Raw genomic sequence first — 56,705 nt, 5'->3', positions numbered from 1 at the left:
GATCGCCGAGGTAAGCCAGGTCAACCTGACCGTTGGCGAACGCCTCGTTGATCACCGGGCCTGCGCCCTTGAAAAAGCTCCATTGAATCTTGATGCCCTGATCGGCAAAGGCCTTTTCGAAGATCTGTTGATCGCGCAACACATCCACTACACCGCCACCGCTGTGCTGGGTACCGGCACTCAGGTCCGGCACGGCGATGCGGATTTCCTTGAGCTCACCAGCGTTGGCCGTGAAGGCCAGTAGACCCGCGAGGGCCGGTGCGGCGAACAGGCTGATGACACGTTTGAAGGGAAGGTTCATGGGTGCGGCTCCTTGGGCAACGGGCGTTGAGGAGGCGAAAGTAGGCCGAAGTGGAACCAACACTTAAATACTATAAATTCACATTTTTAGAGCATTTAGATCTATACCAACACTTCCGGGCCTTTTGGCCAGGTATGCAGGAACGGCATCGAAAATATTCTTCGAATGCATTGGATGCGGAGGCTTAGGGAGGCCATAAATGGCCTCTCTTATCTCTCAATAGAATTGATTTTGAATTTTATAGATCATTTTTGTATACACCCTGAACCCTTGTGGGAGCGAGCTTGCTCCCACAAAAAGGCAGCCTGTATTGCAACCCGACAACGGAGGTCATCCATGGCCCGTGTTTCTCTTCTCAGCCTGCCACTGGCCGCGCCGCCACTTAAAAACAGGCAACGCTGGCCAAGCCTGGGCCAACGTTTGTTGCCGTGGTTGTTGCCCATTGCCCTGTTCGCCCTCTGGTGGCTCGCCAGCCGCCATCACTGGATGAGCGAGCAGATCCTGCCGACACCGACTCTGGTGTGGAGCAGCGCGGTGGAACTGTCCCAAGGCGAGTTGTGGAGCCATTTGTGGATCAGCCTGCAACGCTTGTTCTGGGGGCTGCTGGCCGGGATCAGCGCTGGTGCTGTTTTGGGTGCGGCACTGGGTTTCAGTCGTCGACTGGAGCGCCTGGTATTTCCGACCTTCGCCGGGTTGGCGCAAGTCCCGACCCTGGCCTGGATTCCATTGTTCATGGTGTTTTTCGGCATCGGTGAAGTGCTCAAACTGGTTGTGCTGATCAAGGCCATCGTGGTGCCGGTAACCTTGCATACACTGGTCGGTGTGCGCGATGCACAACCCAGGCTGCACGAGGCCGCCGCCGTGTTGCGCCTGCCCAGGCACCTGTTGATCCGACGCCTGGTGCTGCCTGCCGCACTGCCGGCATTCATGGCCGGTGTGCGCCTCGCGCTGGCCGCCGGCTGGACTTCGCTGCTGGCTGTCGAACTGCTCGCGTCCAGCGAAGGCATCGGTTACCTGATGGTCTGGGCGCGGCAGCTGTTCATGCTCGACATCGTCTTCGTGTGCATCGTGGTGATCGGCCTGATCGGCGTGGCGATGGATCGCGGCATCGGTCTGCTGGACAGGAAACTGGTGCACTGGCCGCACCCGGCCACCGCCGAAATCCGTCGCGGGCCGCGTTATCAAGGTTGGCAACGCCTGCAACCGTGGCTGCTGCCATTGGCGCTTCTGGCGTTGTGGCAACTGACTTCGGATCAACAGTGGATTGACCCGAACATTCTGGTCAGTCCTCTGGCCGTCCTGCAGACCACTCGGGATGGCCTGCTCGACGGCACACTGCTTGGCGGCATGGCCCTGAGCCTGGGCCGGACCCTTGGCGGATTGCTGCTCGGCGGTGGGCTCGGGTTTGCCTTGGGGTTGCTGCTGGGATTGTCGCGGACCAGTGAACGCGTGCTCGGCCCAACCCTTGCGGCCATCCGCCAGATCGCCATTTTCGCCTGGGTGCCGCTGCTCACCGCGTGGTTCGGTCTGGGGGAATTGGCCAAGTGGGTGTTCGTTGCCCTCGCCGCTTTTTTCCCGCTGTTCATCGCCACCCAACGCAGCGTCGCCCACCTGTCGCCGCAACTGAACGAGGCCGCGCAGGTGTTGCGCCTGAATCTGCGCCAGCGCCTCCGTCGACTGGTGCTACCGGGTGCGGCACCGGGGATTTTTGCAGGACTTCGGCTGAGCCTGATCTACGCCTGGCTCGGCACCATCGGCGCCGAATATTTCATGCCGTCCAACGGCGGCATTGGCAGCCAGATGATCGGCGCCCAGCAACTGCTGCGCATGGACCTGATCATGGCCGGCATGCTGCTGGTGGGCCTGACCGGTGCCCTGCTCAACCTCATTGGCCAACGCCTGGAAATCCGCGCCACTCGCTGGAGGCATGCATGAACGCACCGATTGTCAGCTTCAATCACGTGGGCAAAACCTTCGAGGCCGACGGTTTCACACTTGAGGCTATTCGAGAATTCAACCTGGACATCGCCGAGGGTGAGTTCGTCGCCATCGTCGGCTCCAGCGGTTGCGGTAAATCCACTTTGCTGCGGCTGCTGGTGGGCCTCGATACGCAGTTTCGCGGGCAGATCAGCGTCGACGGAAAAGCCGTCACCGGCATCGGCGGTGAGCGTGGCATCGTCTTTCAGGAGCACCGCTTGTTCCCGTGGCTGAGCGTGGCCGACAACATCGGTCTGGGCCTGGTCAATGAGCCACTGAGCGCTGCACAAAAGCACAGGCGCATCGCTGATTTCATCGAACTGGTGGGCCTCGGCGACTTCGCCCGCGCCTATCCGCACCAGCTCTCCGGCGGCATGGCGCAGCGCGTGGCCATCGCTCGCGGCCTGGTGGCCAGCCCACGGATTCTGCTGCTGGACGAGCCCTTCGGCGCCCTTGATGCGCTGACCCGCCAACAGATGCAGGACGAACTGCTGGCGATCCGCGCCCGGGCAAAAATCACCACGGTGCTGGTCACCCACGACGTCGAGGAAGCGATCTTCCTCGCCGACCGCGTGGTTGTGATGGAGCCGCGTCCGGGGCGGATCAAGCAAGTGGTCGACATTACCCTGCCCCATCCGCGCCAGCGCAGCAGTTTCGACTTCCACCAGTTACGCGAAGAACTGCTTCACGAACTCACCAGCGACGATCACTACCAGCCCCCCGTGCCGGTGCAGGTCCGCGATCTGCCGCTGTCCTTCATTGCCTACTGAAAAAGGAAATGCTTGATGCCGCAACGTCCCAACTTTCTAGTGATCCTGGCCGATGACCTGGGCTTTTCCGACCTCGGCGCCTTCGGTGGCGAAATCAATACACCAAACCTCGATGCATTGGCCAACAATGGCCTGCGCCTGACCGATTTTCACACCGCACCGACCTGCTCGCCGACCCGTTCGATGCTGCTCACCGGCACCGATCACCACATCGCCGGCATCGGCACCATGGCTGAAGCATTGACCCCGGACCTGATCGGTAAACCGGGTTACGAAGGACATTTGAACGATCGCGTGGTCGCCCTGCCCGAGTTGCTGCGCGAGGCGGGTTACCAGACCTTGATGAGCGGCAAATGGCACCTGGGCCTGACCGCAGAACTGGCGCCTCACGCCCGGGGTTTCGAGCGTTCGTTTTCTCTGTTGCCCGGCGCCGCCAACCATTACGGCTTCGAGCCGACCTACGATGAAACGACGCCACGGTTGCTGAAATCCACCCCGGCGCTGTACATCGAAGACGACCAATTCATCAATGAACTGCCCAAGGATTTCTATTCCTCCGATGCCTTTGGCGACAAGCTGCTGCAATACCTCAAGGAGCGCGACCAGACCCGGCCGTTCTTCGCTTACCTGCCGTTTTCCGCACCGCACTGGCCGTTGCAGGCGCCGGCCGAGGTGGTGGAAAAATACCGCGGGCGCTATGACGCCGGCCCTGAAGCACTGCGAATCGAGCGCCTGGAAAAACTCAAAAAGCTGGGGCTGATCGAGGCCGATGTCGAGCCGCATCCGTTGATCCAGTTGACCGCACAATGGGATGCCTTGAGCGACGAACAACGGCAGATCTCCGCGCGGGCCATGGAGGTGTATGCAGCGATGGTCGAGCGCATGGACTGGAACATCGGCCGCGTCGTCGACTACCTGCGCCAACAAGGGCAACTGGACAACACCTTCATCCTGTTCATGTCCGATAACGGCGCCGAAGGGGCATTGCTGGAGGCTTTCCCGAAATTCGGCCCGCAGTTGCTGACCTATCTCAACCAGCATTACGACAACAGCCTGGACAACATCGGCCGCGCCAACTCCTACGTCTGGTACGGGCCGAACTGGGCGCAAGTGGCGACCGCGCCATCGCGGCTGTTCAAGGCCTTCACCACCGAAGGCGGGATTCGCGTGCCGGCGCTGGTGCATTACCCGCAACTGCCGCTCAAGGGGCAGATCAGCCACGGTTTCGGCACCGTGATGGACATCACGCCGACCATTCTCGACCTCGCCGGTGTGCGCCATCCGGGCAAGCAGTGGCATGGCAAACCCGTGGCGCAAATCCGCGGTAAATCGTGGCTGGGGTTTCTGTCGGGCGAAACGGCGCAAGTGCATGACGAGCACACCGTGACCGGGTGGGAATTGTTCGGTCGGCGGGCGATTCGACAGGGGCAATGGAAGGCGGTGTACATCCCGGGACCGGTCGGGCCGGCAACCTGGCAACTGTATGACCTGGGCAATGATCCGGGGGAGATTCATGACCTGGCGTCGAGCCAACCGCAGAAGCTTGGTGCCTTGATCGAGCACTGGCAGCGGTATGTGGATGAGACTGGGGTGATCCTGAGTGAGTCGCCATTCCAGCCAGACTAAACATTACCCCCTGTGGCGAGGGAGCTTGCTCCCATTGGGCTGCGCAGCAGTCCCCTTCGTTTTCGGGATAAGGGGGCCGCTTCGCGACCCAGCGGGAGCAAGCTCCCTCGCCACAAATACGAGTCAGACTTGAGCGGTTTGTGTCCTCACACCTACCGCCTCTTCCTTGCCCTCAAACCGGTTGGCCCGCGCAAACGTGCCGAAATCATTGAACCGCACGCCCATCTCGCGCATCACCTTGTGCCCCACCGGTACGGTCAACTGGCGGATGTAGAACGGCTCCTTCACCACAAAGTGATGGATACCGTGGCTGCTGCCGAAGTTGAAGCAGAACGCCTGCAACGGCCACAGCCACGGGGCATTCAGGACCTGGGTTTGCTGCATCACGTTGCCCGGTTCCACGTCACCGTAGTAGTGCATGTTCGAGCTGATGAAGTGCAGGCAGAACGTGCGCAACACATTCGGACCGATGATCACCACAGCCACAATGTCGACCACCTGCATCACCGACAACGTGGTCGCCGACCATTCGATCGGTGCGTCCATCAGATGCGCAAAGCCATTCGCCGCATGGAACCCGAGAAACACGTACCACGCGCCCCAATGCATCAGCGCCAGTGGGGCGTAGACCTTCAGCGTGCGGTAAATGATGCTGAACTTCATGGACAAGGTCTTGGCTCGCAGCATGCGGATGAACGACGACATCATGTTGTCGCCAATCATCAAAAACCGTGCGAAACCCCAAGGCTCGCCGTTGGTGATGGCGCGTTCTTCCAGGTCGGCTTCGGAGCCGGAGACTTTGTGGTGATTGAGGTGCAGGTGGCGGCGAATCCATGGGTTGATCGTGCTCGGCCGCGCCAGCCACACCAGCCCCATCATCAGGTTGTGCGGCACCTTCTGCTTGCGAAAGTACATGCTGTGGATCAGGTCGTGTTCCAGTTCATGGGTCAGCGAGGCGAAAAATGCGTTGAGCAACAGGCACGCCCACCAGGCCATGTGCCCGGTCATATAGAGCGCCGCCGAACCGATCATACCGGCGATGGCGAAGGTCAGAATGCCTGCGCCGAGGGCGTCCTGATGCTTGAGAATCGGGTATTGCTCGCGCAGCTCGACGCCTCTGGCCAGCACCACTTCACGGATATGGGCTGATCGTTGGGCTGCATTCAGTCGTTGGGGGCTTGCAGAAATACCGCTCATGCTTCCATCCTCTGGTTATTGATGGTTGCATCCTGCCTTGGGAACCCCTGCAAGGCGGTAGCCGAGAACGCCAACCTGTTGACCGGAAGCGCCAATCAGCATGACTGAACCGACCTCCCTCGCCAGCTGGACTCGCGCCCTGCGCAAGCAACTCGATGCCCTGGGCATCGATAGCACCGCCCTGTGCCAGCAAGCGGGACTCGACCCAAATTTGATGGACGATCCGAACGCGCGCTACCCACTGTCGGGCACCACGCACCTGTGGAATCTGGCGGTGCAGGCCAGCGGCGACCCGGCGATCGGTTTGCGGGTTTCGCGTTTCGTCAGCCCGACCACCTTCCATGCACTGGGTTATGCGCTGGTGGCCAGCGGCAGCCTGCGGGAAGTGTTCGAGCGCATCGTGCGCTATCACCAGGTGGTCAGCGATGCCCTGGAACTGGAACTGACCCGCACCGAAGATCGCTACTGTTTCCGCCTGAAAATCCCTGCCGGCAACCCGGCCCCTGCCTTCGAAGCCATCGATGCGTTCATGGCGATTTACGTGCGCACCTGCCGCAATCGCCTGGGTCGCGACTACGCGCCGCTGGCGACCTACCTGCGCCGTCCGGAACCGGCAGACGCGCACCAATGGCATAAAGTCTTTCGCTCGCCCGTGCACTTCGGCGCCGACGAGGATCGACTGGAATTCGCCCTCGTCGACTTCGACAGCCATCTGGACGACGCCAACCCGGAGCTGGCCGAACACAACGAAACCGTGCTCAAGCGCACCCTGGCGCAACTCAAGCCGCTGACCTGGGAGCGCAAGGTCCGCGACGCCATTGAAGAACAACTGCCCGAAGGCGAACCCAGCGCCGAACACATCGCCAAGGCCCTGCACCTGAGCCTGCGCAGCCTGCAACGGCACCTGGCGGATGAAGGCTACCGGTTCGATACGCTGCTCAACGAAAGCCGTGAGAACCTGGCGTTGCTGCACCTGCGCGATCCGCAATGCTCGTTGAGCGAAATCAGTTATCTGCTCGGGTTTGCCGACACCAGCAGCTTCAGTCGTGCGTTCAAGCGCTGGACCGGGATGACGCCGGGGCAGTTTCGGGATGGGTTGCGCTGATCAATTTTTCACGAGACTGCGCGCGACGCCTGATGCCCACTGCTCCATCATCGCTTCGCCAACGCTCGCAAAGACGCTGTTGTCTTTGATGTAAACAGCCATCTCGGTCATTGCCGCCTCCACCCCGTGGGCAACCTGCTGCAACAGCTCATTACAACGGCCCTCGGTCAGGTTGCAGGCCGAACGGCCAAATCGCATCAGCATCTTGTACTTTGGCCATGCTTTTGATCCGCCTAAAAGCAACGCCATGCTGTCAGACCTTATGTAAACCGACGTGGTGACGATGTCATAGGCCGGAGCGAGGCTGATTTGCGCATCCATGCCGCAGTTTTCATACAGAACGCCGAAGTTTTTAAGGTGAGCATCGCCATTCTTCAAGGCTGACGAGAGCGCAACGATCTTGAAAAAAGACTCAAGCGCCTGATTGAGCAATGGCGGAGAGACGAACTCTTTGATTTGCCGCGCGGCACCTTCGTACGAGCCATCGTATTTGGCCTTCGACGGCCAGGCATTCAGTACGCAGAAATCCTCGAACCCCAAATGACCTTGCTCATTCAGATCGAAGCGTTCGACAACCAGAAATTTGCCATGCTCGCTGAGCTCGAACTTCGGCACCTCAAGCCCCGAATGTAGCGCTGCCCGCATGCAGAAGTATTCGTTGGCTGCGAGTTCAGGGTATTCGTCTGGACGAAAGGATTTAACCAGATGCGTCGCGCCTCGATGAGTCAGGTGGTCGACGGTTGTCGCACTGTCACGAACCAACACCTTGGGCTGCACACCGGAAACGCCTGAATATTTGCCATACGTATGCAATAGATCATCGAACAAGCCTTGAGCACCGTCATGAACCAGAAGGTCCGCGAGGCTGGTTTCAGGTGGACGGTCGTTCGCATCTTGCGCGTTTGCAATTCCCACTCGCCCAAGCTGGTGCGGGCCGACGATCGACAACATCGCGAAATCATCAAAGCCTCTGACTGCTTTGCTGAAACGACGAACCAACTCATCTCGCAGAGCCCCTTCAGGCAGGTTCATTTCGAAAACCGGCGGTACACCTTGCTCCCATGTGTAACTTTCGAGGCGAGCCGGCATGGTCAACGAAACCGAGTTTTTTTCCTGTGCGTTTTCGGCGTATGTAAACACTGAATCGCTGCGAGACTGACCACGACCCAAGGTGCCGACTGCGTTTGCGGAGACACTGATGTGAAGCCGGTCCCTTTCCTGCGACTCACCCATGGAAGTTGACCTTTTTCAGTGAGTCCAGCGTTGGGCGCTTCAACTGACGGGGCACGGCGGTGAGCTCATACCCGAAACCGTTGAGGATTGCCTCAACCTTACGCAGGCCGATTTCAGAGAGGGTGTTGTTTTCGATACCCGAAATCGTGGAGCGGCTCATGCCGTACTGTTTTGCCAGCGCCTGCTGGGATAGCTTTTGCGCCTTGCGGAGCGAGCGAATCAGTTCACCAAGGTTTTCCATTTGCCAACCTGCATCGTATACCGTGCAAAATCACATTTTATATGGATATGCATTGTATTTAGTGCAGTTTAAAGCGGAAGTCCAGCTCATTTTTTAACTAGCCGTTCGGGAGATCACCGTCCGCGATCCCGTCGCAACAACTTGCGTACCCGCGCCACCAATTCGCTTACTGCAAACGGCTTGAGCAAATAATCGTCCTCATGCAACTCCAACCCGCGCAGTCGATCCTCGATGCCATCCTTGGTGGTAAGGAACAGCACCGGCGTCTCGCCGAGTTTGCGAATCTGCTGCTGCAATTGCCAGCCGTTTAGCCCGGGCAGCATCACGTCGAGGATGATCAGTTCGTATTCGCCGGACTCGATGAAGCGCCGGCCGTCCATGCCGTTGAGCGCGACATCGACCGAATAGCTCGCCTCATTCAGGCCGTTGGCCAAGAGTTTGGCGGTCTCCGGTTCGTCTTCTACTAGAAGTACACGCATGGCACACCTCGATTGTCGTCGTCACAGGCTAGGCGCCTTCGCTGGCAAAGCCCATCAATAACGTTGCGTTTCAAAAAATCGCCAGTGCCCGCAACCGCTCGGCATCGACAATTTCGATCTCGCCGTACTTGAGGTTCAGAATCCCCTGCCCCTGCAGTTCCTTGAGGAGCTGGTTAGTGGTCTGGCGCGACAGCGACAACAACGACGCCAATTGCTCCTGCGGCAGTTGCAACACCCGGCGCGGCGGATCGATTTCGCCGTAACCTGCGGCGATCATCAGCAAGCGATGGGCGAGACGTGCCGGGGCGGGCATCAGGCTCAGCTGTTCGAGGTTGATGAAGGTCAGGCGCAGTTTGTGGCTCATCAACAACGCCAGTTGCCGCCAGTATACCGGTTGTTCGTCGAGCAACTTCAGCAGCGCCGCCTGCGGGATGTGCAACAAGACACACTGGCCCACGCTGTAGGCATCGTGGGTGCGTGGCTGGCCATCGAACAGGCAGATTTCGCCGAACCAGTGCGGCGGCTCCATCAGGCTCAGCAACGCTTCCTTGCCCTGCTCGCTCACGGCACCGACGCGCACCGCGCCTTCAAGCACCGCGTACAGGCCGCAAGGTGGATCGCCACGTTTGAACAGCCGCTGGCCCGGTGACAAGCGCCGTACCCTGGCCACCGACAGCAAACTATCCTGTAGGGAAACAGGCAAATGGCTGAACCACTGACCGCTCATCAGGCGTGGACGCCAGACCTGCATATCCATGAAAACTCCTAGAGATTGTCGCCTGGCTGACAGAGCGGGAAGCGGCCTCGGGGCATGATCAATCACCCCACAGGAGAACAACAATGAAAAGCCTCGTCGACCACCTCAGTCAATACGCCGCCTACCACCGTGACCCACGCAACATCGCATCGCACTTTATCGGCATTCCACTGATCGTGGTCGCCGTCGCGGTGTTGCTGTCGCGGCCGGAGTGGTCGCTGGGTGGCGTGTGGCTGTCACCGGCGGTGCTCGTCTCGCTGGCATCGGCGTGGTTTTACCTGCGCCTGGAATGGCGCCTGGGCGTGTTGATGACGGTGTTGCTCGGGTTGTCCGTGTGGGCAGGACATGCGCTGGCACAGCAAAGCACGCTGGTCTGGCTGGGCAGCGGCGTGGCGATGTTCGTGATCGGTTGGGCGATCCAGTTTGTCGGGCATCACTACGAAGGACGCAAGCCGGCCTTTGTCGATGACGTGACCGGGTTGATTGTCGGGCCGTTGTTTGTGGTGGCCGAGCTGGTGTTCATGCTGGGGATGCGGCATGAGCTCAAAGAGCAGATCGAGGCGCGAGCGGGCGGGGTTCGGGTCAATCGCAAAAATGCAGCGGCTTAAACCTCTTTAAAAGATCGCAGCCTGCGGCAGCTCCTACAAAGGCTTGATGTCGGTCACAACATTGTAGCCAACCGAAATCTCTGTAGGAGCTGCCGCAGGCTGCGATCTTTTGACCTTAGATGTTGGCAACCTTCTGCCAGACCTTCGGCTTGAAGAACAGCGTCTCTCCCTTCGCCAACCCGATCAGGCTGTCGTGATCCTTGACCACTTCGGCTTCGATCAGATCGCTCTGCCCTTCGACCTTCAACGTCACCCGTGTTGTCGCGCCCAGCGGACGAATATCGCGCACTTCAGCCGCGTGGTGGTCTTCCAGTTCATGGCGCGACAGCGACACTTCGTGCGGGCGGAACAGCACGTGTTTGTCTTCGCCCAGATGCAGACGGTTCGAATCACCAAGGAAGTGATAGACGAAATCGCTGGCCGGGTTTTCGTAGACGTCGCCCGGTGAGCCGATCTGCTCGATCACACCTTTGTTCATCACCACGATACGGTCGGCGACTTCCATCGCTTCTTCCTGGTCGTGGGTCACGAACACCGAGGTCAGGTTGATGTCTTCGTGCAGACGCGCCAACCAGCGGCGCAGTTCCTTGCGAACCTTGGCGTCAAGGGCGCCGAAGGGTTCGTCGAGCAGCAGCACTTTCGGCTCCACAGCCAGCGCTCGCGCCAACGCAATGCGCTGACGCTGACCGCCGGAGAGTTGTTCCGGGTAGCGATCCGACAACCAGTCCAGCTGCACCATATTCAGCAGTTCGTGGACTTTGGTGGCGATCTGGCTTTCGCTCGGGCGCTGGTTTTTCGGCTTCATGCGCAGGCCGAACGCGACGTTGTCGAACACCGTCATGTGGCGGAACAAGGCGTAGTGCTGGAACACGAAACCGACGTTGCGATCACGCACGTCGTGACCGGAGACGTCTTCACCGTGGAACACGATGTTGCCCTGGTCCGGGGTTTCCAGGCCGGCGATGATCCGCAGCAACGTGGTCTTGCCGCAGCCCGACGGCCCGAGCAACGCGACGAGCTCGCCGCTCTGGATGTCCAGGCTGATGTTGTCCAGCGCCTTGAAGGCATGGAAGTTCTTGCTGACGTTTCGCACTTCGATCGACATGAATTATTCCTCCGCGGCGCTGGCGCGCAGGCGGTTGATACGGTTTTCGCTCCACTGCTTGAGCAGCAGGATGAAGAGCGCCAGGATCAGCAACAGGCTCGCCACGGCGAACGCGGCCACGTGGTTGTATTCGTTGTAGAGGATCTCGACGTGCAGCGGCAGGGTGTTGGTCACCCCGCGAATGTGCCCGGAAACCACCGACACCGCACCGAACTCCCCCATGGCCCGCGCGGTGCACAACACCACGCCGTAAATCAGGCCCCATTTGATGTTGGGCACGGTGACGTGCCAGAACATCTGCCAGCCATTGGCCCCGAGCAGACGCGCCGCCTCCTCTTCCTGAGTGCCTTGTTCCTGCATCAGCGGGATCAGTTCACGGGCCACGAACGGCACGGTGACGAAAATCGTCGCCAGCACGATGCCCGGCAGGGCGAAAACGATCTGGATGTCGTGATCCGAAAGCCATGGCCCGAACAAGCCTTGGGCTCCGAACATCAGCACATAGACCAGACCGGCGATCACCGGCGACACCGAGAACGGCAGGTCGATCAGCGTCACCAGCATGCTCTTGCCGCGGAACGAGTACTTGCTCACGCACCAGGCGGCGCTGACGCCGAACACCAGGTTCAGCGGCACCGAAATCAGCACGGCGATGACCGTGAGTTTCAGTGCCGACAGCGCGTCCGCCTCAAAGATCGCCGTGAAGAACGCACCGAGGCCGAGTTTCAGACCCTGGGACACCACGATGAACAGCGGCAGCAACAGGAACAGGGCAAAAATCAGCCAGCCAAGGCCGATCAGGATTCGCCGCGAAGTCGCGCTGCCACGACGGGCAGCGTTCGAGGAAGCGGCAGCAATAGACGATTGGGACATGGGTGCCGCCTCCTTATGGGGTTTCGATGCGCCGCTGCAACAAGTTGATCAGCAGCAACAGGACGAAGGAAACCACCAGCATCAGTACACCAATGGAGGTAGCGCCGGTGTAATCGTATTGGTCGAGCTTGACCATGATCAGCAGCGGCAAAATCTCGGTTTTCATCGGCATGTTGCCGGCGATGAAAATCACCGAACCGTACTCGCCGACCCCACGGGCAAAGGCCAAAGCGAAACCGGTAAGCCATGCCGGAAGCAGTGCCGGCAGCAGGATATGACGGAAAACCTGCAACGGTTTTGCACCCAGACACGCCGCCGCTTCTTCAACTTCACGAGGAATATCCGCCAATACTGGCTGTACCGTACGTACTACGAATGGAAGTGTCACGAAAGTGAGGGCAAGGGTGATGCCCAGAGGGGTGTAGGCGATCTTGAAACCCAGATCCGCTGCAAATTGACCAACCAGACCGGTAGGGGTGTACAACGCCGTCAGTGCAATACCGGCCACTGCAGTGGGCAATGCGAACGGCAGGTCGATCATTGCATCGATCACTTTTCGTCCAGGGAAGGTATAGCGCACTAATACCCAGGCCAGCAGCGTGCCGATGATGCCGTTGATGATCGCGGCACACAGGGCGGTGCCGAAGCTGAGCTTCAACGCCGCCAACACCCGTGGCGCCGAGATGATTGCCCAGAACTGATCCCAGGTGAGTTGAGCGGCATGTACGAACATCGCCGCCAGTGGTATGAGCACAATCAGGCTGAGGTACACCAAGGTGTAGCCCAGCGTCAGCCCGAAGCCGGGTATGACGGGGGAGATACGACGCGACATAAAAGTCCTTGGTTAAAAAGCGTTCCGCTAAAACCATCCCTGTGGGAGCGAACCTGCTCGCGAAGGGGGAGTACCCGTCAACATCCCTGTCGACTGAAACACCGCCTTCGCGAGCAGGCTCGCTCCCACAGGTTAAGCACCCAGGCTGGCTGCATGAGTGCTCATTGATGGCTATTTAAGATTACTGCGCCTGGTAGATCTGGTCGAACACGCCCCCGTCATTGAAGAATTTCGGCTGCGCGGCTTTCCAGCCGCCGAAGTCCTTGTCGATGCTCACCAGCTCCAGTTTCGGAAACTGCTGGGCGTACTTGGCGGCCACATCCTTGTCACGTGGACGATAGAAGTTCTTCGCCGCGATTTCCTGGCCGGTCGGGCTGTACAGGTACTTGAGGTAGGCTTCGGCGATCTGCTCGTTGCCCTTTTTCTCGGCATTTTTGTCGACTACCGCCACCGGTGGCTCGGCGAGAATCGACAGCGACGGCACGACGATGTCGAACTTGTCGGCGCCGCCCTCTTCTTTCAGGGCCAGGAAGGCTTCGTTTTCCCAGGCCAGCAACACGTCGCCCTGACCATTATTGACGAAGGTAATGGTCGAACCGCGAGCGCCGGTATCCAGCACTGGCACGTGTTTGAACAGGGTTTGCACGTATTCCTTGGCCTTGGCTTCATCACCGCCGTTGGCTTTTAGACCATAGGCCCAGGCCGCTAGAAAGTTCCAGCGCGCACCGCCGGAGGTTTTCGGGTTCGGCGTGATCACCGAGACGTCATTCTTGACCAGGTCGCCCCAGTCCTTGATGCCTTTGGGGTTGCCCTTGCGCACCAGGAACACGATGGTCGAGGTGTATGGCGTGCTGGCGTCCGGCAGGCGTTTTTGCCAGTCCGCCGGCAGGGTCTTGCCGAGCTTGGCGATTTCGTCGATGTCACCGGCCAGGGCCAGGGTCACGACGTCGGCACGCAGGCCATCGATCACCGCACGCCCCTGCTTGCCCGAGCCGCCGTGGGATTGCTGGACCTTCACGGTGTCGCCTGCGTGGTCCTTCTGCCAGAACTTGATGAATTCGGCGTTGTAGTCCTGGTACAGCTCTCGGGTCGGGTCGTACGACACGTTGAGCAACTCGTAATCCTTGGCTACCGCGGAACCGGCAAAAAGGGCGCTGGCCAAGGCGGCCAAAGCGAAGTGGCGAATCGACGACATGGTGAAAGCTCCTGGAATTCTTGGTTTGTTGGCTTTTTTATGGATTTCTGGAATCGCGTTGCCGGTTCAAAGATCGCAGCCTTCGGCAGCTCCTACAGGTGATTGCGTGCTTCTGCAGGAGCTGCCGCAGGCTGCGATCTTCTTCAGCCCGGTTTGTTGCCCGGCTGCTGCAAACGGAATTTCTCTTTGCGTTCGATCTGCACCACCTGGGCGTTGTGCACAGTGATTTCCACGGCGCCAAAGCGCAGGTCGCGCAGGGCACTCTGGATTTCACGCAGGATGGTGGCTTCGTCTTGACCGTCGACGCTACGCAGGGATGCGCTCATATTGCTGCTCCTTCAACTGAGAGGTTGCCTCGCAGTGTCGGCACTGCTTGCGGCGTGAGAGCAATACTAGAGAGGAGTAGATATTCTTAAAAAGACTATTTGAGAATGTTTATATAACCAAAAGAAATTATTTGACGGGACAAGGGCTTGAGGTCAATCGCCTCTTTCAAGTACGACAAAAACCCTGTGGGAGCGAGCTTGCTCGCGATGAGGGTGTGTCAGTCTCCAGAAGTCTCGACTGTTACTCCGCTATCGTCGGAACGCCGCCCGGAGCCAGCTCGCTCCCACAGGGATTGCACCTACCCAATCACCGGCGCATGCATCCAATCCAGCTGCGCCGCCGGCACCGGTCGCCCGAACCAGTAGCCCTGCCCCAGATCACATCCCTGCTCGAGGAGGAAAGCAGCCTGTTCGACCTGCTCGATCCCCTCGGCATGCACCTGCATGCCCATGCTTTGAGCCAGGGCAATGATCACCCGTGAAATCGCCGCATCATCCTCATCCCACGGTAATCCGGCGACGAAGCCCTGGTCCATTTTCAGCTTCTGCACCGGCAGACGCTTGAGTCGCAGCAACGATGAATAACCCGTGCCGAAGTCGTCGATGGCCAGGCGCACACCGAGCTCGCGCAGTCGATGCATCTGTTCCAGCGCGACTTCCGGGTCTTCCATCACCGCGCTTTCGGTGACTTCCAGCTCGAGAAACGACGGTTCCAGCCCGGTTTCCCGCAGGACTTGCGCTACTTGCTGATACAGCTCACGACGGGCGAACAGACGCGAAGAAACGTTGACCGCAACGAACGACAGCATCACCCCGCCTTGCTGCCACTGGCACATCTGCCGGCACGCCTGCGCCATGACCCAGGCATCGATTTCAGCAATCAGGCCGGTTCGTTCGGCGACCGGAATGAATTCCGCCGGCGATACCAACCCCCGCTGCGGGTGCTGCCAACGCACCAGTGCCTCGACGCCAATCAGGCGACTGGTCTTGAGGTCGTGAACCGGCTGGTAATGAACCCGCAGCTCTTGCCGGTCCAGGGCGCGACGCAATTCAAAGGCGATCTCGACCCGTTGCTGGGCGTGGGCCGTCAGCTCTTCGGTGTACAGGGCATAATCATTGCGCCCCGTGCTTTTGGCCTTGAACAGTGCAGAGTCGGCATTACGCAGCAGTTGCTCGACGCTCAAGGCATCGCTGGGGAACAGGCTGATGCCGATGCTGGTGTTGATGGACAGCTGGTGCCCATCAATAAGGAACGGCTCTTTAAGGCCATCGATGATCCGCTGGGCCAACGCAGCGGCCTGAACCAGTTGCGGACAGCTTTCAGCGAGTACGGCGAACTCATCCCCGCCCAGCCGCGCCAGGGTGATGCCCGGGCCGAACATGGCACCCAGGCGCCCGGCCACCGCCTTGAGCAACTGATCGCCGATGGTGTGCCCGAGGCTGTCGTTGATCATCTTGAAGTGATCGAGATCGATCATCAGCAGCGCGCAGCCACGCTTGTGGACCTGTGCCGAGGCCAGGGCCTGTTCGGCGCGGTCGGTGAACAGCAGGCGGTTCGGCAGGTCGGTCAGCGGATCGTGGTGCGCCAGGTGCATCAACTCGTGTTCGGAGTTCTTGATTGCACTGATATCGGAAAACACCGCCACGAACTGGCTCGGCTGGCCATTGTCATCGTGGATCAGGCGGATCGTCTGCCATTGTGGGTAAATTTCGCCGCTTTTGCGCCGGTTCCAGATTTCCCCGCTCCACTCCCCTGTGCGTTCAAGCGCGGCGAACATCGTCTGATAGAAGTCAGATGGATGACGTCCGGACTTGAACATAGTGGGGCGCTGCCCGAGCACGTCCTCACAACCGTAACCGGTGATTTCCATGAACGCCCGGTTCACATGGACGATCACACCTTCCCGATCGGTGACCAGCACGCCTTCGCGGGTGCAGTCGAAAACTGCAGCCGCCTGGCGCAGGCGCTCGCGATTGGTATTGCGTTCGTGCAATGTGGCGCCGATTCCCAGACACCGCAGCAGCCGCGCCCGGGCAACGAAGATCAACCCGGCGCTGAACAGCACCCAAACATAACCGTTGATCAGTTGCCATCGCAGTCGCTCGGCAGAGCTATCGAAGAAACTGTTCAATAAATAGCCACTGATCTGTAGCCAAATCACAGAAAGCAACAGATAGAGCAGCGCTGCACGCAAGGCATCGCGATAGGTGGCAGACATCCGACGATCCATGTCCCTACAATAAGGTGGGGATTATAGTTTAAAGACACATCCAGCCACTCTTATCTGAAAGGGCGACTGGTTTTCTGTGTGGGCTTAGTGATAATGCAACGGCTGTTTTTTCTTTATCGAGGGCCCTATAGCCTATGTGGTACGAAGGTTTTCTTGGCTTGTCGCCCTGGTCTCTGGTAGCAGTCACCCTGCTGATGACCCACATCACGATCATTGCCGTCACGGTCTATCTGCATCGTTACTCGGCCCATCGCTCCCTGGAGCTGAATGGGGGCCTTAAGCATTTCTTCCGTTTCTGGCTGTGGCTGACCACGGCGCAGAACACCCGCGAGTGGACCGCCATCCACCGCAAGCATCACGCCAAATGCGAAACCGTCGATGACCCGCACAGCCCGGTCATCAAGGGTTTGTCCACGGTGCTGCGCAAAGGCGCCGAGCTGTACCGCGCCGAAGCGGAAAACCCGGAGACCCTGCGCATCTACGGCAAGAACTGCCCCGAAGACTGGATCGAGCGCAACCTCTACAGCCGCTATCCGCTGCTGGGCATCGCGATCATGGGCGTCATCGACCTGCTGCTGTTCGGCACCATCGGCATCACCATCTGGGCCATCCAGATGATGTGGATCCCGGTGTGGGCCGCCGGCGTGGTCAATGGCCTGGGCCATGCCATCGGCTACCGCAACTTCGAATGCCGCGATGCGGCGACCAACCTGGTGCCGTGGGGCATCCTGATTGGCGGCGAAGAACTGCATAACAACCATCACACCTACCCCAATTCGGCAAAACTGTCGGTGAAGAAGTGGGAATTCGACCTGGGCTGGGCGTGGATCAAAGTCTTCAGCTTCCTGCGCCTGGCCAAGGTTCAACGGGTTGCGCCGATCGCCCATCGCGTCGAAGGCAAGGGCAACCTGGACATGGACACCGCCATGGCGATCCTCAACAACCGCTTCCAGATCATGGCCCAGTACCGCAAATTGGTGATCGGCCCGCTGGTCAAGCAAGAGCTGGAAAAGGTCGATCACTCGGTACGTCACCAGTTCCACCGGGCCAAACGCCTGCTTTCGCGGGAGACCAGCCTGCTGGATGACAAACACCATGTACGCATCCAGAACATGCTCGAGCACAGTCAGGCACTGAAGGTAATTTACGAGAAACGCCTGGCCCTGCAGCAGATCTGGGTCAAGACCAGCTCAAATGGTCACGACATGCTGGCGGCCATCAAGGATTGGGTACACGAAGCCGAAGCCAGCGGGATTCAATCGCTGCGCGACTTCGCCGATCAATTGAAGACTTACTCCCTGCGCCCTGCCGCCGTCTGAGCCACAAAACCTATGGGAGCGAGCAGGTTCGCTCCCATATGGGTTTGTGGTCTGACCGCAAAATCGCGTCATCAGTACCGCCCGGCGGGAGCCAGCTCCCTCGCCAAAAAAGGTGGGAACTTCATCTAAAAAGCCCTATCTCAAAGACACTCCGCTATCCCCCGGCGGGCTTGGTGTTGGCCGCCATTGAACACGCGGCATGCCCTTTGAGATTTGTGTCGATGGCCCCAAAAAACCTGCAAGACTCATCTCCGTCACATTGGCCCGAGGCCGCGCAGACCTTGCTGGCGCTGATGCACGCCCAAAGCGAAGTCGCACGCCTGAGCGAACGCGAACAGTTGTTCAACACCTTACTGATGAGCGTCAACGCGGTGCTGTGGGCATTCGATTGGGAAACCCGCCGGGTGCTTTACGTCAGCCCGGCTTATGAGCGAATCTTCGGTCGCTCGGCCGATTTGCTGCTGGCCGACTGCAATCAATGGCGCGACAGCATCTATCCCGACGACCTGGACTATGCCGAACGCAGCCTGGCCGAAGTGCTGGACAAAGGCGCCGTGGAAGACCGCGAGTATCGAATCATTGACGCCGACGGGCAGGTGCGCTGGCTCAGCGACAAATGCTACACCAACCGCCAGGCCGAGCCGGGGCAACCGGTGATCATCGTCGGCATTGCCGAAGACATCACCGACAAAAAGCGGATGGAAACCGAACTGCACCGCCTGGCCACCACCGACGCGCTGACCCAGAGCAGCAATCGTCGGCATTTCTTCGAATGCGCCCACCGCGCGTTCGCACATGCCCGGCAAAAGGGCGAACCGCTGTCGTTCCTGATGCTGGACATTGATAACTTCAAAATAATCAACGACACCTACGGCCATCAGGAAGGCGACAACGTGTTGCAACGCATCGCCGATAGCGGCCGCGCAGCGTTGCGCCGTGGCGACCTTTTCGGGCGCATTGGCGGTGAGGAGTTTGCTGCGGTGTTTCCCGGCTGCACGCCACAGATGGCCCTGCAAGTGGCGGAACGCTTGCAACAGCAGATTCAGCGATTGCGTTTCACCCATGAAGACCAGACGTTCGGCATCACCGTCAGCCAGGGCCTGACCAGCCTGACCGCCGCGGACGAAAACGTGGAAAGCCTGTTTTCCCGGGCGGATGCCGCGATGTACCAGGCCAAGCGCGACGGCAAGAACCGGATTGTCACCGCCTGACAGGCCCTGCAACCTCCTGTAGGAGCAGCCGGTCGACGCTCGATTGCTCGCGAAAAACCTGAGGCACGAGAGTGATTCAGATTTTACGCGTCATCGTTTACCTCCATCGCGAGCAAGCTCGCTCCTACTTGCGCAAACGCATCAACTCCGGCAAGCCGATCTTGAGCAACCGCGCCGTCCGGCTCTTCGCGAGCGCCTCGATCCCCTCATGCTCGGTCAGGCGCGCCAGTTGCGCCGCCATGTTCATCACCAGCGCTTCGCGCGAGTAAACCCCGCCACCGAGCTGATAGGCCGCCGCAATCAGCTCCCGCAACTCCAGCGGTAGGCGCCAGCGCGTGCGCAGAGCCGAACCATAGGCCGCGCCATATTCAGCCAGCGCTTCGCCCACCTCCTCCAACTCGTCCAGTTCGCCGCCGGCCTGTTTCCATTCCTGCAAACAGCGCAGCAACGCCAGATCGCCGAGACGATGCAACATGCCGGCGCAATAGCAGCGCTCCTGATCCAGATCGAGCAAGCGCGCCAGGGTTCGCGCGTATTCGGCGGTGTGCAGGGACAGTTCCCAGTAACGCTCGGCATAGTCGGCCAATTGCGGATCGCTGAGCCGTGCGCTGCGCTTGAGCGCCAGCCCGAGAATCAGGTTCATGCTCTGCCCGGTGCCAAGGCGATGCAGCGCCTGGGACAGGGTTTGCACAGTGGCGCCATGGTGCTGGGCCGCGCTGTTGGCAGCGGCGATCAGCACGGCCGTGACCTGCGGATCGGTGCGGATTTCGTCTTCCAGCACCGTCAGGTCGAGGCCATTGGGATTGAGGCTGCGTTTGACCGCCACTTGCACGTCGGTCATCAGCGGCGCGCCGTCGGCCAATTCCCGTCGACGCCCCAGATACACCGACAACGTCATCCCCGGCGCCAGCGACGGCACTTCGCACGAGACCTCTTCGCCAGTGTTCAGCAGCAACCCGTGCAAGCGATGGGTCAGGCTTTCCATGTTCAGGGGTTTGGTCAGGTACGCGGCCGGTGCCAGCGGCAAGGCCTCGCGCACGCTGGCACTGTCGTTGCGACTGCTCATCAGAATGAACGGCATGGGTGGATTGCGTTTGCGCTGGCGGATGCTGCGCAGGACATTCAGGCCATCGACGCCCGGCAACTCCCAGTCGGCGATCACCAGGTCATAGGGGTTGTCCGCCAGCAACTCCAAGGCCTGCTGACCATCGGCGCACAGATCCAGCCGCGCATCGCAGCGTACGTTCAACAACACTTCCTTGAGCAGATCCCGGGACCAGGGGTCGGCCTCGGCAATCAGGACTCTTGGAACGGCGGGTAAAATGACAGTTGTCATACAGCTCTCCCTGGCGATGCAGGAACCTTAGCCAATGCTGCCCTTCCGATACAGCGCTAATGTGCGGGATGCGTTTCAAGGGGCGTAAAAAAACCCGCCGAAGCGGGTTTTTTGTGGATCAGGTCACACCGGTGATCAGAGCTCGGAGAAGCACTCTTCGATGATCGCCAGACCTTTGTCCAGTTGCTCGTCCGGCGAGGTCAGCGGTACCAGGACACGCAGAACGTTGCCGTAGGTGCCGCAGGACAGCAGGATCAGACCCTTGTCCCGAGCCTTGGCCACAACGGACGCCACGGCTGCAGCGTTCGGCTTGTGGCTGTCGCCGTTTTCGAACAGCTCGACAGCGATCATCGCGCCCAGGGCACGGACTTCACCAATCACCGGGTACTTGGCCTGGATGGCCTTCAGGCCGGTTACCAGACGCTCGCCAACAGCCTTGCAGCGGTCCAGCAGGTGCTCTTCCTCGAACACTTCCATCACGGCCAGGGCCGCGGCGCAAGCGATCGGGCTACCGGCGTAGGTGCCGCCCAGGCCGCCAGGAGCGATGGCGTCCATGTATTCGGCCTTGCCGCACACACCGGCCAGCGGGAAGCCGCCAGCGATGGATTTGGCGAAGGTGGTCAGGTCGGCAGCAACGCCCATCTGCTCCATGGCGAAGAAGGTGCCGGTACGACCAGCACCAGTCTGTACTTCGTCAGCGATCAGCAGGATGCCGTGCTGGTCGCACAGGGCACGCAGACGCTTCATGAACTCTTTAGGCGCGACGTAGAAACCGCCTTCGCCCTGAACCGGCTCGATGATGATTGCAGCGATGTCTTTCGGCTCGGCGTCATTCTTGAAGATGCGTTCGATGGAAGCGATCGAATCGTCGATGCTCACACCGTGCAGTTCATTCGGGTACAGCGCGCGGAAGATGCCGCCTGGCATCAGGCCCATGCCGGCCGAGTAAGGCACGACTTTACCGGTCAGGCCCAGGGTCATCATGGTGCGACCGTGGTAAGCGCCGGTGAACGCGATCACGCCGGCACGGCCAGTGGCGGCACGGGCGATCTTGATGGAGTTTTCCACGGCTTCGGAGCCGGTGGTCACCAGCAGGGTTTTCTTGTCGAAATCACCCGGCACCTTGGCGTTGATTTTTTCGCACACTTCCACGTACGGCTCGTAGGCCAGTACCTGGAAGCAGGTGTGGGTCAGCTTGTTCAGCTGCTCGGTCACGGCGGCGATGACTTTCGGGTGCAGGTGGCCGGTGTTCAGTACGGCGATGCCGCCGGCGAAGTCGATGAATTCACGACCTTCAACGTCGGTTACGGTCGCGTTCTTCGCGGAATCGGCGAAAATCGGGTGAATCTGGCCAACACCACGTGGAACAGCAGCGGTACGGCGGGCCATCAAAGAAGCGTTAGTCTTGCTCATACATTCCTCATTCACCGCTCATCGGGCGGCGTGGTTCAAGGATAAAGCGACGGGGAGCAACGGCGGCAGCATGCGATGATCGACTGCCACAGCGTTCCCGGCCACCGAGAAAATTCCGGTTTGAAGCGGCGCAAAGGGACAGCGCTCTCGTGCCCTTTGCGCTTGAAGCAATGCTCTTGCTGGCTTAGATGCCCAGGCAGAGGTATTTGATTTCCAGGTAATCTTCGATGCCGTACTTGGAGCCTTCACGGCCCAGGCCCGAGGCCTTGATGCCGCCGAACGGCGCGACTTCGTTGGAGATCAACCCGGTGTTGACGCCGACCATGCCGTATTCCAGGGCTTCAGCCACACGGAACACGCGACCCAGGTCGCGAGCATAGAAGTACGAGGCCAGACCGAACTCGGTGTCGTTGGACATCGCGATCACATCGGCTTCGTCTTTGAAGCGGAACAGCGGAGCCAGTGGGCCGAAGGTTTCTTCCTTGGCCACGGCAGCGTTATTCGGCACGTTGGTCAGGATGGTCGGCTCGAAGAAGTTACCTTCCATCGACTTGCCGCCGGACAGCACGGTGGCGCCTTTGGAAACGGCGTCGGCAATGTGCTCTTGCACCTTGGCCACGGCTTTTTCGTCGATCAGCGGGCCCGTAGTGGTGCCTGCTTCCAGACCGTTACCGATCTTGAGCTTGGCCACGGCAACCTTGAGCTTCTCGGCGAACGCGTCGTAGACCGAATCCTGAATGTACAGGCGGTTGGCGCAGACGCAGGTCTGACCGTTGTTGCGGTATTTGGAAATGATCGCGCCTTCGACGGCCTTATCCAGGTCTGCGTCGTCGAACACGATGAACGGAGCGTTACCGCCCAGTTCCAGGGAGACTTTCTTGATGTCCTTGGCGCATTCCGACATCAGTTGACGACCGATTTCGGTCGAACCGGTGAAGGACAGCTTGCGCACGATCGGGTTGCTGGTCAGCTCGCTGCCGATGTCGCCGGCGCTGCCGGAAACCACGCTGAACACGCCAGCCGGGATGCCGGCACGCTGGGCCAGTTCGGCCAGGGCGAAGGCGGAGAACGGAGTCTGCGAAGCAGGCTTGAGCACCATGGTGCAACCGGCGGCCAGGGCCGGGCCGGCTTTACGGGTGATCATTGCAGCCGGGAAGTTCCACGGGGTGATGGCAGCGGTCACGCCGATTGGCTGCTTGATCACGATCAGGCGCTTGTCTGGCTGGTGGCCCGGAATCACGTCACCGTAGATACGCTTGGCTTCTTCGGCGAACCACTCGATGAAGGAAGCGGCATAAACGATTTCGCCCTTGGCTTCGGCCAATGGCTTGCCTTGCTCCAGGGTCATCAGGCGAGCCAGGTCGTCCTGGTTCTCGATGATCAGCTCGAACCAGCGACGCAGCTTGGTCGCACGCTCTTTGGCGGTCAGTGCACGCCAGGCCGGCAGCGCCTTGTCGGCAGCTTCGATCGCACGGCGGGTTTCGGCAGCGCCCATTTTCGGCACGGTACCCAGAATTTCGCCCGTTGCCGGGTTGTTGACCTTGATCGTCTGACCATTGTCCGCATCAACCCACGCGCCATCGATGAAGGCTTGCTGGCGGAACAACTGGGTGTCTTTAAGCTGCATGTCGGCTTTCCTTAACAGCACCGCAACGAATGCGGAGCAAATTATGATTATTGAAAGGCGCCTCGATAGGCTGCCGTCAGGGAAATCATTCACCGGGCTGAAGCACATAAATAGCGCAGTGATTCAAATCGCGCGGTTCAGCACCCAGAGATGAGCGTTTGAAATCTCAAACGAATCCTAGGATCAAAGGGGGTAAAGGACAATAGCCTGTTCGAAAAAAAGAACGAAAACGACGCTTTTGCCTATTTTTTCTGATCAACGTAGCAAGCGCGCGTTACAGCTTTAAAAAAACGCAGGCGATTCAGCAGCATGGACGCCCGCAGCGCATATGAGTATCATGGCGCCCGCTGCACCAGTAGCTCAGCTGGATAGAGTACTGCCCTCCGAAGGCAGGGGTCGTGGGTTCGAATCCCGCCTGGTGCACCATACGTTGTAACGAGAAAGCCTCAGGTCTTATGGGTCTGGGGCTTTTTTGTGGGTGTTTGAAGGCTTGGCGCCTAAGGATCCATGCTGTTTTTTTCAAACAGCCGGCCAATGTCTCTCGCGCTATGCAGCACGCGTTCGACCTTGATCCCGTCATCCACCCAACAGTAGAAAACCAGATATCGGCCATGGGGGAGCATTCGCAATCCCTTCACGCAATCGTCTCTTGAAACACCCAGATTCGGTTGTTCGATCAACCGTGTGCACTGCCTGCGTAGCTCACCCACAAACGTCCGGGCTCGTTCCGGGTTGTCTCGGGCGATAAAACGAGCAACTTGCAGCAGATCGTCCCGTGCCAATGCAGAGAAAAGCAATTGCCTCATGGACGCTTTTGCTCGGTGGCTACCTCATCAATCAGCGCATCAAGCTCGGCAAACACGGCATCGGCAGCAATGGCCGGACGCGGATCGTTGCGGCTGGCTGCAATGGCTTCACGAAGTTCGGCAGCGTGTAGCCGATCCAGCAGCTGTTGATAGGCCGCGTGCGGTAAAAGATAGGCGGCTGGGCGATTGTGGTTGAGCACGGCAACAGGCTCGGAACCCGCTTGCTCGATGACAGTGCTCGGGCTGCGCTTGAGCTCGGTTATGCTGACTGAACGGCTTGCAAGTAGCTGTTCCATGACGGCCCCAAAGGTACGAAAAAAAGTACCTTATAGTGTTCCATTCCTTGCATGAGGGTCAACGAATCTCCGACCGGTGCTGTCCTGGCCCACAAAAAAACCGCCGAAGCGGTTTTTTTCATTCTGTCGTCCAGTCGAACTCGTCGTACTCATCATCATTCTCGTCGTCCTCGAAAAACTCCTCTTCAAGCTCGTCGTCTTCAACAATGTCTTCTTCCGGCTGGTTCAGCAGAAAATCCTTGCGACTCTCGGTAATCGCTCGCCGCAGTTCCTCACCCTTTTGCGGGCAGTTGAGCATTTGGGCGATGCGGTCGATTTTTTTTGCCACGGCATCCTCCAACGCATCGGCTATAGCCTGATAGTGCGCGCTTTCGGGGGTGGATGCCAAATCCCCGGAATGCTGCGCACTTCAGTGTTCTGCAAATCCGCTGAGCGATCAGCCTTTAGCGGTGATAGCGCCGCACCACGCTGCTGTTTTTCAGGACGTGGCCTTTGATTTTTTCCAGCAGCTGCGCACGGGTCAGGCCGGCGGGCAAGGCGTCCGGGGCCAGGTCCAGGGCGTAGATCTGGATGATGTAGTGGTGTGCGCTGTCGCCAACGGGTGGGCAGGGGCCGATGTAGCCAGTGGTGTTTTTGCTGTTGGTACCGCCGACGCCCTCGAGGCCGGGTTTGGTTCCGGCACCGGCCGGGATCTGATGGGTAGCGGCCTTGATGCCGTAATGCACCCAATGATCGACGCCCTGGCCTTTCTGGCCGTCCGGGTCGTGCATGACGATGGCGTAGCTTTGGGTGGCGGCCGGGCCGGAGTTCCAGTTCAACGCCGGGGAAATGTTGTGTCCACCGCAGCCGGCGGCATCACTGGCGGCGACCGAGGTGAACAGACGGTCATCGGAGACACCGGGAATGTTCAGGGTGAAACGTTCCTGGGCCTGCGCCGGGAACTGCACGCAAAGGGCGACTGCCAAGGCCGCGAGCCAAGTGTTGATTGAGGTCAATCGGGTCATACCGGAGCACCTTGTGCGTGTTGGGCCGTCGTCGGCGTGCAAACTATAGCCGGACCGTTCACGCCGTGGCAGGGGCAATTGGCTGAACCTCGCGATAAGTACCAGACTCATAAGTGAAACGTCTGTCTGGAGAGTAATCATGACTCTGCATCGCGTTGCGCGTGTGGCCAATGTGCCCGAAGACCGGGGTCTGGAAGTGCAGGTCCAGGACAGCAAGATCCTGCTGTTGCGGGCCGGTGAGCAACTGCGCGCTTATCAGGCCGAATGCCCGCATGCCGGAGCCCCGCTGGCTGACGGTGCGGTATGCAACGGGCGCCTGACTTGTCCGTGGCACAAGGCGCAGTTTCGGATCGATGATGGCGGGCTGTGTGAACCGCCAGCCCTGGACAGCCTCAAGCGCTATCCCCTTGAAGTCCGTGACGGCGACATCTGGGTCGGCGACCAGCCGTTGTCGGACGCCCATACGCCACCGGCTGACGATCCACGGACCTTCATTATTATCGGCGCTGGCGCGGCAGGTACGGCGGCGGCAGCGGCGTTGCGCGAGAAAGGTTTCGGCGGCCGGTTGCTGTTGATCGACCGCGAAGCCGACGCCGGATACGACCGCACCGCGCTGAGCAAATACGTGATCGCCGGGGAGATGCCGCTGCACGAAGTCCCACCGCTGCGCGACGAGGATTTTTACCGCGAGCAGCGGATCGAGCGTCTGCGAGGCGAAGTGGCAAGCCTGGATGCGCCAAACAGGACGTTGCGGCTGACTGACGGCCAATCACTGACATACGACGCCGCGCTGCTGGCCACCGGCGGTGTACCCAATCCGCTGCCGCTACCCGGCGCCGACCTGCCGCAAGTGTTCGTCTTACGCTCCAAAGCCCATGCGCAGCAGATTCTGGACAGCGCCAGCGCCGGCCAGCGGGTCGTGATCATCGGCAACAGTTTCATTGCCATGGAGTCCGCCTCGTCCCTGCGCCAGCTTGGCCTGCACGTGACCGTACTGGCCCGCCACGAAGTGCCGTTTGCCAAACAGTTCGGAGACACGGTCGGCAAGGCCATTCGCGCGCGGCATGAAGCCAATGGCGTCGTATTTCATACCCGGGGCAATGCGGCACAGATCGAAGGGACGGACAAGGTCGAAGCCGTGCGCCTGGACAACGGCCAACGTTTGCCGGCCGATCTGGTGCTGGTCGGCATTGGCGTCACGCCAGCCACTGCGGCCTTCACCGGGCTGCCGAAAGAGCAGGATCACTCGCTGCGTGTCGACGGCACAATGCGCGTGGCCGACGGCCTCTGGGCGGCTGGCGATATCGCCACGTTCCCGCTGAACAACCAATACCTGCGCATCGAGCACTGGCGACTGGCCCAGCAGCAAGCACGGATCGCCGCGGCGAATATGCTGGGGGGTGACGAGCATTATCTCGACGTGCCGTTTTTCTGGACCTGGCATTTCGGCAAAACCTACGACTACCTCGGGCACGCCGAGGCCTGGGACGAGGTCGAGTTCAAGGGCGATCCTTACGATCCACCCTTCATTGGCCTGTTCGGAAATAACGGCGTGGTGTCGGCGGCGGTGGCCTGCGAGATGGACCGGGCCATGGCGACGCTCGCCGAGCGGATGAAACAAACGTTGCCATGGGAAGAGGCATGGCGACTGATCCGTGACGTTCCGTAGCGGACAGCAAAACGCCCGGCGCCTGCGCGAAGCAGAGGCCGGGCGTTGCCGGGTTACACGGTCGCCGTTATTCGGTGGTACCAGCACCCTCGAACTTGCTCATGACAAAACCGGCAAACTCTTCGACGGTCATTTTCTGGCCGTTGAAGTCCACCTGATTGTTGGCGTAATGCAAGTTGGTGACGATGTTGTTGCCGTCCAGTTTTGCCAGTTGGCTGCCGACCGCCATGCTGCTAAACATGTCTGCGGTGGCGGTGGCCTGATCGGCAATCAGCTTGGCGTCGGTCTGGCCGTCGATTTGCGATTGCACGGTAAGCACATCGACCAGCATGGGCTTGGACACCTGCAGTTTGAAGTCCAGCAGCGCGATCAGCTGCCTGACCAACTGATCGGTCGGCAGATCGATGGCTTGCGGCTTGGTCAGGTCGAGCACCATATTGGCGCGGCTCTCACCGTTGACGGTGTTGAACGACAGGTTTTCCAGGGCTACCTGCGGACCGGCCGCCAACAGTTTTTCCAGGCTGGACTTGAGCAGTGCTTCTTCGGCTTCGGTCAGTTTCAGCTCCGGTGCCGGCAGACCGGCCGCCGTCGCTTCGGCTGCCGCCCGCTCATACGGCTGCAGTTTGCTCTGGTAAACCTGCATCAACGACAGGCTCGCCGGAATGTCGAGGTTCTTCAGGCTCATGGTCAGCGCACCGGAACCGATGGTCTTGCCATTCAGGGACACTTCGCTGACCTTGTAATCGGCACGCCCGGAGGCACTGCTGCCCTTTTCTTCGGTCAGGTTCTTCATCTCGAATTTCTTGAAGTCCAGCACCGACTGCTTGACGCCAAAAGTCGATTTGGCGCTGGCCAGTTCAAGAACGTTTTCGCCGGTGTAGAAACCGTAGGTACTTTTTGTCAGGTTGCTGGCCAGGGTCAGGCCGTTCAATTCAACCTGCACCGGTGCCTGGTCTTCGGACACGGTGGTCAATTTCAGGCTGTCCATGTAGCCGTTGGCCTTGACCTTCTGCGCCTGAGCGCTGGCATCGACGTCCATGCTCAAGCCGGAGAACTTCATGCTCGACTTGTCATCCAGTGCCATTTCCAGCGGCTGCAACTCGAAGGTGCCATTGGTCGCGTTGTCATAGCCGATGTTGACCACGCCGGTCAGCGGGGATTTGTCCTTGGCGGCGGCAAACCACTTCTCGGTGGACGGGGTCTTTTCCAGTTCGTAGTGATTGGTCGCCAGGACTGGCAACCACTTCAGCGACATCAGCCGCGAGAACGGCAACGGGCCGTGTTCGATGTGATCGACAAACAGCAACTCGACCGGCGCTTCGCCGAACATTTCGCCTTCGCCCTTGAGACGGTAGTGCGCGGTGCTGCTGAATACATGACGCTCCAGCGACACCAGTTCCAGAGACGCTGTGCCGTTGGAACCGACCATGGCTGCCTGCAATTCCTTGTTGGCATTGGCAATCGAGGTGTTCAACACACCTTCGATTTTGGTGCCGGTGAACCAGGCTCCGCCTGCGCTGACGGCACCGATTGCGACAACGATTCCCAGTAGCACGCCTGCTGATTTATTCATGTATGACCCGTTCAATGTCCGTTGTTGAAAGCGAGGTCGTCTTCCCTGAACCCATGACAGGTTGCGGCTCGACTGCGCTGAAAGTGGAAAGCAGATTAGCACCGGGCGCGACGAACGGCCCAATGATTAAAGGTGAAAGAGTGTCTTGGGGGTGTTCGCACGGTTCAAGATTTTCGGCGGCCATACGATTGCGTTCGCTGGCAAGCCAGCTCCTACAGGGATCACCTCGTACCGTAGGAGCTGGCTTGCCAGCGAAGGCGTCAGCCTTGCCACCACAAAATCAGGAATACTGGACCTCGATCTCATCCAGCTGATGGTCAAAGCTTTTGAGCCGTGCAGTCCAGGTGTACACCAGCACTTCGAAGTCGCGGTTGATCACCGCCCCGCCCGTCACTTCCGCACGCGGGTCGCAGACGTCCAGTTGATAACGTTCGCGGGCCATGGCCGTGGCGACATCGGCCAGTTCCCGGGCATTGCTGAGCCAGTGCCGACCGTCGTCAGCCACCTGCCGGTCCAGCGCCAGGCATTGTTTTTTCAGGCTCTCGAGGCTTTTTTCCAGCGGCGTGCCGGTCAATTCGCCCATGACTTCCTGAAACGTGCGCCCCGGCTGCCAGTAACTGCCCCAGAAATAACGGTCGAACACCGTTTCGACACGACGCAACGCCACCTTGGTGTCCCAGATCAGGACCAGGGTCTTGCCTTGTTCGAGTTGTCTTTTCTTGATGCGTTGATTCTGGACCGAGGCCCAGGCCACCACCGCAATGGACATCACCGCAATCAGCGCGACGGCACTGTCGAGGAACGCCAGGGCCTTGTCGATCTGGTGGGCCAGCATGATGCCGTAGAAATAAGTGGCCGACAGCAGCACTAATGCCACGATGGCGCACCAGAAGCCGAGAGCATAAGGGTTTTTCATTCTTGGTTTCCCCCTGACCTGCGCGTGCCTTGTGCGAAGAAAGGGCGCTTTGCACGGACGCCCATCCAACACTTCAAAGCATAGCAACGGCCTCAGGGTTTGCCGGAGTTCGACGCTTGCGTTCGTCCGCTTTCCCAACCGCCGCCCAGCGCGAGGAACAAATCGATCTGGCTCGCGGCAACCTGGGTATTCGCGGCCGCCAGTTGCGCCGTGACGTCGATGTAGGTGCGGGTGGCTTGCAGGTCGGCCAGGAAAGACTCTCGGCCAGCCTGGAAAAAGCGATGGGTCTGGTCGGCCGCCAGTTTTGCCGATTGCTCGGCATCGGCCAGAGCGTCGCGGCGTTGCAGCAATGCGGTGTACTGGGCGAGGCCGGTCTGGGTTTCACGAATGGCGTTGAGTACCACCCCATCGAAATGCGCCAGCGTCGCCTGGGTCACTGCTTCGGCTTCGCGAATGCGCGCCCGGGCGCCGTTGGTCGGCACCTTCCAGCTCAGCGACGGACCGAAGCCCCAGCGGTTGGTGGACGGGTCGCCGAGATCGTCCAGGATACCGACGGTACCGATGGTCGCGCCGATGCTGATGTTCGGGTACAGCTCGCCCGTGGCGACACCGATACCGGCAGTGGCGGCCGCCAGTCGACGTTCGGCCTGCCGCACATCGGGACGACGCTTGAGCAATGCGGCGCCATCGCCCACCGGAATCAATTGCGCGATTTTTGGCAGTTCGTCGCAGGTGGCGGTGCCGGCCGGCAGTTGGTCCACCGGCTTGGCCAGCAACATCGACAAGCGGTACAACCCGGCCTGACGTGCGGCTTCATAGCGCGGCATGTCGGCGCGCAGGGATTTGAATTGGGTTTGCGAACGGGTGACCTGGGTTTCGTCGCCACGTCCGGCATCGCGCAGGCGCTGGATCAACGTCGTGCTCTGGGCTTGCAGGTCGAGGGAATGCTGGGCAATTTCCCGCTCTTCATTGGCCGCGCACACTTGGGTGTAAGCCCGAACCACGTCGGCCACCACGGTGATGCGTGCCGTATCGGCGGCGGCCTGCGTCGCATCAGCATTGGCCTTGGCCGCTTCGATGCCGCGTTGCAAGGTGCCGAACAGGTCGAACTGGTACGACGCGCTGATGCCGATATCGCCAATGTTGGCCACCGGCACTTTTTCCGGGATCAGGAACGCCTGGCCGGACTCCTGCAAGCGCTGGGCGCCCATCTGCACGCCGCCGCTCCAGCCGCCCGCCGCTTGCGCCTCATCGACCTGAGCGCGAGAGCGGGACAGACTGGCCGCCGCCACGCGCAAATCGGTGTTGGAGGCCATGGCCTGCTGCACCAACTGATCGAGTCGCGGGTCCTTGTACAGGCGCCACCAATCGGCCGGCACCGGCGCGGACATCACCGTTTCGCCGTCGACCGCCAGATCGCCCTGGAAGTCTGGACGATGGACAGCCGCCTCCTCGGGCAAATGATAATCCGGCCCGACCATCTGACACGCCGACAGCAGCAAGCCTAATCCGGCGACGGCCAAACCCGAGGCCCTGCTCATTGCGCCGGCTCCCGTTTCTGATCGTCGATGATCGATACCGTGGCGGTACGCCCGGCAATCATGCGGAAATCACCCGGCACGTCATCGAAGGCGATGCGCACTGGAATCCGCTGGGCCAGCCGCACCCAGCTGAAGGCCGGGTTGACGTTGGGCAGCAGGTTGTTGCCACTGGTGCGGTCGCGGTCTTCGATACCGGCGACGATGCTCTCCACATGCCCGCGCAGGCGCGCATTGTCGCCGATCACCCGGATGTCGACGCTCTGGCCGATGTGGATGCCATTCAGTTTGGTTTCTTCGAAGTAGCCATCGATATGGAACGAGTTGCTGTCGACCACCGACAACACCGGATGCCCGGCGCTGACGAACTCCTGCGCCCGTGGCGCGCGATCGTTGACGTAGCCGTCCACGGGGCTGCGGATCACCGAGCGGTCGAGATTGAGCTGCGCGCTGTCCACCGCCACCTGGGCTTCCATCAAGGCCACTTGGGCGCGGGCCACTTTTGACTGGCTTTCTTCCAGTTGCTCACCCGGCACCAGATTGCCGAGCCCCTTGTTTCGCTTGGCCTCGCGCTGGGCCTGGGCCAGGGTTTCTTCGCGGTCGGCGACCGCTGCTTTCGCCTGGCGCAGGGCCAGCCTGAAGCGGTCCGGATCGATGCTGAACAGCACCTGGCCGTGCTTGACCAACTGGTTGTCGCGCACCTCCACTTGCTGGATCAGACCGGAAACGTCCGGGGCGATTTGCACGATGTCGGCACGGATGTGCCCGTCGCGGGTCCAGGGCGCGAACATGTAATACATCACCATGCGCCAGACCACGACAACGGCGAAGCTCACGATCAGCAGGGTCAACACCACGCGACCCAGGGTTAGAAACGGTTTTTTCATGTCATCAGGTATCGACTGAGTGAGTCCACGGCGCCAAGCAGCAGGGCGTAGAGGGCCACATTGAACAATGCCCGGTGCCAGACCAGACGGTAAAAGTGCAGGCGCGTCAGCACCCCGTGCACCAACAGGTACAACACATACGTAATGCCCATCAGCACCAGCAGCGTGGGCAGGAACACCCCGCTGACATCCAGGTCACCGATCATAAAGGCGCTCCATCAATGCCATGGGGAAGCGGTTCTTCGGGCTCGGCGGCGCCGACGAATTCGACGCCTGGCAACAAGGCCAGGCGCAGGCCGCTCAGGGCGTGCAGCAAATGCCGACGGGTTTCGTCATCGCCCGCACCGCTGAGGGCACGACGGGTGCGGTCGAGGGTCATCAGCAACGGGCTCGGTGCCGGCAAGCGTTCACCGGCCTTGAGACAGGCCTTGAAGTACTCGCCAACCTCGGCCACCACCTGGCGCAGCAGCACCTGCGGCACACCGAGGACCCGCGGCGTATAAGCGAGCAGGTCCAACAGATTCAGCGCCACTCGCACTTCCCGCAGCGCCACGCCGGAGTCCTGGCCGGTCATGGCCAGGCGCGGCAGATGCTGCATCAGCCGATCGAGCATCCGAATGCCCAGAAGCCGATGCTCGGACAACGTGGCCGGCTCGGAGAGGCCGACAATGTCACGCCAGCTGAAACGGGTCAGGCGCTTGGCTGCCAGTTCGGCACCGAACGGCCGGGCGATCAGGGTCCAGATGAACGCGAACAGCAGCCCCATGGGGCCGGCCAGGTTGGAGTTGGCGAAACTGAGGAAGTCCGCGTCGTAAGCACCCTGAATACTGATGAAGGACGAGGTGTTAACCAGGGTCAGCAGCATGCCCAGGTAAAACTGCGGTTTGACCGTCAGGGTGCCGACGCAAATGAACGGTACGGCAAACGCCAGCACCAGCATCGGAAAGTCATGCAGGTTGGGCAGCACCAGAAACAGATAAAGGCTGGCGAACACTACCGACATTGCCGTCCAGAAGAAGAACCGGTAAATCTGCGGCGCCGGGTCGTCCATCGAGGCGAAGAAGCTGCACGCCACCGCCGCCAGGATCACGGCGCTACCGCCATCGGTCCAGCCAAGCAGAATCCACAGCACCGAGGCCACGATAATCGCGGTAACGGTGGACGCCGCGGAATAAAACATCAGGCCGCGATCCAGAAACGGCGTCAGCCGTCCCAGGCGCCAATGCCGATACACCGCGCGCCAGCTGTCCTGGCTTTCGCACTGGATGGCGTATTGCAGGCTGCGGCAGTCCTGCCACAAATCGATCCATTCGCCGAGACGGTAAACGGCGTTGGAGAACAGCAACTGCTTGCGATCATCCAGCGCTTCGGGAGCGGGTTGCAGGGCTTCAAGTTGATCCTTCAGGGCTTGCCAGCGGTCGAGATCGGCATCCTTGTGCTCGAGCCAATCGGTGGTGGCGACCAGCAACGGCGCGAACTTGTCCACAAGCTCGGGGGTGCGCCGTTCCAGGGCGTAAAGCGCATCGTCGAGGGCATCGATCACTGGCAGCAGGTGAATCATCCGTCCGCGCAGTTCCTTGGTGTTGCGCACCGTTTGCGGACGCGAGCCTTCGTGGGGCAACTGACCGATCATCAACTCCAGGGAGTTGAAGGTGGCGACCATCGATGCGCGCAATGCGCTGACTTCTTCAGGTTGCACGTTACGGCTGAGAAAGCGCAGGCTGTAGGTCGATGCATCGGTAAACCATTTGCTCACTGCATCGTTGAACACCGGCGCCAGGCGCCGGGGCCAGAACATGGCACCGACCACCGCCGCCACGGCGATGCCGAGAAAGATTTCTTCGGTCCGCGCTTCGGCCACGTCCCACACCCCCAGCGGGTTGTTCACCACCGGCAGGGCGATCAACGGCAAGGTATAACCGGCGAGCATCAACGCGTAGTTGTTGGCCGTGCGCAAATGCAGGGACAGAAACAGCAGCGTCCCGGTCCACAGTACAATCACCACCACCAGCACGTAAGGGCTCTGCACGAACATCGGCACGAACAGAACCGCTGCCGCAGCGCCGATAAAGGTGCCGACCGCCCGGTACAACGCCTTGGAACTGGTAGGGCCGAGAAACGGACTGGAAACGATGTACACCGTGGCCATCGCCCAGTACGGACGCGGCATTTGCATGAGCAAGGCGATGTACAGCGCGATCATCGATGCGGCGAAGGTGCGGACTCCGTAGAACCAGTCCCGCGCCGGGGGCATACCAGAGAAAAATCCGTTCAAGGGTTGGCCACCGATGGCGGCGTGGCCGCTTCAAAGGCTCTCAATACCCGCAGCGTAGCCTCCAGATCACTCTGGTCAATGCCTTCAAGGACTTCGTGACGCAAGCGCACCAGCTCCGCTTCGACCGCCTGCACCAGCTCCCGACCGGTTTCGGTCAGGCTCAGGCATTTGGCACGGCGATCCTGTGCATCTTCGGTGCGGCAGACGTAACCCCCCTGGCACAACTGATCGAGCAGGCGTACCAGCGACGGGCTCTCCATCCCTGCTGCCTGGGCCACCTTCACCTGGCGCACCCCCTCGCCCAGACGCCCGATCATCAACAGCGCAACGGCGCAGGCCTCGGAGATTCCATAGTTGGCCAGCGTGGTCTGGCAGATTTTGCGCCAATGCCTGGCGGCCACCACCATGGTGCTGCTGATGCTCATCTGGAGAACGTCGAGGTTGTTCGGCACGAGGGAAAATACACACTGTTAGTTTGCTAACTATCAATATGGCATTGGAGAGGATTTTCCGTCAAGTTTTGAAACATATTGGCTTCCATCCGTCGCGAAGCCATAGGGGATGAATCAGCCTCCGTACTGAAGATGTATATACTTTGTCAGTATTACAACCGAGAAGGCAGCCATGTCGAAACAAGCCGTTTTTACAATGAAACTTGAGTCTGAATTGCGTGAACAGTTCATGGCAGAGGCAGAAGCCGCTCATCGCCCCGCCTCGCAGATCGTCCGGGAAATGATGCGTCAGTTTGTTCAAACCCAACGGGAGTCTCGCGAGTACGAAGCATTCCTGCAGCGCAAGGTCGATACCGCACGCGCTTCGATGCGCGCCGGCGACGGGCTGACAAATGATGAAATCGAGGCAGAGTTCGCTGCCAGGCGCAGGCGGGCCGAGCCACAAGAATGAAAATAATATGGACGAAAGAAGCAGCACAGGACCGTGCAGACATTTGGGATTACCTGCATGGCGTTAACCCGAAAGCAGCCATCGACATGGACAACCGGTTCAGCGATACGCTATCCCGGCTTGCCCGATACCCGGAAAGCGGCCCTGCCGGGATCATTTCAGGCACTCGCGAGCTGATTCCACATCAGAGTTACCGCATTGTTTATGAACAGGGACTGGACGCCATCTGGATACTCGCCCTGGTCCATACATCCCGACAGTGGCCGCCCGGTCTATGACGATTCACCCCCCCGCCCCTTCCTCAGCAGCACATCCAGCTGATCAATCACTTCGGCCCAATCCGCGTCGTCGAGAATCTCGTCTCGCAGAAGCTCCGCCTGACTCGGGCTCCAGAAAAATGCATCCGCAAGGTGCAGTTCCGGTTTGAGCGGTGAATGGGTGGCGATGAATTTATCGATGCTTTCGGCGTCGTCTGGCAGGCCGAGTTGTTTGAACAGGGATTGAAGGTTGTGGGTTGGGCTTTCCATGACGAACTCCAGTGAACCGATTTGGGGACCGCTGCGCAGTCAAGCGCGAGCAAGCCCGCTCCCACAGGAGCTGCGATAAACCTGTGGGAGCGAGCCTGCTCGCGAAGACGTCAGCATTGACGAAACAAAACTCAATGACTCAACTCCCGCACCTCGGCATGCGGCACCATTTTCAGAAACTCGGGCATGTCCATGCGCACCAGGTTGACGTGGTTGCCGGCCTCCAGATAGATGTCTTTCTGCCGGGTCAGCAGCGGATCGATGACCACCTCCAACCCATAGGACTCACCCAGCGCCGGTACGGCGCCGCGTTCGCAATCGTCGAACAGGTGCGCCAGGTTGCTTTCGCGAGACACCTGCCACTCACCGCTACTGCGGACTTTGCTCAGGTCAAGGTGACGGCTGGCGGGCAGCACGGCCATCAGGTAATGCCCATGGTGATCGTCGAGGATCACCGATTTTGCCACCCGTTCGGCAGGAATACCTGCGACCCGTGCCGTTTCGAGGCTGCTGGCCGAGTGTGGGTGACTGACGATGTCGTAGTTGCATTGAGCCTTTTCCAGGCTTCGCTGCACGGTTCTTGCCATACGCATGATGCACCTCGGTGTCCGCAACAATCGCTGACGGACGCTGGTTAACAATTCTTTCGGTACTGAAAGTCTAGGCCCGATGACGTGTTCCGGCGGGAAATCCGCCCATCGGATGTCGACGACAATTGAGCAAAATTCATACCGACAAAGGCTCAACTAAACTGTCTACAGAGCCACCCCAAGACTCTCTCGGAGGGTCAAGTGAACATGCGCTGTTGTGCCATTGCGCTGCTGTTGGCGTTGAGCGGATCGACCTGGGCCGCCGACACGGTTGTATTGCTGGTGCCCAACCCCCTCGGGATCTGGCTGATCACTTTCGGCCTCGCGTTTCTGATCGCTGAGGCGGCACTGCCCAATTACGGTGTGATCGGCCTGGGCGGCATCGTGATGTTCGTGATCGGTGCGGTAATCCTGTCCAATACCGAAGTGCCCGCGCCGTTGATGATCGGCCTGGCAGTGGTCAGCGCGCTGTTGCTGATCTACCTGGTGTTTCACGCCCTGAAGACCCGACCGCGCCACACCGTCAGCGGTGATGCCGGGCTGGTCGGCAGCGAAACGCCGGTCACGTCAGTGCAGCTCGGCAATGCCTATGGCGGCTGGGTGCATCTGCAAGGAGAACGATGGCAAGTGCTCAGCGCGACGCCGCTGCAACCCGGACAACGGGTACGGGTGGTGGGGCGCAAGGGTTTGCTGCTGCAAGTGGCCGCGGCTGACGCGGCGCCGGGTGGAGAATAGTCATGGGTTTGCAATTGGGTCTTGTCGCGCTCCTGCTGTTGCTCATCGCACTGGCGGGATCGACGTTTCGCATCCTGCGCGAGTACGAGCGCGGCGTGGTGTTCCAGCTCGGGCGCTTCTGGCAGGTCAAGGGCCCTGGTCTGATCCTGCTGATTCCGGTGGTCCAGCAAATGGTCAGGGTCGATTTGCGCACCGTGGTGCTGGACGTTCCGCCGCAAGACGTGATCACCCGCGACAACGTGTCGGTCAAGGTCAACGCGGTGCTGTATTTCCGCGTGCTCGATCCGCAAAAGGCAATCATCCAGGTTGAAGACTTTCTGATGGCCACCAGCCAATTGGCGCAAACCACGCTGCGGGCGGTGCTGGGTAAACACGAACTGGACGAACTGCTGGCCGAACGCGAACGGTTGAACCTGGACATCCAGCAAGTACTCGACGCCCAGACCGACGCCTGGGGCATCAAGGTTGCCAACGTCGAGATCAAACACGTGGACCTCAACGAATCGATGATCCGCGCCATCGCCAAGCAGGCCGAAGCCGAACGGGAGCGGCGAGCCAAGGTGATCCACGCCGAAGGCGAATTGCAGGCCTCGGAAAAACTCATGCAGGCCGCCGAAATGCTTGGCCGCCAACCGGGTGCCATGCAGCTGCGCTACATGCAGACCCTGAGTTCGATTGCCGGCGACAAGAGCTCGACCATCGTCTTTCCACTGCCGATCGAGTTGCTCAAGGGCATGGCGGACTTGTCATCGAAACCCTGAAGGTTGCGATGACGCCACTCATTGCCCGGTATTGCCGGACAGGTACAACCTCGCGGCAACACCACCGGCCTTCATTTGGCGAGCGATCTGCCATTGCGCCGGCAACGGTGCGAACTCGTCAGGTACGTCGGCGGTGCCAATCAGCCAGATTCGCCCGGTGCCCTTGGGCAGGTCGCTCAAGTGGTCCAGATACACGTCTGGCGTCGTCAAGGTACCGAAACCATAGTCGTTCGGCCGGCTCAAAGTGCCATCGGCCCGTGGCGGGGTATACAGCAGGGGCTGGGTATCGGTGCGGTTGTAGTAGACGTAACTCAAGTACCAGAGCATGTCACTGGTGACGATCCGGTCCCCCGACTGAAAATGCAGGTTAACGTCTTCCACCAGGACATTGACCTGATCATGGACGTCCACCGTCGCGTTGTTTTTCAGGCCCACCAGTTCAACACCGACAAACAGCACCAGCACCGTCAAGGCCAGCACCCGGGAACCGGAGTACAAGCGGTCGATTGCCAATGCCGCCAACAGCGGCAGGCCAAGGGCATACGCGGTGAGGTAGCGCTCGATGAATATTGGCGAAAAATACGACACCGCAAACACCAGCAGCATCGGGACAAAGGTGTAGACCGCGAGCAACGCACTGCCGCGGGACACGCTTCGATCACGTGCCAGCGCCACCCACACCAACACAGGCAGGGCCAGCGGCAAGGCGATAAATACCAGCGAGGGCAGGGTTTCGCCGTCGTCCTGGATCAGTATCGACCAGACCATCGACGGTAACGAATCAAGGCTGACGGGCAACTCCCAGCCGACATCGCCATTGGCCTTGAGTTGATCCACGTGCCGTAGCAGGTCGACAAACCCCGGCAGCCATGGCAGATATAGCGCCACGATAGCCACATTGGCCAGCCACCAGTCACCCCGCTGGATGTGCCGCAGGCGATGCCCCGGTTGCACACGGATGATCCCCAGGTACAGCCAATGGCACAGCACGCAAAGGGCCGTGAAGTAATGGGTGTAAAACGCCGCGCTCATCAGCACGACGTAGATCACCAGGTAGCGCCGGCGCTGGGGCTTGCGGATCCAGTACACCAGCGCAATGGTTGCCCCCAGCAACCACAGCCCCAGCAGCGAATACATTCTCACTTCCTGGCTATATCGCACCGCCGTGGGAAGCAGGGCCAACAGGAAACCGGCCAGTATCGCGGCACGGCAGGTGGCGAGCCGGTCGACCAGCCACACACCGAGTCCGACCGAGGCAATCCCCGGCAGGGCGCTGAGACAGCGGATTGAAAAGATGCCGTCGCCAAACATCGCGATCCAGCCGTGCAGCAACATGAAGTACAGCGGCGGGTGGACGTCGTAGGCAGCATGCAACCAGATATCAGGTATCGAATAACGGGCCAGCAGCAGGCTGGAACCCTCGTCGCCCCAAATCGCGGCGGCAGTGAGATCGTAAAAGCGCACCAGCGCGGCCAACACCAGAATCGGCACCAGCCAATGCTCCCGCGTCCAGCGGATCAATGGTTGCGCACACCTGGCGAAACCAGGATTGGCGTGCGGTCCCTGAGTGTCGCCCATTGGCGTTTCTCTGCGCGCCTCCATTGCCTCCCCTTGCGATGTTGAGTGAAGAGCCAGATTGTTTGCGCATCACTTTAGCCCTTCAAGCCGAGCAACGTCGATGCTGACCCGGTAATGGAGCGATAGCCGGCGGTGGCACTGTCAGCGCAGCGCCGTCTCCGTCACGGGATACACTGACTCCCAACCGCCACCCAACGCCTTGTACAACCCGACGGCCGCCAGCGACACGCCGGTCGAACTCTCGACCCACTGCTCCTGCGTCGCCAGCAACGCCCCTTGCACGGTGAGTACGCTGACGAAATCCACCACGCCCTCGACGTACTGCTGTTGCGCGGTGTCCAGAGCAATGCGGTTCTGCCGCACGGCTTCGGCCAGGCTGTCGCGACGCAACTGGCTGGCGTTGTAGGCGGTCAGTTGGTCATCGATTTCATGCCAGGCGCGCAGCACGGTTTGCTGATAGGCGATAGCGGCTTCCTGTTGTTGTGCTTCACGTAATTCGAGCACGCCGCGCAAGCGGCCGCCGTCGAACAACGGCAAGCTCAATTGCGGACCGATCCCGAACGAGCGCGAACCCCAGGAGCCGAAATCGCTCAGTTGCATGGCCTGGGAACCGATGTTCCCCGACAGGGTGATGCGCGGATAGAAATCGCCCTTGGCCACGCCAATGCTGGCTGTGGCGGCATGCAGCCGTGCTTCGGCCTGGCGAATGTCCGGCCTGCGCTCAGCCAGTTGCGAGGGCAAGCCAATGGCGACCTGTCGCGGCGTTTGTGGCACCGGCGCATCTGTGGATAACTCCGCCGCCAATGCCTGGGGCGGTTCGCCCATCAACAGACTCAAGGCGTTGATCAGTTGCCACTGGCGCTGCTCCAGTGTGGGCAGGCGCGACTCGATGGCCGCTACCTGTGCGGCGGCTTCGGCGACATCCAGATCCGTCGCGACGCCGTCGGCCAGGCGCAGTTGCGAGAGCTTCAGGCTATGACGGGCAACGTCGAGATTCTGTTCGGTGACGAGCCGGGTGTTCTGCACGCCGCGCAGTTGAATGTAGTCCTGGGCGGTTTCGGCCAGCACCGACAGTAGCACACCGCGCCGGTCGTTCTCGGCGACTTCCAGGTTGGCATTGGCGGCTTCGGTTTCCCGCCGCACGCGCCCCCAGAAATCCAGCTCCCAGGAGGCGGAAAAGCCGGCATCCCACAGGCTGAAGGCGGATTGGCCGTTGTGTCCTGACGGGTCGTTCAGGCCTTCAGCACTGTTACGGTTGCGTCCGTAACGGCCGCTAGCGGCCGTGTTGGGGTAGCGCTCGGCGGTGATGACCTGACGCACCGCACGACTTTGCTGCAAGCGGCTGCTGGCCAGCTTCAGATCGAGGTTGTCGGTCAGGGCGCGCTGGCTCAGGGCCGAGAGTATCGGGTCGTGGAACACCTCCCACCAGCGCTCGGTCATTGTTCCGGCGACGGCCTGGCTGGCGGCTACCTTTGATGGTTTCGACCATTCGGTTATTTCGGTGGCTTCGGGTTTTTTGAAATCGGGCCCTACGGTACAGGCGCTGACTACCAGTAAGTTCAACACCAAAACCGCTGACTGAACGAGTCTCTTGTGGCGAGGGGGCTTGTCGGATCGCCACAGGTACATATCCCGATCGAGAAAACTCATCGCTGAGTCACCTCACGCACAGGCGCCGCATTGCTGCCGGTATCAATACTCGCCTCCACCGACATCCCCACCCGCAAGCGCTCGGCCAGCGACTGCCCCGGCTCCAGCACGATCTTCACCGGAATCCGCTGCACCACCTTGGTGAAGTTGCCGGTGGCGTTGTCCGGTTTGACCGCGGCGAACGTCACCCCGGTGGCCGGTGCAATGCTTTCGACACGACCGTTCAATGCCGCACCGCCCAGGCTGTCGACGCGCACTTGCACAGCCTGCCCCGGCTGCACATCCGTCAGTTGGGTTTCCTGGAAATTGGCCATCACATAAGCCTGCGCCAGCGGCACCACCGCGAGGATTTTGCTGCCCGGGGTGACATAGGCGCCGACCCGCACCGCGCGTTCGCCGACCATGCCGTCCTGTGGCGCGACAATCCGCGTGTAAGACAACTCGTAGCTGGCCATTTCCAGCTTCGCTTGCGTCCGCTTCAGCCCCCCTTCGGCTGCATCGCGCTGGGCCGTGAGGATTTCCACCTGCTTGCGTTCCGCCGCCAGCACTGCCGTGGCGTTGGCCAGCCGTGCGGACGCCTGGTCGATGCGCGTTTGCGCCTGTTGCGCATTTTGCACCGTGCCGGCGCCCACCCCGGCGAGGTGGTTGTAGCGATTCAATTCATGCTCGGCAAAGGCCATTTCCGCCTTGGCCGAAACCACCGAGGATTGCGCCTGGGCAATCACCGACGCCTGGCGCTCGAGGGTCGCCCGGGCGTTTTGCAGTTGCGCCCTGGCCACCAGCGTTTCGGCGTCGGCGGCCTGGGCGGCGGCGCGCAAATCCCGGTCATCGATCAGCGCCAGCAACTGCCCGGCCTTGACCTGCTGGTTGTCCTCGACCAGCACTTGCTTGATAAACCCGGCGACCCGCGGCACGACCAGAGTGAAATCCGCCGAGACATAAGCATCGTTGGTGCTCTGCTGGGTACGCTTGCCGAACAGGCCGGGCATCGTCAGGTACAGCAACACGCCGACGGCCAACGCGGCGACCACGGCCACCGCGACTTTCTGCTTTGCTTGAGTGTTCATAAAAACCTTCTGTATCAGTGGAGCATTCAGGTCGGTGCGCGCGGCGGATAGATCCGCGTTGGCAGCCAGAAAATCAGCAGGATCAAAGTTACGGCGATACCGGCCATGCACAGGTAAAGATCAGAGGAAGTGAGCACCACCGCCTGCTCATGCAAACGATGAGCGAGGCTTGCGCTGTCGTGCTCGACCAGCGGCGAGTTGCCGAGGCGGTCGACTAGCATGGTCGAGTGAAAATGCAGACGTGCCGTGGTCAGCGCTTCGATCACCCCGGTTGCGATGACCGCCGACAGGCCTTTGACGGTGTTGAACCAGGCCGATGCAAACGGCCCTTGCATCGGGCTGATGCTGCCGGTGGACAGCATCAGCAGCGGCAACACCGCCATGGGCTGACCGAAAATCTGCAGCCATTGCAGCACATAGAAATCGTCGCGAATCCACGCGGACGTCAGTTGCGAACCGCCGACGCACGACAGCGCCAGCATGCTCAGGCCAAGGCCCAACACCCAGCGGCAATCGACCCAGCGAAAGTTGCACAGCGCCGCCACCAACGGCAGCGCAATCAATTGCGGCAGCGCCGCCAGCAGCATGATCGGCGCGGTCTGCATCGGACGATAACCCTGGACCTGCGCCAGGTAGCTGGACGGAATTATGATCACCGCCTGCAACACCACCAGCACGCCCGCCAGGGTCAGCAGGGCGAAAGACAGGTTACGGATGCCGAGCATCTGCATCTTGAAAAACGGCATCGGCTGCGACCACTCGCCGGTCAAGAACAGCACCAGCAGCAACAGCCCGCCGCCGAGCAATCCGCAGATCAGGTTCGACTCGAACCAGTCCAGGCGATTGCCCTGCAAGATGCCGATCACCAGCATGCAGATGGCGGGAAAACCCAGCAGCACACCGCGCCAGTTGAAGGACTTGAAGCGTTCCAGACGCAGCGGGTCCCGGGGTAAGCCATACGCCACCGCGGCCATGGCAATCAGGCACGGCGCGATGATTTGCCAGAAGGTCCATTGCCAGCCGACATATTCGGTCCACATCCCGGCCAATGGCGTGCCCAGGCCAGGGCCGAACGTCGCCGTCAGGGCATAACCGGCCAGGCCATACAACTTCACATTGGCCGGCAGAAACCGCAGGGCCACGGTCATCAGCATGGGCGGCAATGCGCCACCCGCCAGGCCTTGCAAGGTGCGCAGCAACAACAGGCTTTCGTAATTCGGGGCGAACGGGCACAACACACCCAACAGGGTGAACAGGCCGATGGCCCACAGGGTGAAACGCCGCAACGAGAACGTCACCGCGCACCACGGCGCGAAGGCCATGGCCGCCACGGAAGTCGCGGTGTAACAGGCGACCAGCCAGGTGCCTTCGTCGTAGCCGATGGCCAACGCACCGCGGATGTCGGCCAGGGCGACTTTGGTCACCATCTCGTTCAGGCCCGACACCAGCACCGCCAGCAGCACGCCCACCAGGCCGATGATGATTCGCGGGCCGAAGATCTGTGGTGAAGCTGTCGGGCCGGTCGCAGCGACGGGTACCGGGGCCGTGAGGGAAGTCATGTATTGCAAGCTCCGGCGTGGAAAGACCGAAGCATTCTAGGAAGCGTAATGCCTGACGAAAATCAACTTATTGGCAGGTTATAAGTGCGCCACACGCAACGATACAACCCCCTGCCCCTGTAGGAGCGAGCTTGCTCGCGATGGACGCCAACGATAACGCGTGCTGACTGATTGATCGTGTCGTTCAGACGTTTTTCGCGAGCAAGCTCGCTCCTACAGGGGGGAAATTGCGTTCACCTCAGTCCGGCTGCGCAGCCAGCCAGGTTTCGTCGCAACAAGCCTTGAGCGTTTCGCGCAACCAGCGATGTGCCGGATCCTTGTCGAAGCGTGGGTGCCAGGCCTGGGTCAGCATCAAGGTCGGCAACGGGATGGGCAGGTCAAACGAGCGCAGTTTCAACCCCAGCCGCCGCACACTCAGCAAGGCTTCCTTGGGTACCGGCAGAATCAGGTCGGAATCGGGCAAGGCGAACATCGCCGCATGAAAACTGGGCGCGATCACCGCCACCCGCCGCTCCAGCCCCAGGGCATTGAGCGCGGTATCGATGGGCCCACGGGCAATGCCACGCCGGGACATGCTGATATGGGAATAACCGGCATAGCGCTCTGCCGTGATCTCTTCGTCCAACAGCGGGTGATCCTCACGCACCAGGCCGACGAAGTGGGTGGAAAACAGGTTCTGGACTTTCACTTCCGGCGTCAGCGGACGGGTGTTACTGATGCTCAAATCGATCCGCCCTTCGCGCAACGCCTCATCATCGCCATCGCCTTCGGGTACGAAACGCAATTCACAGTGCGGTGCCTGTCGGTCAAGGGTGTCGAACAGCTTGCCGCCGTAAACGCCGACAAAAAAGTCGTTGGCCCTAATACTGAAACGCCGCCGCAACGAACTCAGTTCCACCGCATCAGCCGAGCGAAACAGCAAACCGGCCTGCTCCACCACACTGCGCACCTGCTCGCGCAATTCCAGCGCCTTGGGGGTCGGCACCAGGCCACGCCCGGCGCGCACCAAAATCGGATCGCCAATGGCTTCGCGGATGCGCGTCAACGTCCGGCTCATCGCCGCCGGACTCAGGTTCATCCGCCGCGCGGCGCCCACCACACTGCCCTCGTCGAGCAAGGCGTCGAGGGCGACCAACAGGTTCATGTCTGGCAATTGCATTGCGAGCACTCGTGTCTGATCAGGGCTGACTCAGACGCAATGCTAGCAAACATCACCGAACCATCCCCCACCGTTTCACCGTCACCCGCTCCAAAGAATCAAACACCAGGTTCTCCACCAGCAACCCAATCAGAATCACCACCGCCAACCCGGCAAACACCCTGTCGGTATACAGCTCATTGCGGTTCTGAAAGATGTACCACCCTAGCCCGCCCTTCCCACTGGTCGCACCAAACACCAGCTCAGCAGCAATCAACGTACGCCAGGCAAACGCCCAGCCGATTTTCAGCCCGGCGAGGATCGACGGCAGTGCTGCCGGGATCAGGATGAACAGCACGAAACGCATGCCCTTGAGGCCGTAGTTGCGCCCGGCCATGCGCAGGGTTTCCGAGACGCCGAGGAAGCCGGCGTAGGTGTTCAGCGCCAGCACCCAGAGCACCGAATGCACCAGCACGAAAATCAGGCTGTTCTGGCCCAGTCCAAACCACAGCAGCGCCAGCGGCAGCAGGGCGATGGCCGGCAAGGGGTTGAACATCGAGGTCAGGGTACTGAGCAGATCACGACCCAATTGCGTCGACACCGCCAGCGTGGTCAGGGCAAACGCCAGGACGATGCCGATCAGGTAACCCTTGAGCAACACCACCAGGGAAATCCACACCTTGCCCAGCAATTCACCGCTGAGCAGGCCGTCGTACAACGCGTGTGCGGTTTGCACAAAGCTCGGCAGCAGCAGGTCGTTGTTCTGATACCGGGCAACCGCTTCCCAAAGCACGGCGAGCAAAATCAGGATCAGGCTCTTACGTAGCCAGCTCTGTTGCCACAGACGTTGGCCGAGGGGTAATTCACGCTCCAGCCGCACGCTGGTCAGTGGCCGCAAAACCGTTTCGAACTCTTCACGCGGGGATGATAAATGGCTCATCGGGCCCTCCTCTCAACTGGCTCAATAAGCGATGCGGATGTCGGCGAAATCCAGTTCATGATCGGCTTGGGTCGGCTGGCCTTCGTCGAACAACAGCCGGTGGATGCGCCGCGCTGATTCCTGGAACGCCACGCCGCTGAGGCTGTGCAAATCGTATTGATGGCTGTGGACCTCCGCCCGCACCCGCCCCGGATGCGCAGACAGCAACAGGATGCGGTTGCCCAGCACCAGCGCCTCTTCGATGGAGTGCGTGACGAACAGCAGCGTGAAACGCACTTCCTCCCAGAGCAGCAATAATTCTTCCTGCATCTTGCGTCGGGTCAGGGCATCGAGGGCGGCGAAGGGTTCGTCCATGAGGAGGATTTTCGGCTGCATCGCCAGTGCCCGGGCAATCGCAACCCGCGCCTTCATCCCGCCCGACAGGGTATGCGGATAAGCATCGGCAAACGCCGCCAGACCGACCTTCTCCAGGTAGTGTAACGCCCGCTCTTCAGCCTCTTTGCGCTTGAGGGTTTGCGAGGCCAGCAGCGGAAACATCACGTTCTGCTTCACGGTTTTCCACGGCGGCAGTTGGTCGAACTCCTGGAACACCACGATCCGGTCCGGCCCCGGCGCATCGACGCGCTGGCCTTGCAGACGGATCTCGCCTTCCACGGGCTGGATGAATCCAGCCGCTGCCTTGAGCAACGTCGACTTGCCGCAACCGGACGGTCCGAGCAGGACAAAACGGTCCGCCGGATCGATCTCGAAACTGACTTGATGGGTCGCCCGCACCACACGCTGCGGCGTGCGGTATTCGAGGCTGACGTTATCGACCGACAACAGCGCCTGGGCTGCCGCGATCGATTTGCTGACCGTGTGGCCTTGCAAAGGGGCATTCATTTCGGTCAGCTCCCCTGCAGCGGCTTGGCATCCTGGAAGAAGTAGTCCTTCCACGAATCCGGTTTGTTTTTGATCGCACCGACGCGGTAAAGGAACTCGGCCAGCGGGTAAGTGTTTTTCGGCGTGACGCTGAATTCGAACTGCGGGTTGTCGATGATTTTCAGCAACGCGGCGCGGTCGATCTTGGCCTTGGTAACGCGGATATAAGTGTCCGCCGCCGCGCCTTTGTCGTGCTGGGCAAACGCGGCCGCTTCGGTCAGCGCATCAATGAATGCCTTGTAGGTTTTCGGGTTCTCGTCGCGGAATTTCTCGGTGGCGAACAGCACCGTCGGCGAGTTCGGACCGAGCAGGTCATAGGTGTTCAGCACCACGTGCACGTTGGGATTGGCCAGTTCCTGATCCTGGAACGGCGGGTTGGAAAAGTGCCCGCTCAGCTCGGTGCCGCCGGCCACCAGCGCAGCCGTGGCATCAGGATGTGGAACGGCGATGGTGTACTTGTCGAGGCGATTGAAGTCCTTGTCACCCCACTGCTTGGCCGCCGCGTATTGCAGGAAGCGCGACTGCACCGACACGCCCACCGCCGGCACCGCAATGCGGTCCTTCTCAGTGAAGTCGGCGATGGTCTTGACCTTGGGGTTATTGCTCACCAGGTAGTACGGAAAGTTGCCCAGGGAAGCCACGGCCTTGACGTTCTGCTTGCCATGGGTGCGGTCCCAGATCGTCAACAACGGACCGACACCTGCGCCGGCAATGTCGATCGAGCCTGCGAGCAACGCATCGTTGACCGCCGCGCCACCCGAGAGCTGAGTCCAGTCGACCTTGATGTCGATACCTTCCTGCTTGCCGTATTTCTCGATCAGGTTCTGATCGCGCACCACATTGAGCAGCAGGTAGACGATGCCGAACTGTTCGGCGATGCGGATTTCACCTTCGGCGTGGGCCACGGTCGGCGCCACCAGGCTGCCGGCAATCAGGCTGAAACCCAGGCCGATGGCGGCGGCCAGCGGTGCGAATGGAAGACGTTTGGACATGATCAAATCTCCGACAAATCAGAAAGGCGCGTCGCCCTGGATGGTGGTGCGATACAGCTTGCGGCGCAGATGGCTGGGGCATCCGGCGGCGAGGTGGATCAGCGAACGGTTATCCCAGAACACCAGGTCATGGGGCTGCCATTGATGGCGGTAGATGTTTTGCGGCAGCACGCTGTGGGCGTAGAGCTCGGTCAGCAGTTGCTGGCTCTCGTCTTCTGGCAGGCCAACGATGCGGGTGGTGAACCCTTCGCTGACAAACAGCGCCTTGCGGCCGTTTTCCGGATGGGTGCGCACGACCGGGTGCACCACTTCGGCGACCTGGGCGAGCTGCTCCGGGGTCAGGGTCGGGCGCCAGTTGCCTTCGAATTTTGTTTCGCTGTAACGCGCCGTGTAGGAGTGCTCCGCCGAGCGACCTTCCACCGCTTTACGTAGCGCGAGCGGCAGGTTGTCCCAGGCTTTGTGCATGTCGGCGAACAACGTGTCGCCGCCCTCCGCTGGCAGCTCTTGGGCATGCAGCATCGAACCCAGGCTCGGTAGCTCCTTATAAGAAAGATCGGAGTGCCAGAACTTCCCGGCATCACCGAGGCCGATGTTCTGGCCGTTCTCGACGATGTTGGAAACGATGAGGATTTCCGGATGCCCCGCCAGCAGGAACTGCTTGAGCACGTGGATCTGCAACACGCCAAAGCGACGGCTGAAATCGATGTGCTGTTCGGGGGTGATGCGCTGGTCGCGGAACACCACCACATGATGGTCCAGATGCGCGCGGTGAATGCGTGCGAAGTCCTGGTCATTGATCGGACGGGACAGGTCGAGACCGATGATTTCGGCGCCCACCGCACCGCTGAACGGGCGGATTTCAAAGAACTGTGGCGCGATGCTTGGCGAAGCTGAAGCTGCAGACATAAATCACTCCCACGCACGGCACGCTCAAAGGCGCGCGCGTCGATCAGAAACTCACGGAGATCCCGTGTTGGTTCGTGTCGTGCGGCGCGCCGATTGGTCGGCAGGTACGCAGGAGGTTGACTTTATAGATATAAGAATTGAATTTTAAATACCGTTAGCGAATAACGATATGGCGATTGCTAAGGAGATGGGGGAATCGTGGTGTGACGTTATTTGTCACTTTCTGACAGGGTTGTGGTGTTTTGGCGGACGCCATCGCGAGCAGGCTCGCTCCTACAGGGGTTCTCCGTTGGGCACAAAATTGTGTTCCAGCAAAAATCCATGTGGGAGCGAGCCTGCTCGCGATGGGGTCATCAGCCTCGATGACGTATCAGCGCTCGTGCAACGCCTCGGCCCGTGCGCGGATGATCGGCTTGAGCAGGTAGCTGAGCACGGTCTTCTTGCCGGTGATGATGTCCACGGAAGCCACCATCCCCGGAATGATCAGCAACGGCTTTTCATCGGTGCCCAAGTGGCTGCGGTCGGTGCGCAGCTTGATGATGTAGTAGGTGGTTTTCTTGTCTTCGTCGGTGATGGTGTCGGCGCCGATCTGCTCGAGCCTGGCCTTCAGCCCGCCGTAGATGGTGTAGTCATAGGCGGTGAATTTCACCGTCGCTTCCTGCCCCGGATGCAGGAACGCGATGTCTTGCGGGCGGATCTTCGCCTCGACCAGCAAGGTGTCGTCCAGCGGCACGATTTCCACCATGTCGCTGCCTGGCTGGATAACCCCGCCAATGGTATTGACCAGCAACTTGTTGACGATACCCCGCACCGGCGAAGTGACCAGCGTCCGGCTGACCCGGTCTTCCAGGGCCTTGCCGGTGGCCTGGGCCTTGTTCAGGTCGGTGCGTGCTTCGTTGAGTTGGGTCAGGGCTTCACTACGGAATTTGCCACGGGTTTCATCGACCTTGCGCTGCACTTCCTTGATTGCCGATTCGGCACGCGGAATGGCCAGGGTGGTGGCGTCGAGCTGACCACGGGTCTCGGCTTCGGCACGCCTGAGGCGCAAAACCTCCACCGGCGATACCGCGCCCTGGGCCACCAACGGCTCGGACATGCTGATTTCCTGACGCTGGAAGCCCAATTGCTGGCGATACTGCGCCTGCTTGGAAGTGAATTCGCGCAGTTCCTGCTGGCGCTGGATCAGTTGCTCCTGCAAGCCGCCAATCTCGTCGTGCAACTGTTGGCGGCGGCTTATATAGAGCGACTCTTCGTTCTTGGCCTGACCCGGCACGGCCTTGAGTACATCTTCGGGGAAGTTCAGCGGGCGATCTTCGACCTCGGCGCTCAGGCGTTCGACCCGCAACAGCATCGACAATCGATCGGCCTCGGTTTCACCGACGTTCGAAGCAAATCGCGTGTCGTCCAGGCGAATCAGCGGTGCGCCGGCCTCGACTATCTGGCCTTCCTTGACGAACAGCTCGGCAACGATGCCACCCTCGAGGTTCTGGATTTTCTGGATCTTCGACGATGGAATCGCCTTGCCATCGCCCTTGGTCACTTCGTCGATGACCGCGAAGTTGGCCCAGAGCATCAGGAATACAAAGAAAGCGATGATCGCCCAGATCGTCAACCGCACTACCCGGGGCGCATCCTCGATCAGCGCCTTGTTGACCTCCGGCAGCGGCTGGCCCTGCAGCGAAGCAGTGCCTTTGAAGTAGCGACGGATCGAATCCTTACCCGACTTAAGCAACACTGATCTGCCCCTTCTTCAACGCTTCCATCACCGCGGCTTTCGGGCCGTCGGCGAGTATCTGCCCGCGGTCGATCACGATCAGTCGATCGACCAGCGACAATAGCGATGCCCGGTGCGTCACCAGCACCATGGTCTTGTTTTCGATCACCGCTGCCAGGCGCTGCTTGAGGCGTTCTTCGCCGGTGTTGTCCATGGCGCTGGTCGGCTCGTCGAGTAGCAGGATCGGCGGATTGAGCAACAGCGCACGGGCCAGGGCGACGTTCTGCCGTTGACCACCGGAAAGGTTCTGCCCGCGCTCGCCCACTTGCAGCTCATAACCCTGCGGATGCAGGCGCGCGTATTCGTGGACGCCGGCCAGCTCTGCCGCTTGCAACACCAGTTCGTCCTCGACATACCGCGCACCGGAAATCAGGTTGTCGCGCAAGGTGCCGGCGAGCAACTGAATGTCCTGGGGCACGTAGCCGATGTTGTAGCGCAGCTCGCTGACGTCGATCTGGCGAATATCCACACCATCGACCAACAACGAGCCATCATCCGGCTGATACAGCCCCACCAGCAGTTTCGCCAGCGAGCTCTTGCCCGAGCCGCTTCGACCAATGATGCCGACCTTCTCGCCGGGACGAATCGACAGGTTGATGTTCTTCAGCGCCAGGTTCTGCTGTTGCGGGTAGGTGAAGTTGAGCTGGCGGCACTCAATGCCGCCTTGCAGCACCTTGCGGCTGAGCGGACGCTCTTCGAAATTGCGCTCCTGAGGCAGCTCCATCATCTGGTCGACCGAGGTCATGGTCACCCTTGCCTGCTGATAGCGGGTCAACAACCCGGACAGTGACGCCAGCGGGCTGAGCGCTCGGCCACTGAGCATGTAGCAGGCAATCAGACCGCCCATGCTCAGGTGACCGTCGATGATCTGGTACACGCCGAAGACGATCATGATCACCCCGGCCAGTTGCTGGATCAGCAAGGTGATGTTCATCGCCAGGCCGGACAGCATTTTCACCCGCAACTCAAGACGACTGAGGGTGCCGATGGTCTGTTCCCACTGGTACTGGCGCTCGCTTTCGGCGTTGTTGACCTTCACCGCATCCAGGCCGGCCAGGGTTTCGATCAGGCTCGACTGACGCTCGGCCCCCAGCGCCATGGTCCGTTCCATGGTCGCCACCAGGGGTTTCTGCAAGGCGTAGCCGATGGCCAGGGCGATCGGGAATGCCAACACCGGAATCCACACCAGGTGCCCGCCAAGGATCGCGATGACGATGAAAATCAGAATCGTGAACGGCAGGTCGATCAGGCTGGTCAGTGTCAGCGAGGCGAGGAAGTCCCGCAGGCTCTGGAACTCATGGATGTTCTGGGCAAAGCTGCCGACCCGCGCCGGCCGGTATTTCATGGCCATGCCGACGATGCGCTCGAACAGCGTGGCCGAGATGATCAGATCGGTTTTCTTGCCGGCCAGATCCAGGCACAGGCTGCGCAGGCTTTTCAGGATCAGGTCGAAGAGGTAGGCGCCCGTGATGCCGAGTGCCAGCACCCAGAGCGTTGCTTCGGCCTGGTTCGGCACAACGCGGTCGTAGACGTTCATCACGAACAACGGCGCAGCCATGGCAATGATGTTGATCAGAAAACTGGCGGCGATGGCGTCGACATACAACCAGCGCGAACGCTTGAGGGTGTCGCGAAACCACGAGCGCGCACGCGGAATCAGCGTGCCGTGGTTGACGTCGAATTTATGCTGGGGCTGAGCGAAAAAGACCTTGCCGGTGTAGTCGTCGGCAAGCAGTTCGCGAGTGACCAGGGACTCACCGCCATCGCTTTCGCTGAGCAGCACCCGCGCCTGATCTTCGCCTTGCCAGCCGAGCAGGACGGCACTGCGACCGTCCTTGAGCAGCAGCAATGCCGGCATGGCAATCGCCGGAATATCCCCCAGCTTGCGCTGCAGCACCCGACCTTGCAGCCCCGCGCGAGCGGCCGCGCGAGGCAGCAAGTCGACACTCAGGCGCTGCTCGGGCAGCGGCAGGCCGGTGGTCAGCATTGCCGCGCTGGCCGGCTTCTGGTGCAGCATGCAAAGAGCGAGCAGACCATCCAGCAACGGATCGTCATGCAACGCGCGCGGATCATGAATGAGTTGAACCCGACTGACTTCTGATTCCACGCTCGGCACTCTTGGCTAACAATTGAACAACGAAGGTCCGGCTCAATTCATACCGGGCAATTGAACCTTGGGCTTCACGTCGTTCTGCACAACGGATGCCAATGGTGCGACCACTCCCTGGCTTTTGAGCAATTCGCCCATGGTCGCCTTGATACGGTACTGAGTAAATAACTGAGTGTTCCTGATCTCCGCCAGACGACGAGAGGAGGTAAACAGTTCGTTCTCACTGTCGAGCAAATCGAGCAGGGTGCGCTCGCCAAGGCTGAACTGACGCTGATAAGCGGTACGCACAGCGGTGCTGTGGTCGACGTATTGCTGGGCGATCGGCACCTGCGCATTGGCATTGTTCAGGGCATTCCAGGCCAGGCCCAGCTCTTCATTCAATTGGCGCAGGGCGTTGTTGCGGATGTCCAGCGCCTGGTTGGACAGGTAGGACTTGGATTCCAGATCGGCCTTGTTGCTGCCGCCGGAATACAGGTTGAAACGCATGCGCAGCATGGCTTGCCATTCGTTGTTGTGGCCGTTCTGGCCATCAATATCGTTGTCTGCGCTGCGACCCAATTCAGCATCGACGCGTGGGTAGAAGGTCGACTTGGCCGTGTCGTACTGCTTCTCGGCGGCGGCGATATCGGATTCGGCCGAGCGCAGGATCGGGCTGTTTTCCAGCATCTGCGCACGGGCTTCATTCAGGTTGGCCGGCATCAGCGCCATGAAACTCGCCGGACGCTCCAGTTGATCGGGCATCTGGCCGACAGCGGAGAGGTAGTTGGTTTCGGCGTCAGCCAGGTTGGTCTGCTCGGTGATCAGGTTGTTGCGCGCCTGGGCCATCCGCGCTTCCGCCTGATCGAGGTCGGCGCCGCTGCCGACACCGCGCTGGGTGCGCAGCTGGATCTGGTCGTAAATGCGTTGGTGGCTCTTGAGGTTGTCCTCGGCCAGACGCACGAATTCGCGACGGGTCAGCACGTCGAGATAAACCTGCGCCACGGTCAGCCCGGTACGCTCGGAAGTACTCAGCAGCGAGTAGGCGCGGGAGTTGACGGCGGCTTGTTGACGCCCCACTTCGCTGGACGTCGCAAAACCGTCAAAAACCATTTGGGTCAGACGCAAACTGGACTCACTGCGATTCAGGGTTTCCCAGTGCTTGTTGCCGCTGCTGTCCGTGCGTGTAGTCACGCTGTCGGTGCCTTCACGACCGTAACCACCCAGCAGGTCGACCCGTGGCAGGTATCCACCTTTCGCAGCCTTCAACTGGTAGTCCGCAGCCAATCGGCTGTTGACGCCTGCCTGGACCTCCGGATGGACATCCAGCGCTTGTTGCATGGCGTCTGGCAAGGACTGCGCCTGGACGAAAGACGCGGCGAGGACGAAAGGTAGAGCCATGAACAAAGGCGAACGCATTGTAGGAATTTCCCAGAACTTCTTGTCTTGAATCACAGCAAAAGAACGTGCTGCGTTGGAAGATCGCGAGCGGAATGACCGTATGTCGGAAAGTTCAAAAGCGGAACTGGAGCACATGCCGAGGACCGGTCACCACTGAAATATCAATGTGACATTACTGGGGCGATTGTTTAGGATGGCTCCAAGAAGGTCAATAGTTTGGCATAAAGTTAATAACGAAAAATTCTAGCCAAATTATTGGCGTATTTTTGCGTCAAACTTGTGCACCCTTTTTGCAATGTACGTCCAGACTGGTCGGCGCAATCGCCATCAGGTCTATGGAAGTCAACTGAACGTGACACCCCGGAGAGTCTTCAATGAGCAGTGTTGTTGCCATCGTCAAAAGCATTGTCGGTCAGGTTTTCGTGGTGTCCCCAGAGGGCGTCCGCCGTGTTCTCGTTGAAGGCGACAAACTGTTCGCCGGTGACCGGATCGACACTGGCCTTTCTGGTGCCGTGTCCCTGGAACTGGCCGATGGCCGCACCCTCGATCTGGGCCGTGACACTCAGTGGAGCGCTGACGCCCCGGACTCCGGCACTGATCTGGCAGCCGCCACTGCGCAAGCCGCACCATCGGTAGAAGAGCTGCAACAAGCCATTGTCGCCGGTGCCGACCCGACCAAGGACCTTGAAGCCACCGCTGCGGGGCCGACGGCGGCGGGCTCTGGTGGTGTCGCCGGTGGCGGTCACAGCTTCGTGATGCTCGACGCTACGGCTGGTCGCGTCGATCCGACCATTGGCTTCCCGACCGACGGCCCTGCTGCCACTGTCACCCCCACGACCCTCGATATCGGCAACCAGACCCTCACGACTCTCACGACCGCCACCGCTGCGAGCGTACTGAATGCGGATACTGGCACGCTGACCGAAGACAGCGTCGCGACGGGCAATGTACTGAGCAACGATAGCGATGCCAGCACGCCGCTCAGCGTCACCGGTTTCACCATCGCCGGCGTGACCGGCAGTTTCACCGCTGGCCAGATAGCAACCATCGTCGGCGTCGGTACGTTGACCATCGATGCCAACGGCAACTACACCTTTACGCCGGACGCCAACTACAACGGTGCCGTACCGCAAGTCACGTACACCACCAACACCGGCTCGAGCAGCACGCTGGATCTCACCGTGACAGCGGTCGATGATCCGAGCATTTTGACTGCCGACAGCCAGATCATTGCAGAAGACACCACCGCAACCGGCAACGTACTGAGCAACGACAGCGACATCGACAACGCCCTGAGCGTGGTCAGCTTCACCATCGACGGTGTGACTGGCACCTTCGCCGCCGGCCAGGCCGCGACCATTGCCAATGTCGGCACCCTGGTGATCGGGGCGAATGGCGCCTACACCTTTACCCCGGACGCCAATTACAACGGCGCGGTGCCGACCGTGAGCTACACCGTCACCGACGGTGACGGCAGCAATGTCACCTCCACCCTGAACATCGACATCACCCCGGTCGACGACAGCTTCACCGACGTCAGCGAAACGGTCTCCACTCAGGAAGACACCGCCGTGAGCGGCAGCGTCCTTACTGGGACTTCGAGCGTCGACGGCCCGGTCAGCGTGGTCAACTTCAGCATCGACGGTGTGACTGGCACGTTCAACGCCGGCCAGACCGCGACCATCACCAACGTCGGCACCTTGGTGATCGGCACTAACGGCGCCTACACCTTTACCCCGGACGCCAATTACAACGGCGCGGTGCCGACGGTGAGCTACACCGTCACCGACGGGTCCGGCAGCAACGTCACGTCGACCTTGAACATCGACGTCACCCCGGTCGACGACAGCTTCACCGACGTCAGCGAAACGGTCTCCACTCAGGAAGACACCGCCGTGAGCGGCAGCGTCCTTACTGGGACCTCGAGCGTCGACGGCCCGGTCAGCGTGGTCAACTTCAGCATCGACGGTGTGACCGGCACGTTCAATGCCGGCCAGACCGCGACCATCGCCAACGTCGGCACCCTGGTGATCGGCGCCAACGGCGCCTACACCTTTACCCCGGACGCCAATTACAACGGCGCGGTGCCGACCGTGAGCTACACCGTCACCGACGGCTCCGGCAGCAATGTCACCTCGACCCTGAACATCAGTGTCACCCCGGTCGACGACAGCTTCATCGACGCCAGCGAACGTGTGACCACCGCTGAAGATGCCCCGGTGAGCGGCAGCGTCCTCAGCGGCACCTCGAGCGTCGACGGCCCGGTCAGCGTGGTCAACTTCAGCATCGACGGTGTGACTGGCACGTTCAACGCCGGCCAGACCGCGACCATCGCCAACGTCGGCACCTTGGTGATCGCGGCGAACGGCGCCTACACCTTCACGCCGGCCGCCAACTACAACGGCGCGGTACCGACCGTGATCTACACCGTCACCGACGGTTCCGGTACAG

General features: G+C 60.4%; 53 protein-coding genes and 1 tRNA gene (1 of these 54 running past the window's edge). 14 read left to right on the top strand and 40 right to left on the bottom strand.

The features are described 5' to 3' along the window. On the bottom strand, positions 1–301 hold the 5' portion of the coding sequence (locus KW849_RS11690) for an ABC transporter substrate-binding protein (RefSeq protein ID WP_218429556.1). 713 nt of this gene lie to the left of the window's left edge; only the first 301 of its 1,014 coding nucleotides appear in the window; its start codon is at positions 299–301; the stop codon falls past the left edge of the window. Between the two features lie 336 nt (positions 302–637). Between KW849_RS11690 and KW849_RS11685 the strand changes: the two genes are divergently transcribed. Genes KW849_RS11685 through KW849_RS11675 form a run of 3 tightly spaced genes read left to right on the top strand, consistent with a single transcriptional unit; the run spans position 638 to position 4,674 of the window. After that, positions 638–2,236 (top strand): ABC transporter permease, encoded by a 1,599-nt coding sequence (locus KW849_RS11685; protein ID WP_218429555.1) that lies wholly within the window; start codon positions 638–640, stop codon positions 2,234–2,236. Next, positions 2,233–3,048 carry an ABC transporter ATP-binding protein gene (locus KW849_RS11680; protein WP_218429554.1) on the top strand — a complete coding sequence of 272 codons (816 nt, stop codon included), beginning with the start codon at positions 2,233–2,235 and terminating at the stop codon, positions 3,046–3,048. The genes KW849_RS11685 and KW849_RS11680 overlap by 4 nt, the downstream gene beginning before the upstream one ends. A gap of 15 nt (positions 3,049–3,063) precedes the next feature. Continuing rightward, positions 3,064–4,674, top strand: coding sequence for an arylsulfatase (locus KW849_RS11675; RefSeq protein WP_218429553.1), 1,611 nt, complete (start codon positions 3,064–3,066; stop codon positions 4,672–4,674). Positions 4,675–4,797: 123 nt separating this feature from the next. On the opposite strand, the gene KW849_RS11670 is transcribed toward KW849_RS11675, so the two are convergent. Beyond that, positions 4,798–5,871 (bottom strand): fatty acid desaturase, encoded by a 1,074-nt coding sequence (locus tag KW849_RS11670; protein ID WP_218429552.1) that lies wholly within the window; start codon positions 5,869–5,871, stop codon positions 4,798–4,800. A 100-nt stretch (positions 5,872–5,971) separates the two neighbouring features. Here KW849_RS11670 and KW849_RS11665 point away from each other — a divergent pair, with 100 nt between their 5' ends. Then, positions 5,972–6,976: an AraC family transcriptional regulator gene (locus KW849_RS11665; protein ID WP_218429551.1), complete on the top strand. Its 1,005-nt coding sequence runs from the start codon at positions 5,972–5,974 to the stop codon at positions 6,974–6,976. On the opposite strand, the gene KW849_RS11660 is transcribed toward KW849_RS11665, so the two are convergent. The 4 genes from KW849_RS11660 to KW849_RS11645 form a co-directional block, all read right to left on the bottom strand. After that, entirely contained in the window at positions 6,977–8,209 is a 1,233-nt protein-coding gene (locus KW849_RS11660; protein ID WP_218429550.1) for a type II toxin-antitoxin system HipA family toxin, read from the bottom strand. Beyond that, complete coding sequence (locus KW849_RS11655; RefSeq protein ID WP_218429549.1) at positions 8,202–8,450, bottom strand: helix-turn-helix domain-containing protein; 249 nt, start codon at positions 8,448–8,450, stop codon at positions 8,202–8,204. The genes KW849_RS11660 and KW849_RS11655 overlap by 8 nt, the downstream gene beginning before the upstream one ends. Positions 8,451–8,563: 113 nt before the next feature. Then, positions 8,564–8,929 (bottom strand): response regulator, encoded by a 366-nt coding sequence (locus KW849_RS11650; protein ID WP_218429548.1) that lies wholly within the window; start codon positions 8,927–8,929, stop codon positions 8,564–8,566. Between the two features lie 70 nt (positions 8,930–8,999). Beyond that, positions 9,000–9,686 (bottom strand): Crp/Fnr family transcriptional regulator, encoded by a 687-nt coding sequence (locus tag KW849_RS11645; RefSeq protein ID WP_218429547.1) that lies wholly within the window; start codon positions 9,684–9,686, stop codon positions 9,000–9,002. An 83-nt stretch (positions 9,687–9,769) separates the two neighbouring features. On the opposite strand from KW849_RS11645, the gene KW849_RS11640 reads away from it, so the two are divergent. Beyond that, the gene (locus KW849_RS11640) at positions 9,770–10,294 is read left to right on the top strand and encodes a DUF962 domain-containing protein (RefSeq protein WP_218429546.1); all 525 of its coding nucleotides are present in this window, start codon (positions 9,770–9,772) and stop codon (positions 10,292–10,294) included. Positions 10,295–10,409: 115 nt separating this feature from the next. On the opposite strand, the gene KW849_RS11635 is transcribed toward KW849_RS11640, so the two are convergent. The 6 genes from KW849_RS11635 to dibA form a co-directional block, all read right to left on the bottom strand. Further along, positions 10,410–11,399: a sulfate/molybdate ABC transporter ATP-binding protein gene (locus KW849_RS11635; RefSeq protein WP_085717793.1), complete on the bottom strand. Its 990-nt coding sequence runs from the start codon at positions 11,397–11,399 to the stop codon at positions 10,410–10,412. Between the two features lie 3 nt (positions 11,400–11,402). Continuing rightward, positions 11,403–12,272: a sulfate ABC transporter permease subunit CysW gene (gene cysW / locus KW849_RS11630; RefSeq protein WP_218429545.1), complete on the bottom strand. Its 870-nt coding sequence runs from the start codon at positions 12,270–12,272 to the stop codon at positions 11,403–11,405. Positions 12,273–12,285: 13 nt separating this feature from the next. Further along, positions 12,286–13,104, bottom strand: coding sequence for a sulfate ABC transporter permease subunit CysT (gene cysT / locus KW849_RS11625; RefSeq protein WP_007972956.1), 819 nt, complete (start codon positions 13,102–13,104; stop codon positions 12,286–12,288). A gap of 181 nt (positions 13,105–13,285) precedes the next feature. Beyond that, entirely contained in the window at positions 13,286–14,299 is a 1,014-nt protein-coding gene (locus KW849_RS11620) for a sulfate ABC transporter substrate-binding protein (RefSeq protein ID WP_218429544.1), read from the bottom strand. Positions 14,300–14,442: 143 nt separating this feature from the next. Then, the gene (gene oscA, locus KW849_RS11615; RefSeq protein WP_007975618.1) at positions 14,443–14,625 is read right to left on the bottom strand and encodes a sulfur starvation response protein OscA; all 183 of its coding nucleotides are present in this window, start codon (positions 14,623–14,625) and stop codon (positions 14,443–14,445) included. A gap of 299 nt (positions 14,626–14,924) precedes the next feature. Then, entirely contained in the window at positions 14,925–16,844 is a 1,920-nt protein-coding gene (gene dibA, locus KW849_RS11610; protein ID WP_218429543.1) for a phosphodiesterase DibA, read from the bottom strand. Positions 16,845–16,990: 146 nt separating this feature from the next. On the opposite strand from dibA, the gene desA reads away from it, so the two are divergent. Together desA and KW849_RS11600 are read left to right on the top strand one after the other, a co-directional pair. Beyond that, a complete protein-coding gene (desA, locus tag KW849_RS11605; RefSeq protein WP_218429542.1) occupies positions 16,991–18,175 on the top strand; it encodes a delta-9 fatty acid desaturase DesA in 1,185 nt (394 codons plus the stop codon). A gap of 221 nt (positions 18,176–18,396) precedes the next feature. Then, positions 18,397–19,386 carry a sensor domain-containing diguanylate cyclase gene (locus tag KW849_RS11600; protein ID WP_218429541.1) on the top strand — a complete coding sequence of 330 codons (990 nt, stop codon included), beginning with the start codon at positions 18,397–18,399 and terminating at the stop codon, positions 19,384–19,386. A gap of 124 nt (positions 19,387–19,510) precedes the next feature. Here the strand turns inward: KW849_RS11600 and KW849_RS11595 are convergent, their stop codons facing one another. The 3 genes from KW849_RS11595 to gabD form a co-directional block, all read right to left on the bottom strand. Next, a complete protein-coding gene (locus KW849_RS11595; protein ID WP_218429540.1) occupies positions 19,511–20,722 on the bottom strand; it encodes a response regulator in 1,212 nt (403 codons plus the stop codon). A gap of 135 nt (positions 20,723–20,857) precedes the next feature. Next, a complete protein-coding gene (gene gabT / locus KW849_RS11590) occupies positions 20,858–22,135 on the bottom strand; it encodes a 4-aminobutyrate--2-oxoglutarate transaminase (protein WP_108219752.1) in 1,278 nt (425 codons plus the stop codon). Positions 22,136–22,319: 184 nt separating this feature from the next. Continuing rightward, the gene (gabD, locus tag KW849_RS11585; protein ID WP_218429539.1) at positions 22,320–23,762 is read right to left on the bottom strand and encodes an NADP-dependent succinate-semialdehyde dehydrogenase; all 1,443 of its coding nucleotides are present in this window, start codon (positions 23,760–23,762) and stop codon (positions 22,320–22,322) included. Positions 23,763–24,111: 349 nt separating this feature from the next. Here gabD and KW849_RS11580 point away from each other — a divergent pair. Continuing rightward, positions 24,112–24,188, top strand: a tRNA-Arg gene (locus tag KW849_RS11580). Positions 24,189–24,259: 71 nt separating this feature from the next. Here KW849_RS11580 and KW849_RS11575 read toward each other — a convergent pair. The 4 genes from KW849_RS11575 to KW849_RS11560 all read right to left on the bottom strand — a co-directional run bounded on the left by KW849_RS11575 (position 24,260) and on the right by KW849_RS11560 (position 25,868). Beyond that, positions 24,260–24,568: a type II toxin-antitoxin system RelE/ParE family toxin gene (locus KW849_RS11575; RefSeq protein WP_218429538.1), complete on the bottom strand. Its 309-nt coding sequence runs from the start codon at positions 24,566–24,568 to the stop codon at positions 24,260–24,262. Beyond that, complete coding sequence (locus tag KW849_RS11570; RefSeq protein ID WP_218429537.1) at positions 24,565–24,864, bottom strand: type II toxin-antitoxin system Phd/YefM family antitoxin; 300 nt, start codon at positions 24,862–24,864, stop codon at positions 24,565–24,567. Before KW849_RS11570 ends, KW849_RS11575 begins: the two co-directional genes overlap by 4 nt. Positions 24,865–24,982: 118 nt before the next feature. Continuing rightward, positions 24,983–25,252, bottom strand: a complete 270-nt coding sequence (locus KW849_RS11565) for a hypothetical protein (RefSeq protein WP_256357195.1) — start codon at positions 25,250–25,252, stop codon at positions 24,983–24,985. Positions 25,253–25,307: 55 nt separating this feature from the next. Beyond that, entirely contained in the window at positions 25,308–25,868 is a 561-nt protein-coding gene (locus KW849_RS11560; protein WP_218429536.1) for a YbhB/YbcL family Raf kinase inhibitor-like protein, read from the bottom strand. 139 nt (positions 25,869–26,007) lie between these two features. Here KW849_RS11560 and KW849_RS11555 point away from each other — a divergent pair, with 139 nt between their 5' ends. After that, a complete protein-coding gene (locus KW849_RS11555) occupies positions 26,008–27,537 on the top strand; it encodes an FAD-dependent oxidoreductase (protein WP_218429535.1) in 1,530 nt (509 codons plus the stop codon). A gap of 67 nt (positions 27,538–27,604) precedes the next feature. Here KW849_RS11555 and KW849_RS11550 read toward each other — a convergent pair whose 3' ends face one another. From KW849_RS11550 to KW849_RS11520, 7 genes are all read right to left on the bottom strand, one after another. Then, on the bottom strand, positions 27,605–29,110 hold the full coding sequence (locus KW849_RS11550) for a YdgA family protein (RefSeq protein ID WP_218429534.1): 1,506 nt from the start codon (positions 29,108–29,110) through the stop codon (positions 27,605–27,607). A gap of 280 nt (positions 29,111–29,390) precedes the next feature. After that, a complete protein-coding gene (locus KW849_RS11545) occupies positions 29,391–30,026 on the bottom strand; it encodes an NADH:ubiquinone oxidoreductase subunit N (protein WP_116264423.1) in 636 nt (211 codons plus the stop codon). 92 nt (positions 30,027–30,118) lie between these two features. After that, positions 30,119–31,567: an efflux transporter outer membrane subunit gene (locus KW849_RS11540; protein WP_218429533.1), complete on the bottom strand. Its 1,449-nt coding sequence runs from the start codon at positions 31,565–31,567 to the stop codon at positions 30,119–30,121. Next, positions 31,564–32,451, bottom strand: a complete 888-nt coding sequence (locus KW849_RS11535; RefSeq protein ID WP_218429532.1) for an HlyD family secretion protein — start codon at positions 32,449–32,451, stop codon at positions 31,564–31,566. Before KW849_RS11535 ends, KW849_RS11540 begins: the two co-directional genes overlap by 4 nt. Further along, a complete protein-coding gene (locus KW849_RS11530) occupies positions 32,448–32,657 on the bottom strand; it encodes a DUF1656 domain-containing protein (protein WP_007975639.1) in 210 nt (69 codons plus the stop codon). Before KW849_RS11530 ends, KW849_RS11535 begins: the two co-directional genes overlap by 4 nt. Further along, on the bottom strand, positions 32,654–34,726 hold the full coding sequence (locus KW849_RS11525; protein ID WP_218429531.1) for an FUSC family protein: 2,073 nt from the start codon (positions 34,724–34,726) through the stop codon (positions 32,654–32,656). The genes KW849_RS11530 and KW849_RS11525 overlap by 4 nt, the downstream gene beginning before the upstream one ends. Beyond that, positions 34,723–35,151 carry a MarR family winged helix-turn-helix transcriptional regulator gene (locus tag KW849_RS11520; RefSeq protein WP_218429530.1) on the bottom strand — a complete coding sequence of 143 codons (429 nt, stop codon included), beginning with the start codon at positions 35,149–35,151 and terminating at the stop codon, positions 34,723–34,725. Before KW849_RS11520 ends, KW849_RS11525 begins: the two co-directional genes overlap by 4 nt. 199 nt (positions 35,152–35,350) lie before the next feature. Here KW849_RS11520 and KW849_RS11515 point away from each other — a divergent pair, with 199 nt between their 5' ends. Continuing rightward, complete coding sequence (locus tag KW849_RS11515; RefSeq protein ID WP_218429529.1) at positions 35,351–35,629, top strand: antitoxin of toxin-antitoxin stability system; 279 nt, start codon at positions 35,351–35,353, stop codon at positions 35,627–35,629. Beyond that, positions 35,626–35,907, top strand: a complete 282-nt coding sequence (locus KW849_RS11510) for a type II toxin-antitoxin system RelE/ParE family toxin (RefSeq protein WP_218429528.1) — start codon at positions 35,626–35,628, stop codon at positions 35,905–35,907. Before KW849_RS11515 ends, KW849_RS11510 begins: the two co-directional genes overlap by 4 nt. On the opposite strand, the gene KW849_RS11505 is transcribed toward KW849_RS11510, so the two are convergent. Together KW849_RS11505 and KW849_RS11500 are read right to left on the bottom strand one after the other, a co-directional pair. Then, positions 35,902–36,156, bottom strand: coding sequence for a DUF2789 domain-containing protein (locus KW849_RS11505; protein ID WP_218429527.1), 255 nt, complete (start codon positions 36,154–36,156; stop codon positions 35,902–35,904). The genes KW849_RS11510 and KW849_RS11505 overlap by 6 nt on opposite strands. Positions 36,157–36,287: 131 nt before the next feature. Beyond that, entirely contained in the window at positions 36,288–36,749 is a 462-nt protein-coding gene (locus KW849_RS11500) for an aminoacyl-tRNA deacylase (RefSeq protein WP_108219767.1), read from the bottom strand. Between the two features lie 198 nt (positions 36,750–36,947). Between KW849_RS11500 and KW849_RS11495 the strand changes: the two genes are divergently transcribed. Next, positions 36,948–37,481, top strand: coding sequence for an NfeD family protein (locus KW849_RS11495; protein ID WP_218429526.1), 534 nt, complete (start codon positions 36,948–36,950; stop codon positions 37,479–37,481). A 2-nt stretch (positions 37,482–37,483) separates the two neighbouring features. Next, positions 37,484–38,242, top strand: a complete 759-nt coding sequence (locus KW849_RS11490; protein ID WP_108219769.1) for a slipin family protein — start codon at positions 37,484–37,486, stop codon at positions 38,240–38,242. Positions 38,243–38,260: 18 nt separating this feature from the next. Here the strand turns inward: KW849_RS11490 and KW849_RS11485 are convergent, their stop codons facing one another. The 12 genes from KW849_RS11485 to KW849_RS11430 all read right to left on the bottom strand — a co-directional run bounded on the left by KW849_RS11485 (position 38,261) and on the right by KW849_RS11430 (position 54,272). After that, a complete protein-coding gene (locus tag KW849_RS11485) occupies positions 38,261–39,844 on the bottom strand; it encodes a glycosyltransferase family 39 protein (protein ID WP_218429525.1) in 1,584 nt (527 codons plus the stop codon). A gap of 117 nt (positions 39,845–39,961) precedes the next feature. Continuing rightward, on the bottom strand, positions 39,962–41,470 hold the full coding sequence (locus tag KW849_RS11480; protein ID WP_218429524.1) for an efflux transporter outer membrane subunit: 1,509 nt from the start codon (positions 41,468–41,470) through the stop codon (positions 39,962–39,964). After that, positions 41,467–42,537 (bottom strand): HlyD family secretion protein, encoded by a 1,071-nt coding sequence (locus KW849_RS11475; RefSeq protein ID WP_218429523.1) that lies wholly within the window; start codon positions 42,535–42,537, stop codon positions 41,467–41,469. Before KW849_RS11475 ends, KW849_RS11480 begins: the two co-directional genes overlap by 4 nt. 26 nt (positions 42,538–42,563) lie before the next feature. Next, positions 42,564–44,096 (bottom strand): MFS transporter, encoded by a 1,533-nt coding sequence (locus KW849_RS11470; RefSeq protein WP_218429522.1) that lies wholly within the window; start codon positions 44,094–44,096, stop codon positions 42,564–42,566. 238 nt (positions 44,097–44,334) lie between these two features. After that, positions 44,335–45,255 (bottom strand): LysR family transcriptional regulator, encoded by a 921-nt coding sequence (locus KW849_RS11465; RefSeq protein WP_218429521.1) that lies wholly within the window; start codon positions 45,253–45,255, stop codon positions 44,335–44,337. Between the two features lie 52 nt (positions 45,256–45,307). After that, positions 45,308–46,174, bottom strand: coding sequence for an ABC transporter permease (locus KW849_RS11460; RefSeq protein WP_218429520.1), 867 nt, complete (start codon positions 46,172–46,174; stop codon positions 45,308–45,310). 21 nt (positions 46,175–46,195) lie between these two features. Continuing rightward, positions 46,196–47,056 carry an ABC transporter ATP-binding protein gene (locus KW849_RS11455; RefSeq protein WP_218429519.1) on the bottom strand — a complete coding sequence of 287 codons (861 nt, stop codon included), beginning with the start codon at positions 47,054–47,056 and terminating at the stop codon, positions 46,196–46,198. Positions 47,057–47,061: 5 nt separating this feature from the next. Continuing rightward, entirely contained in the window at positions 47,062–48,087 is a 1,026-nt protein-coding gene (locus KW849_RS11450) for an ABC transporter substrate-binding protein (protein WP_218429518.1), read from the bottom strand. 18 nt (positions 48,088–48,105) lie between these two features. Then, positions 48,106–48,993, bottom strand: a complete 888-nt coding sequence (locus KW849_RS11445; protein WP_218429517.1) for a TauD/TfdA family dioxygenase — start codon at positions 48,991–48,993, stop codon at positions 48,106–48,108. A 370-nt stretch (positions 48,994–49,363) separates the two neighbouring features. Next, a complete protein-coding gene (locus KW849_RS11440; RefSeq protein ID WP_218429516.1) occupies positions 49,364–50,728 on the bottom strand; it encodes an HlyD family type I secretion periplasmic adaptor subunit in 1,365 nt (454 codons plus the stop codon). After that, positions 50,718–52,874 (bottom strand): type I secretion system permease/ATPase, encoded by a 2,157-nt coding sequence (locus KW849_RS11435; RefSeq protein ID WP_218429515.1) that lies wholly within the window; start codon positions 52,872–52,874, stop codon positions 50,718–50,720. The genes KW849_RS11440 and KW849_RS11435 overlap by 11 nt, the downstream gene beginning before the upstream one ends. A 42-nt stretch (positions 52,875–52,916) precedes the next feature. After that, a complete protein-coding gene (locus tag KW849_RS11430) occupies positions 52,917–54,272 on the bottom strand; it encodes a TolC family outer membrane protein (protein WP_218429514.1) in 1,356 nt (451 codons plus the stop codon). Between the two features lie 356 nt (positions 54,273–54,628). Here KW849_RS11430 and KW849_RS11425 point away from each other — a divergent pair. Then, positions 54,629–56,705: retention module-containing protein (locus KW849_RS11425; RefSeq protein ID WP_218429513.1), on the top strand; the 2,077-nt coding region annotated here is incomplete at its 3' end.

Source organism: Pseudomonas sp. PDM26, assembly GCF_019219185.1.
Lineage (GTDB): Bacteria > Pseudomonadota > Gammaproteobacteria > Pseudomonadales > Pseudomonadaceae > Aquipseudomonas.
Note: the sequence above shows the minus strand (reverse complement) of the source record. Positions and strands in the feature narration are given on the sequence as shown.

What these genes read in the sequence shown, in the direction of transcription:
- gabD (WP_218429539.1), bottom strand. Translation starts at nt 23,762, where the DNA reads ATGCAGCTTAAAGACACCCAGTTGTTCCGCCAGCAAGCCTTCATCGAT.
- KW849_RS11535 (WP_218429532.1), bottom strand. Translation starts at nt 32,451, where the DNA reads ATGAAAAAACCGTTTCTAACCCTGGGTCGCGTGGTGTTGACCCTGCTG.
- KW849_RS11460 (WP_218429520.1), bottom strand. Translation starts at nt 46,174, where the DNA reads ATGAGCCATTTATCATCCCCGCGTGAAGAGTTCGAAACGGTTTTGCGG.
- KW849_RS11650 (WP_218429548.1), bottom strand. Translation starts at nt 8,929, where the DNA reads ATGCGTGTACTTCTAGTAGAAGACGAACCGGAGACCGCCAAACTCTTG.
- KW849_RS11455 (WP_218429519.1), bottom strand. Translation starts at nt 47,056, where the DNA reads ATGAATGCCCCTTTGCAAGGCCACACGGTCAGCAAATCGATCGCGGCA.
- KW849_RS11430 (WP_218429514.1), bottom strand. Translation starts at nt 54,272, where the DNA reads ATGCGTTCGCCTTTGTTCATGGCTCTACCTTTCGTCCTCGCCGCGTCT.
- KW849_RS11500 (WP_108219767.1), bottom strand. Translation starts at nt 36,749, where the DNA reads ATGCGTATGGCAAGAACCGTGCAGCGAAGCCTGGAAAAGGCTCAATGC.
- KW849_RS11555 (WP_218429535.1), top strand. Translation starts at nt 26,008, where the DNA reads ATGACTCTGCATCGCGTTGCGCGTGTGGCCAATGTGCCCGAAGACCGG.
- cysW (WP_218429545.1), bottom strand. Translation starts at nt 12,272, where the DNA reads ATGTCCCAATCGTCTATTGCTGCCGCTTCCTCGAACGCTGCCCGTCGT.
- KW849_RS11465 (WP_218429521.1), bottom strand. Translation starts at nt 45,255, where the DNA reads ATGCAATTGCCAGACATGAACCTGTTGGTCGCCCTCGACGCCTTGCTC.
- KW849_RS11450 (WP_218429518.1), bottom strand. Translation starts at nt 48,087, where the DNA reads ATGTCCAAACGTCTTCCATTCGCACCGCTGGCCGCCGCCATCGGCCTG.
- KW849_RS11485 (WP_218429525.1), bottom strand. Translation starts at nt 39,844, where the DNA reads ATGGAGGCGCGCAGAGAAACGCCAATGGGCGACACTCAGGGACCGCAC.
- KW849_RS11560 (WP_218429536.1), bottom strand. Translation starts at nt 25,868, where the DNA reads ATGACCCGATTGACCTCAATCAACACTTGGCTCGCGGCCTTGGCAGTC.
- KW849_RS11595 (WP_218429540.1), bottom strand. Translation starts at nt 20,722, where the DNA reads ATGACAACTGTCATTTTACCCGCCGTTCCAAGAGTCCTGATTGCCGAG.
- KW849_RS11480 (WP_218429524.1), bottom strand. Translation starts at nt 41,470, where the DNA reads ATGAGTTTTCTCGATCGGGATATGTACCTGTGGCGATCCGACAAGCCC.
- dibA (WP_218429543.1), bottom strand. Translation starts at nt 16,844, where the DNA reads ATGTCTGCCACCTATCGCGATGCCTTGCGTGCAGCGCTGCTCTATCTG.
- KW849_RS11655 (WP_218429549.1), bottom strand. Translation starts at nt 8,450, where the DNA reads ATGGAAAACCTTGGTGAACTGATTCGCTCGCTCCGCAAGGCGCAAAAG.
- KW849_RS11640 (WP_218429546.1), top strand. Translation starts at nt 9,770, where the DNA reads ATGAAAAGCCTCGTCGACCACCTCAGTCAATACGCCGCCTACCACCGT.
- KW849_RS11675 (WP_218429553.1), top strand. Translation starts at nt 3,064, where the DNA reads ATGCCGCAACGTCCCAACTTTCTAGTGATCCTGGCCGATGACCTGGGC.
- KW849_RS11475 (WP_218429523.1), bottom strand. Translation starts at nt 42,537, where the DNA reads ATGAACACTCAAGCAAAGCAGAAAGTCGCGGTGGCCGTGGTCGCCGCG.
- KW849_RS11515 (WP_218429529.1), top strand. Translation starts at nt 35,351, where the DNA reads ATGTCGAAACAAGCCGTTTTTACAATGAAACTTGAGTCTGAATTGCGT.
- KW849_RS11620 (WP_218429544.1), bottom strand. Translation starts at nt 14,299, where the DNA reads ATGTCGTCGATTCGCCACTTCGCTTTGGCCGCCTTGGCCAGCGCCCTT.
- KW849_RS11660 (WP_218429550.1), bottom strand. Translation starts at nt 8,209, where the DNA reads ATGGGTGAGTCGCAGGAAAGGGACCGGCTTCACATCAGTGTCTCCGCA.
- KW849_RS11550 (WP_218429534.1), bottom strand. Translation starts at nt 29,110, where the DNA reads ATGAATAAATCAGCAGGCGTGCTACTGGGAATCGTTGTCGCAATCGGT.
- KW849_RS11685 (WP_218429555.1), top strand. Translation starts at nt 638, where the DNA reads ATGGCCCGTGTTTCTCTTCTCAGCCTGCCACTGGCCGCGCCGCCACTT.
- KW849_RS11545 (WP_116264423.1), bottom strand. Translation starts at nt 30,026, where the DNA reads ATGAAAAACCCTTATGCTCTCGGCTTCTGGTGCGCCATCGTGGCATTA.
- KW849_RS11540 (WP_218429533.1), bottom strand. Translation starts at nt 31,567, where the DNA reads ATGAGCAGGGCCTCGGGTTTGGCCGTCGCCGGATTAGGCTTGCTGCTG.
- KW849_RS11575 (WP_218429538.1), bottom strand. Translation starts at nt 24,568, where the DNA reads ATGAGGCAATTGCTTTTCTCTGCATTGGCACGGGACGATCTGCTGCAA.
- KW849_RS11665 (WP_218429551.1), top strand. Translation starts at nt 5,972, where the DNA reads ATGACTGAACCGACCTCCCTCGCCAGCTGGACTCGCGCCCTGCGCAAG.
- KW849_RS11680 (WP_218429554.1), top strand. Translation starts at nt 2,233, where the DNA reads ATGAACGCACCGATTGTCAGCTTCAATCACGTGGGCAAAACCTTCGAG.
- gabT (WP_108219752.1), bottom strand. Translation starts at nt 22,135, where the DNA reads ATGAGCAAGACTAACGCTTCTTTGATGGCCCGCCGTACCGCTGCTGTT.
- cysT (WP_007972956.1), bottom strand. Translation starts at nt 13,104, where the DNA reads ATGTCGCGTCGTATCTCCCCCGTCATACCCGGCTTCGGGCTGACGCTG.
- KW849_RS11510 (WP_218429528.1), top strand. Translation starts at nt 35,626, where the DNA reads ATGAAAATAATATGGACGAAAGAAGCAGCACAGGACCGTGCAGACATT.
- KW849_RS11530 (WP_007975639.1), bottom strand. Translation starts at nt 32,657, where the DNA reads ATGATCGGTGACCTGGATGTCAGCGGGGTGTTCCTGCCCACGCTGCTG.
- KW849_RS11600 (WP_218429541.1), top strand. Translation starts at nt 18,397, where the DNA reads ATGGCCCCAAAAAACCTGCAAGACTCATCTCCGTCACATTGGCCCGAG.
- KW849_RS11635 (WP_085717793.1), bottom strand. Translation starts at nt 11,399, where the DNA reads ATGTCGATCGAAGTGCGAAACGTCAGCAAGAACTTCCATGCCTTCAAG.
- KW849_RS11445 (WP_218429517.1), bottom strand. Translation starts at nt 48,993, where the DNA reads ATGTCTGCAGCTTCAGCTTCGCCAAGCATCGCGCCACAGTTCTTTGAA.
- KW849_RS11670 (WP_218429552.1), bottom strand. Translation starts at nt 5,871, where the DNA reads ATGAGCGGTATTTCTGCAAGCCCCCAACGACTGAATGCAGCCCAACGA.
- oscA (WP_007975618.1), bottom strand. Translation starts at nt 14,625, where the DNA reads ATGAGCGCATCCCTGCGTAGCGTCGACGGTCAAGACGAAGCCACCATC.
- KW849_RS11470 (WP_218429522.1), bottom strand. Translation starts at nt 44,096, where the DNA reads ATGACTTCCCTCACGGCCCCGGTACCCGTCGCTGCGACCGGCCCGACA.
- KW849_RS11570 (WP_218429537.1), bottom strand. Translation starts at nt 24,864, where the DNA reads ATGGAACAGCTACTTGCAAGCCGTTCAGTCAGCATAACCGAGCTCAAG.
- KW849_RS11505 (WP_218429527.1), bottom strand. Translation starts at nt 36,156, where the DNA reads ATGGAAAGCCCAACCCACAACCTTCAATCCCTGTTCAAACAACTCGGC.
- KW849_RS11490 (WP_108219769.1), top strand. Translation starts at nt 37,484, where the DNA reads ATGGGTTTGCAATTGGGTCTTGTCGCGCTCCTGCTGTTGCTCATCGCA.
- KW849_RS11645 (WP_218429547.1), bottom strand. Translation starts at nt 9,686, where the DNA reads ATGGATATGCAGGTCTGGCGTCCACGCCTGATGAGCGGTCAGTGGTTC.
- desA (WP_218429542.1), top strand. Translation starts at nt 16,991, where the DNA reads ATGTGGTACGAAGGTTTTCTTGGCTTGTCGCCCTGGTCTCTGGTAGCA.
- KW849_RS11520 (WP_218429530.1), bottom strand. Translation starts at nt 35,151, where the DNA reads ATGAGCATCAGCAGCACCATGGTGGTGGCCGCCAGGCATTGGCGCAAA.